The following is a 56,400-nucleotide window of genomic DNA, read 5'->3' as shown; positions in this document are numbered from 1 at the left end:
GCACCCACGGGCCTGCGCCATCATGTTGGTTTTGTGTCTCAAAGTGTAACGTAGAGATGCGTGATTCATCGCGCTCAGGCTGAGCGCTGTCGCGGCGCGGATGCAAACGCAACACTGCACAGGCGAAATCGATGGTGCTATCCGTGGCTCTTGCAGTCTCCGGGCTGCAGACGTGACGCAGGGGAGATTTCCGAGCAATGCCGCAACATTGTGATCGCCGAAGGCCACGAACTGATCTGCAAATAGTCCGTTTCCGCCCAGCGACGGCACGACGCTCGGGCGACTGCGTGCCTTGCCCCGCAAAGATTGCTGCCGTTTCAGCTTCCTTGCCGTCGCTCCAGGCAATCAGCAGGATCGCGCGAGTGCCCTTGGCCGACCAGCGTCCCACGACCGGTATCTGACGGCAAGGCTGAACCCGACAGTCGTCCTGCATGGCATAGCTTCCACTTCGGCGTTCGCTGCCAGATCGGGAGCACTGAGCCCGGATCACCCCGCGGGCGCTGCCCACCCTCGGAGACTGATATCCGCCAACGCCTCAAAAACAGCCGGCGAACGTTCCAAGCGAGCGACAGTGCGCGCGCCTTCGACGGCGGCCACCAGCGCCGCTGCGGCGGAGGCCGCGCGCGCGGCGCTGTAACCGCAGCCCCTGAAGTGCCCCGCAACCAGTTCCGTTGAATCTTGGAATCCGCGCGCAGTGATCGGAGAGCATTGGCCGCACCATGTAGCGGGACAGCTTCGGTTGCCACGTATCTCATCCGCGAAGATTCGATGCGCCGACTCCAGATAACTGTCGTTTCGCAACTGCTCTCGCACTTCGCAGCCTGTTTCTCTGTGGCGCGGTTGAAGCGAATCACGGCAGTTTCGTGAAAGAAAAAGTCTGCGTGCCGTCCGACGATCGGTGCTCCATTTGAGGAGCGATCATGGATTCTCTCGCTGACAGCAAGGCATTGCCACGGACCACGCGCCCAGGCACGTGCCCCACGATGCTTGCCTTCGGTATCACGCGCTTCGGCCTTCCCTCGGTGCTGGGCCCGCGCGTGATCGAACGGCCCGTACCCGGTCCCGGTCAATTGCTGGTCCGGGTGGCGGCCGCGGGTGTGGGCCCTTGGGACGCCTGGCTGCGCGCTGGCCAGTCGACGCGTTTGAGCGCCCGGGACCTGCCGGCGACGCTCGGCTCCGAGGTCAGCGGCGTGGTGGAAGCACTCGGCCCTGGCGTCGATTCGCTGTCGGTGGGCGACGCGGTGTACGGCTGCCCGAACGCCTCTTTCACGGACGGCTACGCCGAGTACGCGGTGGTGCAGCGTGACATGGTCGCGCGCATGCCCGCCCGCCTGACATTCGTGCAGGCCGCATCGATGCCCGTGGTCGCATGCACGGCCTGGGCGATGCTGTTCGAGCATGCCGACGTGCGAGCCGGGGAGCGGCTTCTGGTGCTGGGCGCCGCCGGCAGCGTGGGCGCATTCGCCGTGCAGCTCGCGCGTGTTGAAGGCGCCCGCGTGGTCGCCACCGGTTCGCCGTCGGAGGCGGTCCGGCTGCAGTCGCTCGGCGCGCACGAAGTGATCGATGCCCGTTCGACGCAGGACGACGGACTGGGCGGGCCGTACGACGCGGTGATCGACTTGGTTGGCGGCGCGCTGCAGGCGCGTGCAATGCACGCACTCGCGCCCGGCGGTGTGCTGGTGTCCGCGGTTACACCTCCCGACGCGGTGTTGGCCGGCACACTGGGCGTGCGCGGCGTGTTCTTCATCGTGAGCGTGGGCTCGGGCTGCCTGGAACGTCTGGCCGCCATGGTGGATGCCGGGCATCTGGTGACCCATGTCGGCACCGAACTGCCGCTGGGCGAGGCGAGGCGGGCCCATGAGATGCTGGAAGATGCCGCCGGGGCGCGTCCCGGGAAGATCGTCCTGACGGTGAGTGGCGCCTGAGTGCGGCTGCCCGGGCGTTCAAGCCGTGCCCGGGCCCTCTTCGTGCTCCGCAGCGGCCCCTGCCGCCGCACGCAACTGCCGGGGCGTGCGACCTGTGCGCATTCGGATCACCCGTGCGAAGTGCGACGGGCTCGTGAAGCCGGCCCTGTGGCCGATTTCAGCGGTCAGCACGCGTCGAAACAGCGGCGAGGTCAGCATGCGCACCGCGACGCCCGAGCGGGCCTCGATCAGCTGGCCGCCAAAGGTCTGGTTCGCTGCGGCGAGCGTGCGGTGCAGCGTGCGAATCGACACCTGCGCCGACGCTGCCACGTCCGCCGCCGTGAGGTGCAGCTCGGTGCAGCGCTGCGCGATGCAGTCCTGGATGCGCTCGCGCAACGCGCGCGTGGCGACGGTGCGGGCCTTGAAGGCGGTGCGCATGTTTGCGGCGGTCAAGGCCAGCAGTGCGCCGACCTGGTCCGCGATGACGCTCAGCGGCAGCGGCGGGGCGGCCGCGAGTTCGGGCGACAGTTCGCTCAGGTATGACGACAGCGTGAGTCCCCACAGCGAGGCGCCGGGAATGCGGCGGGCGGCGAGCACGTGCGGATCGGGCACCCACTGGCGCAGCCAGGACGCCGACACCGACACGTTGACCGCGGTGAATGCGGTGCGCACGTCGGTGCGGGTCGGAAACTCCGAATCCATGACGAGCACGTCGCGCGGCGCCATGCGCAGCGCGCCACGATGCTCTGCCGTCCACGCTGAGGTGAGCGACACGAGAAGGTTGAACCTGTGCTCGCCGCTGAGCGCGAGCTCGGCGCGTCCCCGCATGGAGCCGTGGGCGCCGCCCGTGGCCTTGGTCACACCGATGTCGCCCAGGTTCGCGAAGCTCAGGTCCGCATGAAAACTGCGCGGATCTGCCTTGCACACGCGCAGCGGGTTGACAGCCTCGCTGAGCGCGGCGGCGAAGTAGTCCAGCCGTTGGGAGGCCGGCACTGCGGCGGTGGACCAGCGCTGAATCACTTCACTGTCGACGGTCGGCACTCAAGACCTCCAGGGGGAACGCGGCCGGCGGCATGGCCGGGGGCGCTTCACAAGTATGGCCACAGGCGGCTCCCCCCGCAAGGCGGGTTACGCCGCGCTGGCGCACACAGGCTGGACAGGTCGGGCTTTTGGCACGCACAGACCATTGGCGGGCAGGGCGGCCCCTAGACTTTGCGCACGCCGCAACAGACGGGAGCGCGCCCATGAACGACGAACCCTCCATCCAGCACTTCTCCACGCGGAGCCTGCCCGCCGGCATGCGCTTCGATGGCTGGATGAGCGTCATGAAGGACTCGCTGTGGCAAGTGACCGACTGGCGCCAGGTGCCGGTCGACTTCAACGTCGAGCTGCGCGCCGCGCGCCTCGGCGGCCTGATGACCATGGTGGAAGACATGACCGCGCACCATTCGCTGCGCACCCGGGCGGACGTGGAGCGCAGCGCCGAGCGCAGCTACCACCTGTTCGTGAGCCTGCGCCAGCCCTGGGCCTTCACGCACATGGGGCGCCACGAGCGTCTGGAGCGAGGCGACGTGGTCATGATGGGCGAAGGCACGCACGAGACGCATGTCCCCACGGGGTTCCACGGCGTGATCGTCAAGTGCCCCGAGGCGTGGGTTCAGACCTGGCTGCCGGACCCCCTGGCGATCGCGGGACGCACCATCCGGCATGACTCGCGCTGGGGCCGCGTGCTGTCGCCGATGCTCAGCCAGTTCACGCCCGAGTTCGTGGCCGCGTCGCCACTGCCGCATGCAGTGCTCGTCGACCAGCTCGGCGCCATGCTGGCCCTGGTGGCCGGCGACGCCGATGCGCGCTCGGCACCCGCGCTGCTGGCGAAGGCGCTCGAAGGCATCCGCGCGCGCTGCGCGGACGTGGGCCTGACCGCCGCGGACGTGGCCGCTGCGCTGGATGTCCCGGTGCAACTGATGCACAACGCAATGGCCGCAGGCAAGACCACCTTCGCGGCCGCGTTGCTGCAGGCCCGCGTCGAGCGGGCCGTGCCCCTGCTCAGGGCGTCCGCGCCCGGCGTGCACACACTGGCAGAGATTGCACACCAGGCGGGTTTTGCGAGCACATCGCATTTTTCTCGCGTGGTGCGCGAACGCACGGGACAGCCTCCCCAGGCCTGGCGAGCCGACCGCGCTTGAGTGGGCCACTCGCCCGGCATGCACAGGCCAGTCGCGTCAAGAACCTGCAAGGCGGCGCGCGCGCATCGGCCTAGTCTTGGCCGGATGCTGCTGTCCCTCTCTCCATGGCCACTGCCGCTGCCCAGCGCTGCGCTTGGCGGAGCCCGTTGATGGACAGCACCGTGCTCAGCCTGCTTGCGGCCTTCGTGCTGTCGCTCATCGGCCTGTTTGGCTTCATCTGGTCGCTGCGCAAGGGACTGCTGGTGGAGAACCCGCGCGGCGCCTCGGTCATCTTCGTGCGCGGCGAGGTGGGCGATGTCGACGACCCCGCGCTCGTGAGCCGCGCGCGCCGCGTGCTGCAGGGGAAGGCGGACCGCGTCGGCGGCGCGCGTGCGGCGGTGCCTGCGCTGCAGGGGGGCGCGCGGGGAACGCCGACACCGTTGAGGGTCGACAGGGTTGACAGAGCGGAACTGGTGCAGCAGGTGCAGCGGGTGCAGGAGGCGCACGAGGCGCAGGATGCGGGACCGGCGACGGCGGGGACCGCTGCGGACGTGGTCGATGCCGCCGCGCTGGCCGACCGGCTGGCCGCCGACCGTTCCTCGGCCTTTCCGGTGTTCATGTTCATCGCCTTCGCCTGCATGTGGCTGCTGGTCGGCTCGGCCGCGGGGCTGGTGTCCTCGATCAAGCTGCACGAGCCCGACTGGCTGGTCGCACAAGCGTGGACCACCTTCGGCCGGCTGCGCACGGTGCACCTGAACGCCGTCCTCTACGGCTGGATCACCAACGCCGCGCTCGGCACCATCCTGTGGGTGCTGCCGCGGCTGCTGCGCACCCCGCTGGCGGGTGGCATCTGGGCCATGATCGGAGGGGCGCTCATCAACACCGGCATCGCAGGCGGCATCGGCGCCATCGCCGCAGGCTGGAGCGACGGCATGGAGTACCTGGAGATCCCCTGGCCCATCGCCAGCTTCGTGTTCGCGGGCTTCGTGCTGGTGGTCCTGCCCGCGCTGTTCACCCTGGCCAACCGCCGGGTGGAACACCTCTATGTGAGCGTGTGGTACATGGTGGCTGCCCTGCTGTGGATCTCGCTGCTGTTCCTGGTGGCCAAGCTGCCGGGCGTGCACACCGGCGTGCAGCAGGCCACCACCAACTGGTGGTATGGCCACAATGTGCTCGGGCTGTGGTTCACGCCGGCGAGCGTGGGCGCCATCTACTACTTCCTGCCCAAGACCATCGGGCGGCCCGTGCGCTCCTACAACCTCTCGTTGCTGGGCTTCTGGACGCTGGCGTTCTTCTACGGGCAGGTGGGCGGACATCACCTCATCGGCGGGCCGGTGCCGAGCTGGCTCGTGACGCTGTCGATCGTGCAGAGCGTCATGATGATCATCCCCGTCGTGGCCTTCGGGATCAACATGGCCTCGACCCTGCAAGGCCGCTGGCACCTGGCGCGCTACTCGCCCACGCTGCGCTTCATGGTGTTCGGCGGCTTCATGTACCTGGCATCGTCCCTGCAAGGCTCGCTCGAGGCGCTGCGCGGCGTGAACGCGGTAACGCACTTCACCCACTACACCGTGGCGCACGCGCATCTCGGGGCGTACGGGTTCGTGTCGATGGTGATGTTCGGCGCGGTGTACTTCATGATGCCCCGCGTGCTGCACTGGGAGTGGCCCTACCCGCGGTTGATCGGCGTGCACTTCTGGCTGTCGGCGCTGGGCGTGTGCATCTACTTCGGCGGGCTCACGGTCGGCGGGTGGCTGCAGGGCGAGGCGATGCTCGATGCGGCGCGCCCGTTCATGGCATCGGTGCGGCTCACGTTGCCCTACCTGCAGACACGCTCCGCCGGGGGCTCGCTGATGCTGCTGGGACACTTGGCGTTCGTCGGACACTTTCTGGCGATGGTGCTGCGCTTCGGGCCGGCGCGCACCGGCGCGGCGCTGTTCTGGCAGCAGGCCCAGCAGGGCAGGCCGGCCCGCGAGGCGCCGGCGGGCGTTGTCCATGGACAGTGACATCCGCCTGGCCGCCGGCGCCATGGTGGCGCTGGGCTGTGCGACCGCCGCGCTGGTGGTCATGCCCTACATGGAAGTGAAGGACATTCCTCCTGCGCCCGGCCTCAAGCCGTACAGCGCGGCACAGCTGCGCGGGCGAGAGGTCTACATCGCCAACGGCTGCGTCTATTGCCATACCCAGCAGCCGCGCGATCGGCGCGTGGGGCCCGATGCTGCGCGCGGCTGGGGGCGGCCCTCGGTGCCTGGCGACTACGTGTACGACAAGCCGCACCTGCTGGGCAGCATGCGCACCGGGCCCGACCTGTTCAACATCGGCGTGAGGCAGCCGGGCAAGGACTGGCACCTGGGCCACCTTTACCAGCCGCGCGCCTTCGTGGCGGGCTCGATCATGCCGTCCTTCCCCTACCTGTTCACGGTGAAGGAGACGCCCGACCCCGACGAGCAGCCCGTGGCGTTGCCGCCTGGCTGGGGGCCAGGGCCGGGCCGCGTGGTCGTGCCGACGCCCGAGGCCATCGACCTGGTGAAGTACCTGCAGGCGCTCAGGCACGACGATCCCATCCTGCCGGCCCAGGCGGCGCCACCTGCCGCCGCACCGCCCGCGAAACCCTGATCCGCCAAGCCACCATGCCCATGCCTTCAGCGCCGCGCGACCATGCCCAGCAACGCGAGAGCGCCGACCCGGTCGAGCGCACGCGGCCTGCGCCGCTGGCCGTGGCAGCGGTCACCCTGCTGGTTGTGCTGGCGGGCGCCGCCGAGATCCTCTTTTCGGAGCCCACCGGCCCGGCGTTCTACGGCGACGGGCGCACCGTGGCCGACCTTCGTGGCACGCGGGAGGTCCAGGGCCCCGGTGCGAAGCCCGACGGTGCGCAGCTCTTCGCCACGCAGTGCGCGGCCTGTCACCAGCCAAGCGGGCAAGGGCTGCCCGGCGTGTTCCCGCCCCTCGACGGCTCCGAGTGGGTCGCGGCACCAGGGCGCGTCATCGCCAACATCCTGCTGCACGGCGTGACGGGCTCACTCACGGTCAAAGGCCAGGGCTTTTCGGGGGCGATGCCCTCGTTCGCCCGGCTGAACGACGCGGAACTGGCGGCTGTCGCTAGCCATGTACGCGGCGCGTGGTCGAACAAGGCAGCGCCGGTGGAGGCCGACCTGTTCGAGAGCGAACGCAAGGCAGGCGCCGCGCGCTCCGCGCCGTTCGCGGGCGAGGCCGAGCTTGACGCCCTTCGGCGCCCCTGAGACGCGCGGCAACGCACCGATGGCAGTGGCCGCTCCTGACGCATCGCTCGCACGCACGCTGGTCGCCATCCTGGTGATCGCGGGGTTGGCGGCAGCTGCAGCGCACGGGCTCACGCTCGGCTTTGCAGTCTGGACCGCCGAGGGCGCGCGCCGGCTCACATGGACGCAGCAGCCAGCAGCGGTGCCCGAGGTCGTCGTCGAAGGCCCCGGCGTGCCGGCACAGCCGTTGTCCGTGGTGCTGGGGCAGGGCGGCGGCCCTGTCCTGGTCGATTTCATCTACACCCGGTGCGAGACGGTTTGCTCCGCAGCAGGCGGCGTGTTTCAGCAGGCCCAGGCCGCCACGGCGCCGAGCCCGCACGTTCAGCTGTTGTCGATCAGCTTCGACCCGGTGCACGACGACATGGCCGCCTTGGGGGCCTACGCGGCGCGACTCGGTGCCGATCCGGCCGTGTGGCGCTTCGTGCGCGTGAGCGATCCGGCGCGTTTGCCGAAGCTGCTCGAGCGCTTCGGCGTCACCGTGGTCGATGACGGCCGCGGCGGCTTCGCGCACAACGCAGCCCTCCTGGTGGTCGACCGGCGGGCGCGGCTGGTGCGCGCGTTCGATTTCGACGACCTCTCAGGCGCGCTGCGTTTCGCGGCGTCGTTGCCGGCCGCGCCCCTGATCCTGCCGCCGCCCGCCCCGTCGGCCGGAGGGGCGCCATGACGCGCGGTGTGACACTGTGCCTGGCGCTGTCGCTCACCATGCTCGGCGCGCTGGCCTGCCCGCCGCTGCGCGCCGGGCTCGAGGCGGGCATGCGTACGCACATGCTGGTGCAGTTTCCGCTCGTCCTTGCCGCAGGTGCGCTCATGGCGCCGGCCATGCCGGCGTCGGCTGCCCGGGCGCTTGCGAAGTGCAACGCGCTCGGCCTGTCGGGCCTCACGCTGCTGGCCTGCGTGCTCGCGATGGCGATGATTCCGCGCCTGCTCGACCTGGCGCTTGTCGATGGGCGCATCGAAGCGCTGAAGTTCGCCGCGCTCGCGGCAGCCGGCGCAGCGGCACGCGCGTCCTGGCGCGCCGCCGGCCCCGTGGTGCAGGCCTTCTTCGTTGGCAGCGTGCTGCCGATGACGGTCGCGGCAGGTTCGCTCTTCATCGAGGCGCCCGTGCGACTTTGCAACGCCTACCTGCTCGGTGAACAGCAGCGCCTAGGGGCCGAGATCGTCGCGTTGGCCACCGCGTGCGGCGTGGTGTGGCTCGCGCATGCGCTGTACCGGTCCGGCGCGAACGATTCCGAGGCGGACGCCGACGTTCCCGCGTGGCACGCCGGGCCCGGCAGGCGTTCACGGTGAGCGACCCGCGCGCTCCTGCGGGTGTGCAGCGCTGGTCTACCGACGATGTGGAGGCGCCGCGCCGCCTGGCTTACTACGCGGCCGCCACCTCCGCCGCGATGGTGCCGCTGTCCGTCACCTGCGCCTCCCGGGTGCTCGATGCCTGCGTCGAACGCGCGGCGCTGGGTCCGCTGGACATCCTGCGCCTCAAGGGCTCCGCGCACGGCGTGGTGCATGGCGCGTGGCACGTGGCGCGCGCCGACGTGCAGCGCTACTACCTGATGCTCAACATTGCCAGCGGATGGGCCGTGGCGCACGGCGGGCATGTGCTGCTGGCGCCGGGCGAAGCCATCTTCATCGATTCGGCACGGCCGTACCGACTGCAGCTGAACGCCTACGAGATCGTCACGGTCGACATGCCGCCGGCGTGGGTCCACCAGTGGCTGCGCCGCCCGGAGTGGCTCGCGGGACGACGACTTCCGAACACTTCGTTCGCCGGGCATGCGCTGTCGACGATGCTCGCGCAGCTCACGCCCGCGTTCGCCGTGGATGCGCCGTTGCCGGGCGATTTCCTGGCCGAGCAGATCGGCGCTTTGTTGTCAGCCCTCGAGGCCGAGATGACGGGTCGCACGCCACTGGCGCGCAACGCCCCCTGCGCGCCGAGCGACACGGCCGCCGGTGCGCAGCGTGCACGCATCGCGGCCCGGATGCTGCAAAGTCGCATGTTCCGTGAGATCTCCCTGGAAGACATCGCCTCCCGCGCGGGATTCGACAGCGTGGCCGACATGAAGCTGTCACTGCTGCAGCACGGCAAACCTCCGGACAGATTTCCGTTCTGACCCCGTGCGGTTTGGCAGGCAGGGAAGAGTCTTCTCGCGTGGCATGGCACTCCCAGGCCATTTTCGGCGCCTGCGCGCTCAACAATGCACGGCACCATGAACCTGCTGCAACACGGCGAGAAGAAGTTCCAGTCGGCCGGCGTGCTCGCCTCGTCCCAGGGGCTCGGCTGGAAGGGCGTCGCCGCGGAGCTTCGCGCGCACCCGGCGTGCGAGCTGCCCGCGTTTCGCTCCGAACACCTGGAACTGACCGTCGCCCTCCAGGGCAACGCCGAGGCCGTGGTGATCCGCCGCGGCGGCGGTGCCCGCCAGCAGACGCGCGTTGCCACCGGGACGGCATGGATCTGCCCCGCCGATGTGGACGAGGACGACATCGCCATCACCGGCGCTTTGCCTCAGATCCTGCACATCTACCTGCCAGGAGCCCCGACGCTGGAACGGGCCACGGAGGGCGCTGTGCACGGCAGCCCGGTCATTCGCTACCTTGCGGGCCTGCGCGACGAGTTGATCAACCAGTTGTGCATGGCGGTGCTGCGAGAGGCGATGTACCCGAGCGCGGGTGGTGGGGTGTTCGTGGAATCCATGGGCCTCGCTCTGATGTCGCGGCTCGTCCATGCATACGCCGACTGTGGGTCGCCCACCCGGCCGTTCGACGCCGCGCGCACCCGGCCACTGATGGCCGCGCAGCGGCTGGAGCGCGTCATCGAATTCATGAGGGCCAACCTCGAGAACGACATCTCGCTGGAGGCCATCGCGAATGTCGCCTGCTTGAGCCCGTTTCATTTCTCGCGCGTGTTCTGCAAGATGACCGGCATGGCGCCTCATCAGTACCTGGCAAGCCTGCGGATGGCGCACGCCCGGGAGCTGCTCGCGAGCTCGCAGCTGCCGCTCGTCGACATCGCTGCCGCGATCCAGTTTTCCAGCCAGGCCAATTTCAGCCGCGCGTTTCGCCGTGCCGTGGGCATGACGCCGCTGGACTACCGCATCCGGGCGCGGGGAAGCTCGCGCTCATGCTCGGGCGGACCCTTGCGCGACCACGACTGGCGGAAGGCGGAGGGCGTCACGCCGTAGCACGCGTGGAACACACGCGCGAAGTGCGAAGGCGTCGCAAAGCCCGCTCGACGGGCGATTTCCGAGACGGTCACATTCATGAAGATGCGTGACTCCAGCATCCGGTAGGCAATGCGCAGCCGCGCTTCGATGAGCAGGGGACCGAAGGCTTCCTTGGTAACGGCCAGCACGCGATGCAGCGTCCTGACGGACAGGTTCAGCGACGCCGCCACGTCCTTGGCCGTGAGCGCCGGATCGGTGCACCGCTGTGCGAGCACGTCCACGATGCGCTGGCGTTGCGGGGTCATGCTTCGACGTGAGTCCGCGCTTGGGTCTGTCTCCTCCGCAGCCAGTGCAAGCATCGCGCCCAGATGGTCGCTGAGCAGTCGCGCGGGAAGCGGCGCGTCGAGCAGAAGTTCCGGCGTCAGCACCTTGGCAAACGAAGCGAGGGAATGGCCCCAAGGCGTCGCCGCGGTGATCTTGCGGCCAACCAGCGCGGCCGGCCGCGGCACCCATTGCGCCAGCCAGCTGGCTTCCATCATGAGATGCACCATCTCGTAGGGCACCTCGGTGGCGGAGGTCTGGGCTTGCTGTGAGTCGAGCAACACCGCCTCGCCGGGTGCGAGCGCGACGGCGCCCTGGTGGTGCAGCGTCCAAGGCGTGCCGCAGGTCAGCAGCAGGTGGTACTTGTGCGCGCCGCTGCGCGCGATCTCCCGGTTGCCGCGATAGACCTCGTGCGGGCTTCCGTGGATGCGCAACACCGAAAGTCCGTCGAGGCTGGCCATCTTCATGCGCGAGAAGAACTCGCCCGTGGCCGGCATGCGGATGCCCACCGGGATCATCGACCGGGCGACGGTCTCTTCGTAGTAGTCGACGCGCTGTGTCGTGTCCACATCGTCCGTCGACCAGCAAATCAATTCCGGCGCACCCACATAGCCTCCACGGTGTGTATGGGCTCTGGATTCTGCGCGGTCGAACGCCGCGCGGCTGGTCCCTGCGTGCCAAAAAAGGCATAGGTTGAAAGTAGCAATCCAGGAACAAAACTCAGCATGGCAGGACACCATCCCAGGCAGTGTCCTGCGGACAATGGCCACCGGGGACGTGCCGGGCCCGGTGCGCGACGCGCAGAACGTGCCTGTGATCCCAAGGCAGATTTCCATCCATTGCAGCGGTGATTTCCATGAACCTGGGTGCGTGCGACGGCGACGGCTATGTGATCCTTGTCAACCTGCTTGCGAGCTGGAACCTCACGTACAGGCGCCCGCTGCGTGTGGGGCCGGGGGAGCTTTTCATCTTGGACACCCGCATCGACGCAGACTTCGAGCGCCAGGGCGACGCGAAGCCGATGGCATTCCATTTTTCGCGGCGTGAGATGCGGCAATGGGTCCCCGACCCCGGCGTCATTGTGGGGAACGTCATCGGCGCGCAGTCTCCCTGGGCCAGCGCGCTGTGCAGCTACGTCGCAGGCATGGCGCAGCTGGCGCGCGACGGGACCTTGATGCCGCGTCACCTCGTGCCCGAGCATCTGGGCGCGTTGCTTGCGCTGGCGGCGCACGAACGCTCGATGCCGCGCCCCGAGGCGCCGGCGCGGGAAACGGACAAGTTCACGCAGATCCTGCAGGTGCTCGCGTCGCGCTGCACCGACCATGACCTCGACGTGTGCGCTGTGGCGGCAAGCTGTGCGGTGTCGCCGCGCACGCTGCACCGCGTGCTGGCACGCCACGGCGCGTCCTACGGCGAGCTGATCGTGCGCTGCCGCGTCGATCGTGCGAGCGCGATGCTCCGGGCGCGCCATCTCGGTCATCTGACCACGGCTGAGATCGGCTACCGGGCAGGATTTCGCGATCCGTCGAATTTCAGCAGGGCGATTCGCCAGCATCTGGGCGTGCGGCCCGCCGAACTGCGTGGCTGAACGGATCTGCGCCACGTCGACGGGCAACGGTCGCATCGCGCACGTTGGCACACAGCGACCCACACCGATTGCGGCATGGCAGGAACCACAGTCTGCGGCGGCACGTCGCAGAAAAGAATGGGACATCGCAATCGCGCGACATCCACCATAGGACCTGCCATGAGCGACCCAGACGACTACATCGAACAAGTGGGCGTGCGCGCTGCGCGGCTCAGCATCGTGGCTGCCTCCACCATTGCGGTGGTGCTTGCGGCCGCCACCCCCTTGCCCACTGCGGCGCAGCCGCAGACGGTGGTGCCAGGCCAGGCGCCGAAGGATCTGGTCGATGCGCTGCACGTGGCATTCGGCGAGCACCACGCGCGCGCGGTCCACGCCAAGGGCGTTCTCCTGGTTGGATCGTTCAGTCCCGACCCTGCCGCGCGGGCGTGGAGCCGGGCGTCCCTCTTCGCCGGCGGGGCGCTGCCGGTGACGGCCCGCTTCTCGGACTTCACCGGAATCCCGGATATTTCCGACGCGATTCCGGAGGCCAACCCACGGGGCTTCGCGTTCAAGGTCAAGGCGGCCGACGGCGAAGCCTTCGACGTGGTGACCCACAGCTTCAACGGTTTCCCGGTGGCGACCTCGGACGAGTTCGCCGCCTTCCTTCGCAGCATCGGTGCAAGCGGGCCCGACGCACCACACCCCACCGCCATCGAGCAGTTCCTCGAGGCGCACCCCATCGCCAAGGCGTTCGTCACCTCGCAGAAACCGCCGCCGGCTTCTTTCGCGACGGCAGCGTACTACGGCGTGAACGCGTTCAAGTTCACGAATGCAGGCGGGGTGGCGCAGCACGTGCGCTATCGGTTCGTGCCGTTGGCGGGCGAGCACTACCTGGGCGCCGACGAAGCGAAGGCAAAGGGTGCCGACTACCTGCGGGACGAGCTGCCTGGCCGCTTGCGGGCGGAAGCGCTCAAGTTAGACTGGTACGCGCAGGTCGCAGCCGCAGGCGACAAGATCGACGACCCCTCCGTCGCCTGGCCGGAGACCCGCAAATTGGTGCGCCTGGGAACGCTCACCTTGACCGCCATCGCGCAAGACCCCGCACTCGACAAGCAGACCTTGTTCCTGCCCGGTCAGGCACACGCGGGGATCGAAAGCGCCGACCCGATGCTGACGCTGCGCAATGCCGCGTATCCGATCTCCTTCGGGGCGCGACAGTAGCGCAGCGGGCGCCAAGCGCTGGGTCTGGCTGCATGTGGTGGCCTCGCGGCCAAGCGGCTTCTTGCGTCCAGGCTAGCGCCAGGACCCACGTTCTGGACACCGGCTCCAGTGCGCACCGCCTCGCCCGGCTGATCCCACCGAGGCATCGCCGTTCAGCGACGCGTCGCACGGCGCGCGCAGCAGTAGCGCACGCCACGTTCCCCGAGCGCCACCAGGAGGCACACGCCCGCCGCCACTGCGATGATGCGGAAGTAGTCGAGCGAGGCCATGAAGTTCGCTTGCTGCGACAGGAGGGCGTTGACCGTGGCCACTGCCATCTGCGCGGCGGCTTGCGGGTCTTGCGTGACGGCGAAGCGTTGCGACAAGAGGCGCAGCGTGTCCTGCAGGGCCACATTCTGGGAGGTGAGTGCCTCGCCGACCTGCACGTAGTGCTGCGCGGTGCGCCATTGCATGAACAGCGTGGTCGCGCAGGTGCCGGCGGCCACGCCAAACTGTGCCAGCACGTTCTTCACCTGGTTCGCATGCGAAAACACCGTCTCGTCGCGCTGCAGGTCCCTGAAAGTCTGCACCGCCGTGGTCGACAGCACCGCGATGATGAAGGCGCCGTTGCACAGCAGCGCTGGCAGCAAGTCGGAGCTGGTGTCGGCCGTCTCGCTCAATCCGCCGAGCAGCACGCCCGCGGCCCCGAGCAGCGAAAAGCCCAGCACGTAGTAGCGCGTGGGCCCCTGGTGGCGAACCACCAGCCGCGCCAGTGCAATCCACACCACGACGCCGCCGAGCGCGCCCATTGCCACGTAGCGCGCGATCGCTTCCAGCGGCAGATTGAGCCCGCGCATCAGCAGCAGCGGCACCGCGGTATTGTTGCCCCCGAGCAACGCGTAGCAGGTGCCGAAGGCGGCCAGACCCAGGAGGTAGCGGCGCTGCGACATCTCGTGCAGGCGGATGGCCGGCAACTCGCTGCGCAGCACCAGCCATACCGCAAGCACCAGCACCGGCAGGCCGACGGCCAGGTACAGATAGAGCGACACCCGATGCGAGAAAAAATCGAACGCGCTGCGCTGGAGCGCAAACAGGAGCAGCGCGCTGCCCCCTGCCAACGTCGCCAGCCCGCGCGCGTCGAACGGTGAGCGCCTCGGCAGCGGCTCGCCGGGCAGGCACAGTTCGCCGAGCAGCGCAATGAGCGCCGCAGGCACCAACTGCGCCACGAAAGCGAGCCGCCAGTCTTGCAGGGAGAGCGCAGTCGCGGCCAGCAGTGGCCCGCACACGCCACCCCAGGCGATACCCGAGGCGAAGAACTTCACCCCCGTGAAGCGCCGGGGCGACGGGGGAATGAAGTTCACCAGCACACGCCCCGCCGTGAAAAACGAGGCGCATCCCATGGCGGCGAGGAGGCGCCCGGCCGTGAACACGCCCAGCGTGTCACTGATGGCGCACACCATGGCGCCGCTGGCGAACAGCAGGCTGTTCGCGCGCATGAAGCTGCGCCACCCCATGCGCTCCACCAGCCAGCGGTGGTTGAAGATCATGCCGATGGCCGTCACCGCGTAGAAAGTGGCGACCAGGCTGTACTCCTCGGGGCTCGCGCCGAGATCGCCCATGATCGGCCCGGCGTTGAACGCATACACGCCCGTCTGCAGGAAGTCGCTGAAGGGCAGCACGCCGATGAGCAGCAGCAAGGCGAACCGCTGGGCGCGCGATGAAGGGCCTGCCGATGCAGACACTGCGTTCGAGACGGCGACGGCTGACATGATGGGGATGCCCTCAGGGCGACGCCCGCGCGCTCACTCGATCGACGCCCATGCGCCGCAGTGCCGGGCTCGCGCTGGTGCCGGCTGGCACCGATGGCAGCGCGCCGGCCATCGGCATTGCCGCGCCCGCCGCAGGTTGGGCGATCGCAGCCAGGTTTTCTCCGATGATGCGTCGCACGGCCTCGTCGGCGGCGTGGTCGTCGCCGTCGAACACGGTCGTGACGGCCGCCGTCGGTTGTGGCGGCATGCCGGGCCGTGGCCTGCCACTGGGGCGCTGGTCAGCGGACACCGCCACTGAGACCTCCACCGACATGCCGATGCGCAAGGGGTGCGCGGCCACCTCGCGCGGGTCAAGCAGGATCCGCACCGGCACGCGCTGCACTACCTTGATCCAGTTGCCGGTGGCGTTCTGCGCGGGCAGCAGCGCAAAGGCCGCGCCAGTGCCCGCGCCCAGCCCGGCGACCGTGCCGTGATAGCGGACCTCCCCGCCATACAGGTCGGACACCAGCGTGGCTTCCTGCCCGAGGCGCAACTGGCGCAGTTGAGCTTCCTTGAAGTTGGCGTCGACCCAGATGCCGTCGAGCGGCACCACGGTCATCAGCCCGGCACCGGCCTGCACGCGTTGGCCGACTTGCACGCTGCGCCGCGCCACGAAGCCATCCACCGGCGCGTGCACGTCGGCCCGGCGCAGCGCGAGGTAGGCCTCGCGCACCCGGGCCGATGCCCGCAGCACGTTGGGATGCCGCTCCACGCTCGTGCGGTCTGTCAGCGACAGGTTGGCGGCCAGTTGCGCTTGCGCCGCGCGTGCGCCGGCGCGGGTCGAGGCGAGTGCGCTGCGCGCCGAGGCCAATTGCGTGGCTGCGTGCTCGAACTCCTCGCGCCCCACCGCGCCATCCTGCACGAGTACTTCACGACGGTGCATGTCGCGTTGCGCGCGAGCGAGCTCGGTTTCCAGCCGCCCCACCTCGGCCTGACGCACGGCGATTTGCGCGCCCAGCACCTCATTGTTGGCATAGAGCGTGCGCACCTCGCGCACCGTCTGGGCCAGTTGCGACTCGGCCTGGTCGAGCGCCATGCGGGCGTCCGACGGGTCGAGGCGCACCAGGGGCTGGCCGGCGTGCACGAAGTCGGTGTCGTCGGCGCGTACCGCCACGACGGTGCCCCCGGTCTGCGGCGTGACCTGGATGACGTTGCCCTGCACGTAGGCGTTGTCGGTGCTGACTGTGGACGCGGGGCCCAGCATGCGGTAGGCCACATAGCCGAGCGCCAGCACTAGCGCGCAGGCCGTGACGGCCAAGCCGGGCATGCTGCGCGGCGCATTCGGTGCGGTTTGCGCGTGCGGCACCGCGGGACTTGCTTGCGGCGCCAAGGCAGCGCCGTCATGGGATGTCGGGTCGGAGGGCATGCTGTTCATGGCGGTTTCCAGGGTGAGCGTCACTGCGGCGTAGCGGTCGCGGCCGCCGTCGTTGCGCTGCCGCCGATGGTGGCCGCCACGGAGGCCGGCGCCTCGCTGGTGTGCAAGCCCGCTGCATAGCCTCCACCGAGTGCGCGCATCAGCTCGGCCTGGCTATCGAGCGCACGCGCGCCCAGTTCGGCAGCCGCGCGGCGCTGCGCGAGCACGCCTGTCTCGGCACTGAGCACGACCAGGTACGAGCCCAGGCCAGCTTCGTAGCGTTCGACCGCCAGCCTGTACGCGCGCTCGGCGAACGCTTGTGCGCGGATCTGGTCCTGTTGCTGGCGCGCGATCGATTGCAGCGCGCTGATCTGGTCGGCTGCGTCCTGTACCGCCGCCAGCACTACGCCGTTGTAGGCTGCGATGGACGCGTCGAGGTCCGCTGCCTTGGCGCGCTGGCTGGCGCGCAGCCGGCCGGCATCGAAGATTGGCAGGCGGATGGCAGGGCCGATCCCCATGGCGCGGCTGCCGTTGTCGAACAGGCGATCCAGCCCCAGTGCGTTGTAGCCCGCAAAGGCCACGAGGTTGACACTGGGGTAGAAATCGGCGCGCGCTTCGTCCAGCTCGCGCGTGGCCACCTCGGCGCGCCGGCGAGCCGCATCGATGTCGGCGCGTCGGCCCAGCAGATCGGCCGGCACGCTCACGGGCAGGGGTTGGGGCTGCAGATGGCCGATGCGCGGCTGCAGCGCAGCGAGCGCCTCGGGGGGTTGCACCGTCAATGCGGCCAACGCGTGGCGGCGTGCGGCGATCTGCTCGTCGAGCGCCTCCAGCGACTGCCGGGTGTCCGGCACGGCGCCTGCGGCCTGTTGCAGCTCCACCGAGGTGTCGAGTCCGGCGTCGGTGCGGCGGCGCACCAGCGCCAGCACCTGGGCGCGCTGCGCCAGCGAGCGCTCGGCCACCTCCCGCAGCGACAGCAGGCGGGCCAATTGCACGTAGGTTCGCACCACCTGTGTCGAGACCAGCAGGCGCGCCATGGCGGCATCCGCCTGCGCCGCTTGCGCCGTGCCCAGTGCGGCGTCCAGCGCGGCGCGGTTGCGTCCGAAGAAGTCGAGCTCCCAGTTGACCGCGAGCTGCGCGGTCGCCAGGTTCTGCCGCGTGCCTCCGATGCTCGGCGGGAACAGCGCATGCTCGGGAAAGCGCTGGCGGGTGTCGTCGAAACGTGCCGTCACCTGCGGCCAGTCTTGCGCATCGATGCGCTGCGCGATCGCCTTGGCGCGCTGTAGCCGGGCAGCGGCGATGCCGAGCGACGGGTTGTCCTGCAAGCCTTTGTCCACCAGTGCGTCGAGCTCGGGTCGCCCGAACTGATGCCACCAGGCCGGGTCGACGGGTGCGGCAATGGCGTCGGTGCGCAACGCCAGCGTGTGGGCGTCGAGCCGTGCCGGCGGCGGCGCAAGGTGGGCGGGCAGGGCGCAGCCTGAAAGGCCCGCCCCCACCACAGCCGCCGTGGCCAGCGCCACGCGAAGGTGTCTCATCACGTAATGGCGCTCAACGAACCGGCTCGGCAGGGCCGAGCGATGCGGGCCGTGCGCGCGGCACGCGCGGTACCCGTGGTAGGTGCGAAAGGAAATGTGTTCATCGAGCACCTCGTCAGCTGTGGGGACATGCCGATGGTCGGGCAGCCGCCGCGCGGGTTCTGTCACGGATCACGTGGCTTTGGACGAAATCGATCATGGGACGCACGCCGCCATTTGCTGCCCGAAGGCGGCCAAACACGCCCGCTTCATGCCATCGCGCGCTCGTGCTTCGCGCCACGATAACGGCCTGTCCCATCACCCCTCCCCGGAGAAATTCCATGTCCTGTTTCAGAACCTCACCCTTCTCGCGGCCCAAGGCTGTGGCCATCGCCGTGTGCCTGGCCGGCGCGGGCGCGTTGCTGTGTCACGCGCCACGCGCGACTGCCCACGAGGCCGTCGAGGAGACGGCCTCTTTGAAATTCACGCAGGCGCTGCCGAACGCGCCGGGCAAGAGCTTGAGCACGCTCATCGTGGACTTTGCGCCCGGCGCCAAAGCGCGCCCGCACCGCCATGGAGATGCCTTCGTGTATGCGTATGTGCTGAAGGGGGCAGTGCGCAGCGCGCTGGACGACGGGCCCCCCACCACCTACCGCGCGGGCGACGACTGGTTCGAGCCGCCCGGCGCGCGCCATCCCCTCACGCAGAACGCCAGCCGCACCCAGACCGCGCGGCTGCTCGTGGTGTTCGTCGCGAACACCGGTGATGCATTGAAGACCCCCGACCATCCCTGAAAGGACATCCGCCATGAACCAACGACTGGATCACCAAGCCATCGCCCCCGAGGGCATGCGCGCCCTGGGCGGCTTGTACATGTATGTGCACAAGTCGGGCCTGTCTCCTGCACTGATCGACCTGGTGTACCTGCGCGTGTCGCAGATCAACGGATGTGCGTACTGCATCGCGTCGCACTCGCGCGACCTGATGAAGGCCGGCGTGCCGCCGTCGACCTTGCTGATGCTCGCGGCCTGGCGCGAAGCTGGCACCCTGTTCTCCGCGCGCGAGCGCGCCGCGCTGCAATGGGCCGAATCGCTCACGCTGGTGTCGCAGACGCATGCCGCCGACGCCGACTACCAGGCGCTGTCGGCCGAGTTCGACGAGCGCGAGCGCGTGGACCTCACGCTGGCAGTGGGCGTCATCAACGCCTACAACCGGCTGGCAATCGGTTTTCGCAAGACGCCCGAGATCGCAGTGCCTTCCTGACATCCCAAGCGCAGCGTCTCTGGCGTGGCACGCACAGACACGCAATGCTGCTTGCCATGGCGCATGCGCACCAAGCAAGACGTGCTGAAGCCATGACACTGGATGCCACAGCCTCGGACCTCGAGGCGCTGGTTCAACCCCATCCAGAACGATCATGACCCTCTTGGATCACGCAACGCCCCATGCGACGACGCTCACTCGCTCGATGCGGCCGCATGTCGAACTGCCCGCGCCGGCGCACGGTTGCATGCGGCTGGAGCTCGGCGATGCGGCCGGCCTTGATGTATGGCTTTGGGAAGAGGACGAATTCCTGAGAGAAGGCCGCACCCACGTCGGCGGTGTCCATGTCGTCCTGAGCGGTCCCCGCGCACAGGCCTCGCAGGGCCATGGTGCGCCTGGCGCCACGCCCTCTGTCGACGCACAGGCGCTGCGCGCCAGCCTGGCCGCGGGCACGGCGCGCCTGCTGCTGCGGCCCGCGAGTGAAACGCCGACCACGGGGCGGCCTCTCCCCGCTGCGGAGCCCGCTGCGACCTCCGCACCTTCGTTTCGGGGGGGATTGCCGCCCGGTGCCCTGCGCCGCGTGCGCGACTTCGTGGCGCAGCGCATGGCAGAAAGGATCGAACTCTGCCAGTTGGCGCAGATCGCTGGCCTCTCGGTGTGCCACTTCTCGCGCGCCTTCAAGCAGAGCGTGGGCCTGCCGCCGCATCGCTATCTGATGCGCGAGCGCATCTCGGCGGCGGCGCTTCTCATCCGCACCACCGATCGGCCGCTGGTCGAGATTGCCCTCGAGGTGGGCTTCTCCGACCAAAGCCACTTCACGCGGTGCTTCTCCGACGTGATGGGCGACACGCCGCGCGACTACCGGCGCATGCACCGTTAGCGCCGGCCAGGACTGATGTCAGCGCCGGGCCGGACCTGTCTCTCGCCGCTGCCTCGATCTACAGCATCGACTCGGGCACCAGGGGCCCGAGCAGCTTCAGCACGAGTCGCTTCCACAGTGCCGTCTCCGGTTCCTCATCCAGCACCTGCTCGCCACCGTCGCGCTGTCCGTCATGCTCCGGGTTCCCGTGATCGCCGCCGCCGGACCGACGGTCCGCAAGGACTTCGCGAGGTGCCGACCACTGCAGGCCGGCGCTGCGCAGGCGCACTTCGTAGGCCGTTTCGCGCGTGATCAAGCTCACGAGCGCCAGCAGCTGGCCCGCCAGTTCGGGGCTGAAGGCAATCAGTCCCAACTCTGTGTTGTAGCGCTCCGAGCGCGGATCGAAGTTCAGCGATCCAAGGTACAGCGCGCGCCTGTCCACGACCACGGACTTGCCGTGCAGCCGACCACCCTCCGAGGCGAACCTTCCGCCGTGCCTGGCCAGGGCCATGCGCTGTGGACTGAGTTCGTAGAGCCGCACGCCGGCCGCCAGCAGCGCCGGGCGGTAGCGCTGGTAGCCAGCGTGCACAATCGACGCGTCGGTGCCGGCCAGCGAATTGGTGACCAGGGTGTAGGCCACGCCGCGCGCGCGGAGCATGCGCACCGTGGCCATGCCGCCGTCGCCCGGCACCAAGTAGGGCGTGGTCTGCACTACCTCGTGACGGGCCGAGCGAATCAGGCGCCCCACGTTGAATCGCACGCCCTCGGGTACCTCGGTCGGCGCCGTCACTTCGCCGCGCGTCCAGTCGCTGCCGTGGGGCGGTCCCAGCGCTTTGCCCGGCGCGTCGCAATAGGCCTCGGCCTTCGCCCATGTGAGCGGCAGCCTGCCGTCATCAAGGTCAGCGGAAAGGGGGCGGTTGCCGAGCAGGTCGGGCGCCTGCGGCATCGGCCCAGCCGGCGTGGCGCGCGCGGTCATCGTCTCGAAGCGCTCGCGCAGCCTTGGCGGCGCATCGCTGCGTGGCACGACGTCGGAAAGCGGGTAGACGTACGGACTGTCCCAGTACGCATCGAAAAAGCCGGCCAGTCGAGGGACGATGGCGCCCGCCACCAGCGCGTCGATGTCGATGAAATTGGACGTGGCGCCGGCCAGGAAGTATTCATCCGCGATGTTGCGCCCGCCCGCGATCGCCATCGAGGCGTCCGCGATGAACAACTTGTTGTGCATGCGGCGGTGCAGCCGCCCCATGTCGAACAGCGAGGCCAGCACGCGCGTGGTCATGTGCCCGCGCGCGGCGGGGAACGGATTGAAAAGGCGGATCTCGACGCGGGGTTCGGCCGCAAGCGCTTCCAGCAGCGCGTCGGAACCCGCCGTGTGCAGGTCGTCGAGCAACAGCCGCACACGCACGCCGCGGCGCGCGGCGTCGCGCAGCGCGCGCAGGAACATGCGACCGGTTTCGTCGTTCTGCACCAGGTAGTACTGCACGTCGAGGCTGCGCGTGGCGCGCCGGGCCAGCTCCAGGCGCGCATGCATGGAGAACGGCGGCGTGGGGAGCAGGCGAAAGCCGCTGAGGTGCGGCGCCGGCGCATTGTCGGCCGCTGTCTTCGCGAGAGGACTTTCGGGCAGGGGATTTGGCGCGACGGACCACTGGCTCGGCGTGGGCGCCGGCAGGCGTGTGGAGGCCGGCACTCCCCACAGGAAGACCAGGATCGAGAGGGACCACCAGGGTGGGTGTGGCATGGCGGGGGTGGACGCGGCAGCCGCGCGCGAATGTGCGTTGCGGAATGGCTCGCGAACTTTGCGCCGTGCGGAATGCTGTGGCTAGGCAGCGCTTGCGCAAAGTAGCCGGAAACTGGCGGCACGTGGCCAAGGATCTGGTTTTGCGCAGGACGACTGCACAGCACGGAAAGCGCGCAGCGCGTCATGAGAAGGCCAGTCGCAGCGAGGGCATTCAAGCGTTTCGCTGGCTGAATGCCTACGCTGGCGTGCCATTCTTGGAGGACCTCCCGATGACGCCCGCACGCACATCCGTTGTTTTCATTCATGGTCTTTGGCTGCACGCCAGCAGCTGGCACCGCTGGGCCGACATGTTCCGGCTCGCTGGTTACGACACGCACACGCCCGGTTGGCCTGGCGAGCCCGAGACGGTGAGCATGTCGCGCGCGCACCCTGAGCTCGTGGCAGGTCGCAGCCTGGCTGAAGTGACCGCGCATTTCGCAGAACTGATGGCGCGTCTGCCGTCGCCACCGGTGGTGATCGGCCATTCGTTCGGTGGACTCATCGCGCAGAAGCTGCTCGGCGAAGGGCGCTGTCGGGCGGCGATCGCGATCGATCCGGCGCAGATCAAGGGGGTGTTCCGCCTGCCGCTCGCGCAATTGCGCGCCGGCCTGCCGGGGCTTGGCAACCCGATGAACGTCCATAGAGCGGTGGCACTGACCCAGGCGCAGTTCCGCTACGGCTTCGGCAATGTCCTGGAGCGGGCAGAGTCGGACGCACTGTTCGAACGGTGGTGCATCCCTTCGCCGGTCCGCGGATTGTTCGAGGTCGCGTTCGCGAACGTTACTGGGAACCCGGCCTCTCATGTGGCCACGGACAACGACACGCGCGGGCCGCTGCTGTTGATTTCCGGTACGCACGACCACACGGCGCCGGACGTGACCACGCTGGCGGCATTTCGCATGTACCGGCATTCGAAGGCGCTGACCGAGTTGCGGCAATTCGAAGGCAGGGGCCACTCACTCACGATAGACCACGGATGGCGCGATGTGGCAAGGGTCTGCCTGCGTTGGCTCGAGCGACAGGCCTTGGACAATGCAACGACCGAACAAAGGTTTTCAGAGGAAAAAATGGCAGCAGACATGGAGAGTCAGTTCGCTGTCCGGGCGCTTGTTTCGACCCTGCCTCGTGCCGCCGTCTGTCCGCGCCCGTCGAACCCCTAGAGGCTGACCCGAACGCACGGCACAGCAAGGTGGTCGGGTTATTTTTCGAATCTCACGTGCTCGATGTGATGCTCGCAGCAAGGGGGGGCAGTGCGGAGGGGCACGTTGCAGCACGCGCCCCCCCTGGCCTGCACCGACGGCGCTGGCGGTCGCTCGGCCAGATCGTCAGGGCACGATGCGCGTGCGCCGCCGCGTCCTTGCTGACCCGCCGACTCAACCGCCGCGCACGCGCGCAAAGCGCTCCCCCTCGCCTTGATTGTCCATCGCAGCGGTGTGTCGTCTGCCACTTAGCTACGGATACACCGCGCGTCGCGCTGTAACGAACCGCTTCGCGCCGCCGACGTTTGCCGTCAGGCTTCGCGCTGCGAAGCAAGCGGCCTTCAGTGGAAGCGCCAGCGCGATCGTGGCCCGCACGTGGCCGCGACGGGTCGTTTCGCAAGCTGCTGGCGCACGCGGACGTCTGCGAAGCGGCGACTTGCCACGCATGGCGGCGGGGTCCAGCGGGCTCTGCCTATCCCGACACGCAGCGTGACGCGATGGCACGTAGATCCGTCGAGAGGTCGAACTGTGCACATCGGCCGAATGGTCGGTCAACCCGTTTCGATGCACGAATTGGTCGAGCGGCGGCGGTTTCGTCAAAGAAAGCAAGAGGGCACGGACTGACGATGGAGCCCCATTCAAGGAGCATCCGATGAACCCTCGCCGCCAGCGCCAAGCAGTCATCGCCGTGACTGTCCCACGGCGCGCTTCTCGTACCAAGACACCTCGCACGGCGGTTGCAGCGGCGCGCGAGGCCCTTCCCTTCCTGGCTGCACTCGATGCCGAGGGTTTCACGTGCGATGCGTCTGCTTTCCCGGTGCATGCGCGCTTCGGACTGCTGTCAGAGGCGCGGCGCAGGAGCTTGGTCACGGTCGACCGGCTGCTGGCCCACGCCACCTCCCTGTGCGAGTTGTATGCAGCAGCCAAGTGGAGCGGCACTGACGTCTCATCGATACGGGACCTGTTTGCGCGGCACCTCGGCGAGCAGTACGCCCTTGTCGCGGCGGTTCTGGCGCGGGCCGAGGCGTTGGGACCGTTCGGGGCGGGGGCGTCCATGCGGCCTGCAGGCAGTGGCGTTCCGATGGCGGCGCGATCGGCCGGGCTCCTCGACGATGCCGCGCGACTGCGGCGGTTGCTCGAGGTGCATGAGCTCGGACGTTTCGAATTCGAGGCGATGCGGCGTCAGGCCACCATCGACGGCGACCGCGCGACCTACGATCTGGTGGTCGATGAGGTCGTGCGCACCAACGAACGCCAGAGCTGGCTGGTGGCTGAGCAACTCCTGCAACTTGGTAACCCCGGCGCGCGGCGCTGCAAGCGAGATCGGTCCTGAGCGCGTCCTCGGAACGCGTGGGCTGATCGAGACACCATCCACCATGGAGCTGGCTCAACCGCCGCGCCGCAGCGCCCAGGCAACCAGCCACACAGCCACACAGCCTCTTCGTTTGAATGCCCGACGTGTCGCAAGAGGGCTTCGGTCCCGCGCCCGTCGATACACCTTGGAGAGAAGTCGTGCGCAGGCGCCCAACCTCAGGCAAGCGCAGGATCGTACCGACGAGAAGCACGGACAGCCATGCGTGGGTTGGCATCGCGAAGCATCCTTCAAAGGATTCCGTGCGCCAGTATGGCTTGTCGATCGCTCGCGTAGTGCCGGCCGGTGACTAGAAAACATTGAACTGATACGTGTCACATCGACAGCGAATTGTCAAATTGACTCGATTTATTGCCTCTGTCAATTCGACTTGGTGTATGCAAGCTGTTGATTTCAAACAGTTTAGTTTCTGGCATGGCCGTTGCGAAGCAACCAGCATTCATCCAACGACACACACCGAGGTTTCCATGATCACTGCTGCCCAACGCGCCATCGTCGCTTCCACCGTACCCCTGCTTGAGCAGGGCGGCGAGGCCCTGACTACCCATTTCTACAAGATGCTGCTGGCCGAGCATCCCGAGGTTCGTCCCTTCTTCAACGAGACCCACCAAGCCAAGGGCGACCAGCCGCGCGCGCTGGCCAACGGTGTATTGATGTACGCGAAGAATATCGACCGGCTGGAGGCAATGGGCCCGCTGGCGACCCAGATCGTCAACAAGCACGTGGCGCTGCAGGTGATGCCCGAGCATTACCCGATCGTCGGCGGATGCCTGCTGCGCGCCATTCGCGACGTGCTGGGCGCCGAGGTGGCGACCGACGAGGTGATCGACGCCTGGGCCGCGGCCTACGGCCAGCTCGCCGACATCCTGATCGGCGCCGAGAAGCAGCTGTACGACGCGCAGGCCTCGGCACCCGGAGGCTGGCGCGGCGCGCGCGATTTCACGGTGGTGCGCAAGGTGGCTGAGAGCGCCGAGATCACCTCGTTCCACTTCGCGCCGGCCGATGGAGGCGCGCTGATGGATTTCGCGCCCGGCCAGTACATCGGCATGCTGCTGCGGGTGGACGGCAAGGACATTCGGCGCAACTACTCGCTGTCGGCCGCGCCCAACGGCAAGACCTACCGCATCAGCGTGAAGCGCGAGCCCGGCGGCGTGGCCTCGACCTGGCTGCACGAGCGCGTGCAGGTGGGCGACACGCTGCAGTTGCTGCCGCCCTCGGGTGAGTTCGTGCTGGCGGACAGCGACCGACCGGTTGTGCTCATCAGCGGCGGGGTGGGCATCACGCCGACGCTGGCGATGCTGGAGCAGGCGTTGGCCACCGATCGCGACGTGGTGTTTATCCATTGCGCGCGCAACGGCGAGGTGCACGCATTCCGCGAGCAGATCGAGGCGGCGGCAGCACGTCATCCGCGACTGCAGCGCTTCTATTGCTACGACGAGGTGAGCGACAAATCTGCGCCCGCGCCGCATGCGGTCGGCCGGCTCGACCTGGACCGGCTGAACGCATGGCTGCCCGCGCACACGCGCGACGTCGACGCCTACTTCCTCGGGCCCAAGCCCTTCATGCAGCAGGTGCGCCGCGGGCTGCGCAGCTGGGGCGTGCCAGACGCGCAGTCGCGCTTCGAGTTCTTCGGGCCAGCGTCGGCGCTGGAGTAGGCCGCCGCGGCTCAGCCGCGCGCGATGCCCAGGCGCTTCGCCATCCGCGCAAGGTTGGCTGGGTCGATGCGCAAGTCGCGCGCAGCAGCAGCCCACCGCTGGCCGTTCTGCGCGAGCGCCTGCAGCACCATGCGGCGCTCCAGGTCGCTCACGGCGTCGCGCAAACCGAGGCCTTGCGCCGGCATGGCGGCGGCCTGCGGCGCGGCAGCGTCTTGCGCGGCGCCGGCCGTGCTCAGGCCGAGGTGGCCCGTGCCCAGCCCGAGGTCCTCAGCGCCCAGCGTCAGGATGCGCGGCCTCTGCGCATGCCGGCCCAGCGCCTTGACTACGCTGCGCCCCAGCAGGTGCTCGAGCTCGCGCACGTTGCCGGGCCAGTCGTAGGCCAGCAGCGCGGCCTGCGCGCCGGCGTCGAGCCGCACCGCGCCCAGGCCCATGCGCGAGCGGGCCTCTTCCAGGAAGAAGCCGCCGATGGTCAGCACGTCTCGCCCGCGCTCGCGCAGCGGCGGCACCACCAGCGGATACACGCTGAGCCGGTGGTAGAAGTCAGCGCGCAGGCGGCCCGCGCGCACCTCGTCGGCCAGGTTGCGGTTGCTGGCCGCGATGACACGCACGTTCACGCGGTGCTCGCGATCGGAGCCCAGACGCTGCAGCTGGCCGCCCTGCAACACGCGCAGCAGCTTGGCCTGCACCTGCAGCGGCAGCTCGGCCACTTCGTCGAGGAACAGCGTGCCACCGTCGGCCAGTTCGAATTTGCCGCGCCGATCGCCCACCGCGCCGGTAAAGGCGCCGCGCACGTGGCCGAAAAGCTCGCTCTCCACCAGGTTGTCGGGCAGCGCTGCGCAGTTGATGCTGACCAGCGGGCGAGCGGCGCGCGCGGATGCGGCGTGCAGCGCCTGCGCCACCAACTCCTTGCCGGTGCCGGTCTCGCCCTGAATCAGCACGCACAGGTCGGTGGGGCCGGCCAACGCGACGTCCTTGAGCAGCCGCTTGTGCGCGGCGCTGTGGCCGACCATGTGGCGCGGCGCCTGGCTCGCAGCCCGCGCGTAGCTGTCGGCGCGCTGGCGTTCGTCTTCGGCGCGCGCGGCCAGGCCGTGCATGCGGGTGGCCAGCGCGACCGTGGCGGCGGCTAGGCTGGCAAATGCCTGCAACACGTCCAGCTCCACACGAGAGAAGCGCCCGATCTCCAGCGCGTCGAGCGTAAGCAGTCCCCAGGACCTGTCATCGACCCGCAGCGCGCAGCCTATGCAGTCGTGCACCGGCAAATGGCCCTGCACGCCGTCGACCAAGCCATCAAAGGGGTCGGGCAGGCCGCAGTCGGCCGCGAAGCGCACCGGGCCGGGTGCGTCGAGCAGCTGCGCAAAACGGGGATGCTCAGCCACCCGGAAGCGTCGGCCCAGTGTGTCGCCGGCCAGACCATTGACCGCCAGCGGCACCAGCGAGTCGCCGTCCAGGCGCAGCATGGCGGTGGCATCGCAGGGCAGAAGCACGCGCAGCGTCTCCAGCAGGCGCCGGTGGCGCTCGGCCTCAGGTAGGTCCTGAGCTAGGTCGGCCATCAGCGGCAGCAGGGCGGTGAGCAGGCTCGGCGGGTTCATAAGGCAGGTATTTTCGTCTTCGCGGGGTGATGCGCCTGGCTTGCACGCTCGCGACACCTCGGGATCCAGCGCGACACACGCGCCGATGTAATCTCGCGACAGCGGATGGCAGCGTTGCGGCTTCATCCGAAGCTCGCCAAGAAGGGGCGCATCATCATTGCTAGCGGCAGACCTTGGCGAAGCGCCAGATGTCATCGACCGATGCTTGTCGTGGGCTCGGGCGTCCTTCGGATCCCCAGCGCCACTTCCGGTGTTCTTTGCCATTAAAGTCTGTGGCAGGCTCGCTCGCGCGAGTGCGGCCATCGGGCTGAGCCAGCGCTGAGAACTCTGAGACACGGCCCATAAAGCAGCGCGTGTGCGCGATGCCACGGCATTAAAGGTCCGAGACTCACCAGTCGACCAGAGAGCAACATGGCATGCTGCTCACAGCCAGAACCGGTCGGTCGAACGTGTCTCACAATGCCGCCCGAAGCGGACCTTTATCTATGCGCGCTGGAGGCCCTGAGCAAAATGACTGACGTCAAAAGTGGCACACCGCGAGGGGTATTGCCAAGCTATACGACTGACGAACTTGTGGTCCTGAGCAAAGCGAGCCCACGCGTGCGTGTCACCTATGAACTCAAGCTGACGCAATACATGGCAGCATTGAAAGGGCTGAATTTTGTGTTGGCCATCCCGCCCGGCGCCGTTGTGGCGCCAGAGGTCATGAATCGACTGGAGGAGCATGGTGGCCGACTTCATCGGGAAGCAATGCCCCACTACTCCGTGTACATCGGCCACGCCAAACTTGACGGTTCTGAAGACGGCTGGGTTCTAGGGGACCAAGACACACTTAAAGCGGTCGTCCAAGCACTACGAATAGGCCGCCTGTCGCAGCGCTTTGCACTCGGTGCCGTCTGGGCGCATGAAGAGCTCCAGGAGTTCGCGTCCGATTGGTCGGCAGAGCGCTTCGAAATTCAGAACATCGATGGCGAGGATGTTCGACATGCCGTTGACTCCCTCGTTCGCCAAGCTTCGCGTGAAGGCGGAGCGGTGTTCATTGAGTGCAGCGCGGAAAGGCGTCGACCGGCTACAGTCGGCCAGGAGCCGACCTTCGACAGCGACTCTCAGTGGTGCCAGAAATGAGGAGATTGGAACGGCATGGTGGCGCGTAAAGACGAGGTGACGGTAGAGCTGAGCGATGTGAGCAGTTCGCTCGAACTTCAGAACCGACTGATGAACTCGCTCGACTTTCCAGGGTGGTACGGCCGGAACAGGGATGCTTTCTGGGACGCAATCACGGGGTTGATGGAAATGCCGCACCGGCTGCGATTTGTCTACTGGGCCGACTTCGCAGACCGCAATCCTCGCGATGCTAAGCAACTCCGTGAGTGCCTTGCCAAGCTGCGAGCCGAACTGCCAACCCATGCCGCAACTGTTGCCTATGACTAGGGGGCGGGACGCGGCCAACAGCGGACGTTTGGGCGCGTTGCCAGCAGTCCGCCTCCCATGGGGCTGGAGCGGCCTTTGGCATGCTCTCGGCTTCAAAAAGAATCTCCACAGTGGTTCCAGACTGACTTGGATGGCTACTTGAGCCCTTCTGTATCGAGCGCTTTGCGGACGGCCGGCCGTCCGCGCATGCGGACATACCAAGCTTCGAGGTTGCGCAAGCCATCGAAATGGATGTCGGCCTTGTAGACGGATTCCAACCACGGTGCCTGGGCCCAGCCAGTCAGCGCGTACAGGTAGGCATCGGCCACAGTAAACGTTTCTCCCATGAGGTAGTCGCGGCCAGCCAACTGTTCGTCAATCCAGGCATAGCGCCTTGCCAACTTCGGCTTGACGGCTTCGACGTATTTGCCGGCAAGCACCGAGTACAGCAGGGGGATGAAGCCTTTGTGGACTTCAGACGTCAGAAAGCTCAGCCACTCTTGAAGGCGATAGCGCTCGAGGGTCCCGTTCATCGGTGCAAGGCCGGATTCCGGCTTCAAGTCAGCCAGATATTGCACGATGGCCGGACCTTCGCGAAGTGCTGTGCCGTCATCGAGTTCCAGCAGTGGGACATAGCCGAATGGGCTGATTTCATGGAAGTCGCGGCCGTCCTCGGTCCTGTGAGTCTTGTAGTCCACCTTGACCAGGGTGACGTCCAGGGCGAGTTCATTGAGGACGATATGGGGCGAAAGCGAGCAGGCCCCGGGTATGTAGTACAGCTTCATGCAGGTTCATTCCAATATGAGAGGCGCCGGAAGCGCCGTGGAGCCATGCTATGGCGCAGGCATAAAATTGGAAGAAGGCAATAAAACTGCACGTAGGTTAAAAAAGTATACCGACCGCGTTTTTCTGAAAGAAGTGCTATGAAAGCAAACGTGACGGGTTGCTCGGTGGAGGAAGCTATGCGCCTCTTGGGTGGCAGATGGCGGCTCCTCCTTGTGTCCTATATCGTCGATGGGCCCAAGCGCTTCAGTGAGTTACGGCGAGACGTTCCCGGTATTTCGCAGCGCTCGCTCACCCTCGACCTTCGCGCGCTCGAGGAGGCGGGTCTGGTGAAGCGCACGGTGCATCCCACCGCGCCTGTGAGGGTCGAATATGCGCTGACGGCCGATGGCGAGCGCTTGAAGCCAGTTGTTAAGGTGATGATGGACTTCGGGCTTTGGCTGAAACAAAAGGCGCAGGCTTGAGTTCATCGGATTTTCATTCGCCCACACATCCAGGCGGGGTCAGGAACTATGACGAAGGGCTGGTTGGCGACTGGGCAGCGTCGGCTGCGGGCATTCCGTCCTTCAAGCCAAGACAGCTCAGGATGCCTCCGGCGAACAAGAGAGCGACGGCCAGTGCAATCGACACATGCATACCGCTCAAAAAGAGGCTTGGTTCCGTGTCTCGCACAAAGAAGCCAAACACAGCCACGCCCAGCATGCCTCCAATCTGCCGGGCCGAGTTGAGAACGCCAGAAGCGATGCCTGCATAGGCTGCATCCACTGATGACAATGTGGCGTTGGTCATCGTCGGAACGACCAACGCGATACCACTGGCTGCAAGCAACATCGGCAATACCAGCGTCAGATAGGGGCGGTCTGCTTCGACGCGAAGCAGCAGCAGATAGCCCAACGACGCGAGCGCCAGTCCGGCGACCATCAAAGCGCGAGTACCCACGCGGGTGACCAATCGTCCGGCGACGATGTTCATGACCATCAGGATGGCCGTCATCGGCAAGAAGGCCAAGCCGGTCTGTTGCGGAGTGAACTGCTGGACCGCCTGGAAGAACAGGCTGAAGACGAACACCAGCCCGTAGTACGCAAAGTTCACCACCAGACCCACGGCAGTCACTGTCGAGAAGGTCGCACTGCGGAACAACGACAGCGGAAGCATTGGCGCCTTGCTGCGCTGCTCCAGCCAGTAGAACGCGGTTGCGCTGATGAGCGACAGGGCCATTCCGCCGCAGACCCATGGATGCAACCATCCCAGCCGACTTGCTTCTGTCAGCGCGGCGGTCAGCGAAGCGAGCGCAAGGATGGCTGCGAGTTGACCCGGCAGGTCGAGTCCACGACCCGCCTTCGCGACTGCGGTGGGCGCATAGCGCAGGGTCAGTGCCAACCCGAGCACGCCAATCGGCAGGTTGATGAGAAAGATGCCACGCCATCCCACATGCGTGATGAGCAGGCCGCCTAGGACCGGACCAGCTGCCAGCGCGATACCTCCGGCTGCTCCCCACCAACCAACTGCGCGGCTGCGTTGTGCAGGATTCGGAAAAGCCTGCTGCAGCAGTAGCAGGGAACTGGGAACCAGGAGCGCCGCGCCCATGCCTTGGACGACGCGCGCGACCACCAGCAACTTCAGGCTCGGCGCGAGACCGCAGGCGAGGGAGGCCATCGTGAAGACACCGAAACCCGCCACGAAAACCCGTTTGGCGCCCATCCGGTCGCCCAACGCTCCCGAGGTCAGGAGCAGCGCCGCGAACACCAGCGTGTAGGCGTTGACGACCCACTGCAGCCCGGCGACATCGGTGCCGAAGTTCGTGCGCAACGTTTCAAGCGCGACGTTGACCACGCTGACATCCAGCAACACCACGACGAAGCCCAGGCCCGCAGCGACCAAGGTCCCTCGCTGGCGGTGGTTTAAGGAAACGGTAACCATCGACGGCGCCCCTGGAGACAGAGAAGGGCTCGAATCTAGGCGTCGCGCCGCCGTGCGTAAATTCTCAGAAAATGCAACTCATCCTGGAGAAAATGCACAGATGTTCGATTGGGAAGACCTCAGGCATTTCATCGCGGTGGCTCGCTCGGGCACCTTGTCAGGCGCGGCCCGCGAGCTGAAGGTCGATCACGCGACCATCAGCCGTCGACTGAGCTCTTTGGAGCGCGATTTGCAGGTGCGCCTCGTGGAACGACTGCCGCGGGCCTGCCGCCTGACCGACGTGGGGTCCCACGTGTTCGCGTTGGCGCGGGCCTTGGAAGACGATGCGTTCGCCATCGAGCGAACCGTCCGCGCCAGCCAGTCCCCACTCGCCGGTAAAGTTGCCCTCAGCGTGCCGCCGGTCTTGGTGGCCAGCTTCCTGGCGCAGCATCTGACGGAGTTTCGCCAACGGTTTCCTGCCATCCAGCTGTCCGTATCCGGCCAGGCGCAGCAGGTGTCGCTGAGTCGGCGCGAGGCGGACATTGCCGTTCGACTGGTCCGGCCCAAGGAACCAGGCAGCGTCGTGCGGAAGCTGGGAACCATGGCTTTCGCTCTGTACGCCAGTCGGAGCTACGAGGCTCTCTCGCACCCGGAGCTTTGGGAGTTCATTGCCTATGACGCGCGCTTTGAAGACATGCCACAGCAAAAGTGGCTTCGCAGCGTGGCGGGCAAGCGCCCAATCGCCTGCGAGCTCAGTGACATCAACAGCCACCACGCAGCGGTCCAAGCGGGGGCAGGCGTGGGCGGGCTTCCTTGCTTCTTGGGCGACGCCGACGAGACATTACTGCGCGTCGCCGACGATGAGCCATCATTTGCCAGAGACATCTGGCTGGTGGTCCATCGCGACCTGAAGAGCGCTGGGCCGGTACGCGCAGCGATGGATTTTCTTGTCGAGATGATGAAACGAACCCCTGCCTTCAATGGCTCGCCGACGCTCGGCTGACCGGGGACGTCCGCTTTTGAGAATCATGTACAGCCGGTATGGGCCCAAACAGGCCGACGCGGCTACCGGCTACAGTCGGCCAAGAGGCGACATGCACGATACCCTGCGCTAGCCGTCTCACCTGTTTCTGGAAAGACTTGACGTCTGCTATGACAGCAGCCCCTCCTCGATATTGGAACCCCGGAAGCTATTGAGGCTTTAAGGGCTTTCTCAGCTCACTCGGACGCGGAGGTTCGAGAAGAGATGGCGTACCGCCTTGCCAAGCTCAAGGGACACTAGTCGTAGTGCCAGCTGCTCAGGTGGCGCAGTTCCTTCGCGGCGCCCCAACCGCCGTCGTGCGGGCGCGCTCCGTCGCCCGCAGGCGCATGCCGGCCCTGCGCGATGCGGCGCACCCACGGCGTCTTGTCCAGCGAATGCACCCAGGTGGGCGCGCGGCCGCTGCGGCGCGGCTGCACGCGGACGGGAATGTCCGCTGCATCGGGAAGGTCGCTGAAAACCCCGGCTAGGAACTCCGCATGCGCATACGCTCGCACGCGTTCGCGCACCTCATGCACATACACCGTCACCCAGCGGCCGGGCTCGAGCCGGATGGCCCACACATCGCCCGCCGCGGCGGGCCCGTCGCCCACCGACGCGGCGGCCCTGGGCTGCTTCGGCGCCAGCGCCCGCGCACGCGCCGCGAGGCCGCCGTCGAGGCTGTCCTTGGCCGCCGGGAGCGGCACGGGTCGCGGTGCCTCGAGCGACACGGTGGGAATGTCCAGCCCCCCGAACAGCACGTCGAAGTACTCGGTGCGCACACCGTGCTGTCCGACGTTGCTGTCCCACCAGGCCAGCGGCGCCTGCACTTCTACGCGCAGATTGGGCCTCGCGTCACGCTCGCGATAGGAGGTGAAGCGCTCGGCCATGCCGGGGTGCGTGGGCGGTGCCAGCACGCCCACCAGCGCCAGGTCTTCGAGCACCGCCACCGGCGTGTGCGCACCGCGCAGGATCTTGGTCGCCGCGATCGCCTCGGCGGCAGCCGAGTAGCGTGTGGCGGCAGGCAGGCTGCGCAGCACGGTCCGAAGGGCGCCGAGCGCCCAGCGGTCGTACTCGGTGGGCTCGGGGCGCGCGTCGCCCAGCCACTGCAGCACCTGGGCGTGACCCGCGGGGTCGCCGTCCAGCGGCGTGCCGACAGTGAGGCGGAAGGCCCAGGCCTGCAGCAACTGCACAGGACCTTGGCGCCAGCCGCAGACCTCGCACAGATCGGACGATGACGCGCTCCACGGCGTGAACGGGTGCGCGGGCATGGCGCGGGCGATCAGCACGCCGGGCAAGGCACTGCGCCACGCGGCAGGCGCAGACCACAGGCCCGCGACGAAGGCCGCCGCGGCTTGCTGCACCGACCATGCGGCCGCGCGCTTGCGCAACTGCGTGAGGCAGTCGTCGTGCGCGGGCCTTGCGGCCGTGTCGGGGTCGAGCCCGGCCGACGCCAGCGGCTCACGCAGCGCAGCGTAGGGTGGCGTCATCGGCACCTGCTGCCAGGTGGCGCTCCGGTCTGCGTCCCACTCGAAACGGCCTGCGCTGCGCAGCACTTCCCAGCGGGCGAGGTGCTCGCGGGTCTGGGGATCATGGGTCGCAGGGATGCGCCAGGGGTTTTGAGTCATCGTTCATGTCCAGCAAAAAGGAAGGGACCTCGCTGGCAGGCAAGGCCCCCGAGCATTCGGCCCATCGGCACGGTGCCTCGCGGTTCAACGCAGCAGTGCGTTCGCGGCCTTGGCCGCGGCCGACGCCCCGGTGAAGCTTGCGAGCCATTCGCGCAGCGCAGGTGATGGCGCGCCCGCCCCGATGCGCAGGGATTCGTCCAGCAGAACCGTGAGCAAGGCCCCGATGCCGCGCGTCGCCCGGTCGAGCCGGGGCAACAGCGCGCCCAGCAGTTGCACGACCAGGCCGGGGTCGATCCGGGCCACATCCGTGAAGGACGCCGCCCAGCGCGTGAGCACGCAGGCCGGTGCGCAGTCCGCGAAGCCGCGCGCCGCCTGCGCCACGGCCAGGCGGGCGGGTATGGCCGCCACCAGCAGCTCGGCCGCCTGGGCGCGCAGCGGCGCCTGCCCGGCCGACATGCCAAGAGCCACCAGTTGCACCGTCTCGGCCGTCCAAGTACCGGGATGGGCGGCCAGCACCTCCAGCAGCGGCCCAGCGTGGTGCTCGACCTCGCCGGAAATCGTGTGGTTCAGCAGCTCGAGCCCCACGGCCGTGAGCCGCAGGGTCGAGGGTGGGTGCACCAGGGCCAGTTCGTGCGTGACCAGATCGGTGGTGCCGCGGTAGGAGCGCCACAGCTCCATCGGCGAGGACGGGATGAGCGCCGGGTCGGCGGACGAGGGCTGCTCGCTCGGATCGGCATGGATGCGCGGGTCCCACCACACCCACTGCGGTGATCCGTCGGCCTTGAGCGTCTCGGAGCCGCGGCTGCGCCACTCGATGCGCAGCGCCTCGGTGACGAGCGGGGCCGCGACAGCGGCCGCGGCCAGAACCTGGCCCTGTGCGTCGGGCGGCACGCGCAGCAGCGCCTGCTGGAGGTCCGCGGACAGCGGTGCGACGCTGGCATCCGCCTGGCCCAGCTGCCGTGTTTCGGCAAGCCGCTCCAGCAGCACTTCGGCCTCCACGCGGCCGAGCGTGTCGGTCGGCGTGGCCAGCAGCGGCCGCCGCGCGGCCCGACCCTGCAGGATCGCAGCCACCTCGCGCAAACGCACGACGAAGCTGGGCAGCACGCTGCTCTGCTCCGCCGTCGGCCGGTCCTCGCGCTCTCCTTGCTTGACCACGGTCTCGCCGTCGCGCACGAAGGTCGTCGTCGACCGGAAGTAAGTCTGCGGCAGGAACTCGTTCGCGGGCTCGAAGACCACGGCCAGCATAACGGCCGGAAAGTGCGAGCTGTCCCGCTCCGCCAGCTTTAAAGCGCGCTTGCGCAGCGGCGCCAGCCGTTCAACAAGCGGCGGCGCGCCGGCCGTAGCGGGTCCGGCGAGCCAGGCCAGCCCCAGCTCGAACTCGATCGCATCGCGCGGAGTCTCGAGCAAGGCGGCCCAGCGCTCGACCGCATCGTCATCAGTGAAGGGCCGCACGGGCGCGGCGGCGGGCACGGGGTATGACGCGGAGGACGGCGCCTCCAGCGAAGCCGCAGCGCCTGCCTCGGGCGCGAGTTCCGCCGCGACGGCGGGCGACAGCGAACCGCTGGCCTGCACCACGAGTTCGGTGCGTCCGAGCTTGGCGAGCGCGGCGAGCGTGGCCCGTTGCACATCCGCGTGTGGATGGGCCGCGCCTTGCGCGATCACCTGCGCGGCAGCATCCGCACGCCGGGCGTGGCCGTCCTTGCTCTCGCCCTGCGCGGCAGCGCCGAGCGCGCCGAGCACGCGCAACACCGCGAGCGCGCTCGCCTTGCCGCCGGCCAGGGCGGCAGGGGCCGCCTCGATGAAGGGATCCGCCTCCAGCAGTCCGGCCTTGTGCACGGCGGCGAGCTGTACGACGGCCAGTGAGACGGTTGCCGTGATGGGCGACACCAGGCCCAGACGCAGCAGCGCCTGGTCGGCCGCGGCCTCCTGCGCGCTCGGCGCCAGCGCGGCGTACACGCGCGAGAACCAGCCGGCCCGGTAGGCGGAGAAATCGCGGTTCAGTGCCTGTAGGCAAGCACGCAGCACGCGCGCTCGATCCAGCGTGCCGTCGGCGACGAGGTCGACCACCGTGTGGTGCCAGTTCCCCTCTTCGCGCGAGAACTTGTCGACGTTGGCCAGCGAGATCTCGCCGCCGCCTTCCACCTCGAAGATGCGCCAGAAGGTCTCGTCGCGCAGCGCCCGGTCGTGGCGCAGCATGAAGGCACGCACCTCCCACTCATGGCGCCCGCCGAGACCGGCGACCATCGCCAGCACGTAGTCGTCGCTGTGCGCAACCGCCTGCCCTTCGAACAGCTCGGCCAGCCGGATCGGCACGAATGCGGGCCGCTGCGTCCACGTCGTGGCCAACTGGCGCAGGCAAGCCGGCGAGCCGTCCCGCAGATGGGGCCCCGCATCGCGGATCGCGCACAGGGACGCGTGCAGATCCTGCAGGCTCGCGCCCTGCGTGACCAGGCGGCCGAGGTCGCGATACCAGTCCCATACGTTGTCGTAGCTCATCCCTGAAGTTCCTGTTCCTGTTCGTGTTCGGTGGCGTGTGCTTCGGCGGCAGCCTCGTGGGCCAGATCCGTGGGGCCGGGGCCCCCGGCGGCGAGCGCCCTCAGCGCCACCGCCATCACCGAGGCCCCTTTCGCCTTGCTCGCCAGCGTGGCCGGCAGCGCGAGAGGCGTGCCGTAGACCGCCGACAGGCGCGCGGCCAGCTCCACCAGCCGGGCCGCGCCATTCACGCCGTCCAGACCGGGCAGCAGCGCCGCCAGGGTTTGCAACACCCGATAGCCGGACAGCGCACCGATGGAGGCCGCATCGGCCAGCGCCTGCGCCACGCGCCCGGCCATCGCGAAGCCCTCGGCCATGTGCGCACCGAGCTCGGCCGCAAAGCATTCGGGATCGAGCAGCCCGGACGCCGCCAGCGCCGCGACCGCCTCTGCGGCCTGCGCACGCGGCGCAGCCTCCTTCGCCGACAGGCCCAGCGCGAGCGCGGAATACACGGGCCCGCCCGGCAGTTGCCGACTGGCGCCCAGCGCCTGCATCAGCGCGCCGATGCCGCGCAGGTTCACCACCGCCGTTGCCGTATACAACGCGGGATGGAAATGCGCGGCCAGCGTGTCGGGGTGCTCGCGCAGCAGCCAGGCCGTCCACTGCACGATCTGCTCGAAGCCGTCCTGCTCGCGCGCTTCCTGTGCCCGGAAGGTGAATTCCGCGGCCACGCGCGACACGTCGAGGGCGCGCTGCGCGAAGCCGGCCGTGGCGTCCGGCAGGGCTTCATCGGGCGTCAGCCACAGGGGCCGGGGCTGGGCCCCTAGGACCTCCAGCTCGCGGCCGAAAGTGCCCTCGCCCAGTTCGCACACCGCGCGCAGCCATGTGCGTGGTCGGTACACCAGCGGGGCCGCCAACGGTTCGGCCCGGAACTGCGCCATCAGCAGCCCGGCCGGCGAATGTGTGGGAAAGAACCGGTAGCCGGAGCGGGAGTGGTGAACGGCCACCTGCTTCCATTCGCCGCTTTCCACGTCATAGGTGCTGCTCTTGCTGGTGTTCGACTCGATCTCGGCGCCTTCGGGGTCCGCGTCGCCCGGACGCACAGTCACATAGCGGCGATAGCCCCGGAAGGCCAGGCTCGCCGCCTCGCCCGCGCGGCCGAGCAGCCATGCGGCCAGATGACGGCGGGGGGAGGCAGCATTCGCATCCCAGACGCCGTCAAAGACTTCCTGCGCGCGCTGCAGCAGCGCCGCGTCCACCGCCATGCGCGGATGCGCGGCCCCATAGGCCAGCAATTGGGGTAGGTCCGCGCCGTCGCCGCTTCCTTCCAGTTGCGCGGCCACCCCGGCGACGAAGCTGGCCTCATCCTGAATGGGCTCGGGGGCAGAAATGGAAGTAGGCAACGGCCTGCGGCGCGGAGGCGGCACCGCAACCGGATCGCCTGCCACGGCTTCGGCTGCGGCGGGGGCGTCTGCCTGAGCGTCGGTCCCCCCAAGCCGGTCCGCGGCCGACCGCAGCTCCGGCGGCAATGCGTCACGCACGCCGGCCACCAAGGCAGCGATGGCCTGGCACTGCGCTTCGTCTGCGTCCAGCGCGGCCAGAATCGCGAGCTGCGCCTTGAGCAGCTTCTTCTCGGTGCGCAACAGCACCGCACCGGAAGCTGCAATAAGCGCATCGGCGTCGACCCTGCCGGCCTTCGCGCCCCGGAGCAGCATGTCCTGCGCCAGCCCCACCGAAGTGCTGGGCGCAGTGGCCAGCACGGCGCAGTAGCGCAGCGCATGCCGGGCGATGTCTTCGGCCGAAGGCTCGAGCAGGCGATGGACGCGGTGGTACCAGACGCAGTTCTTCGCAGAGAAGTCCCGCAGCAGGGCGTCCAGGCTCTCGCGCAGCAGTTCCTCACGCAGACCGGGTCGGCGTTCGCATACAAGGCGCAGCGCGTCATCCCAACCCGCCGCATTCCAGTCGGTGAGCTGGTAGTTGCCGCCCATGCCCTCCACGCGGAAGAACTGCAGGAACTCATGCTCCATCAGGTAGGCATCGGCCAGCAGGGCGTCGGCGATCTGCGCGCCCGTCGGCTTGTGGGGCGCACCGTCGGTCTGGCGAACGACCAGCCACTGCACCAGCCGGTTGAAGTACGCCAGCGAATCCGGACGCAGCCGGCGCGACACGACCAGTTCTCGCGCGATGGCCCAGTTCTGTGCATGCAGACCTGACCCGTGATCCGCCATCGTGTCGATGAAGGCGTGCAGCCAGGGCGCTTCGCGGTCGCGCGTGCCTTCCAACACGGCCTGTTGCACGACGCCGGCATGAGGTTTTAGGGCGCGGACTTTCACGGGCTCGAAAGGCATGAGCGCGTCGACGATCTGCTTTGGGTTGCCCAGTCCGGCGAGCGCAAGACAGGCACGGCGGGTAAAACCCTCCTGCCTGAACCAGCGGGAGGGCGGCAGAGTTTTGGCCAGCGCCTGGCGTTCGTCTTCGCGGGCACCGGCCAGCGCCTGCCGCAGTTCCGCCAAAGACTCGTCACCGCTCGCCTTCACGGCCTGGCGCAGGTGGGCACGGCGCGCGTCGAGTGTCAGGGTCAGCGCCGTCATTCCTGTTTCCCTCTGCTGAAGATGCGCGCCGCCAGCACATGCTTGCAGGGGCCCCGCGTATCGCGGTACTTGGCGAACCACGGGCAGGTACAGCGGTCGACCGCGTCGCCTTCGTGCAGGCGAACCTCGTAGCGCAGGTCGGCCGAGTGCACCCGGTAGGTACCATGGCCGACTCCGGGCAGGACCGCGCCGGCTTCCACCAGCCGATGCGCGTCGGCCAGGCGCGGATGCATGTCGGCCAGGGCGCCGCGCGCCAGCGGCAGGGGGCGGTGGAAGTAGGCCGCATCGGCCAGATCGAATCCCACCTGTCCCGACGAAGCCAGGACGCCGAGCGCATCGCCCACGCGGGCGACCGTGAGCGCGCTGGCCAGCGCCAGGCGAGGAATGTCGATGCGGGGCTCGAAGGACAGCAGCGTGGCGATCAGGTCGGCGTCCTCGGCCACGGTGTCGCCGGCCAGGCCGTGCAGCACGCCGCCTTCGCCGGAGAAGCCGCGCGACTTCTCAGGGCTCAGCGCCACGGTGAAACGCCCACCGGGCAGGTCGAGCACCCATGCGCTGGCGACGGGCAGCGAAGCGGCAACGACCTCGGGCCCGTAGGCGCGCAGGCCGGTGGCAAAGCGCAGCAGCGGTTCCAGCACGCGCAGGCGTTCCGGCCCGGCCACGCATACCGCGCCGGCGGCGGGGTGGGAGGCCAGACGCAGCGAGCGCAACGCGGGCACGGCCCACATCACGGCCTTGGTGGCCGATTGCCGGGGCAGCGCCTGCAGGAAGGCACGGGTCGCCGCCAAATCCAGCGCGTGATGCAGGCGCATGCCGGCGCAGGCGTACTGCGTTTCGGCGAAGCCCTTCAGCCACCGGCCCGGCAAGGGCACCTTCTCCTCGATCAGGCGGGCGCTGCCGGTGCTGACCTGGAGCGCTTCGTCGCCGACGCCAAGCAGCAGTTGGTCCTGGCTTTGCACGCCGGCCAGCGCCTGGCGCAGCGGCGGGTTGACATCAACGTTGGTGACGCCGGGCGCGCAGTGGTGGATGTCCAGGGCCTCCCTGGCCACGTCGAGCCGGGCATAGACGCCGCAGCAGGCGCTGAAGGACTCGAAGCGCAGCCCCTGCGGGGTCGATGTCACGACCGGATCGGCCGCACGCAGGATCGCGGCCAGCATGTTGGGTGGCACGTAGAAGCGCGTGCGCGCCACGCGCGCCACCGCCAGCAGTGCCGTCGCCACCACCGAAGGATGTTCGACGAAAGCGCTGAAGAAGTACGGATGCGCCTCCTCGCCAGCCGGCGAGGTGCCGCCGCTGGTGGCCAGGGCCAGCCGGGAAGCCATGCCCTCTGGCAAGAGGGCGGACGGTGAGAGGTAGCGATAGTCGAGGACGGTGCTCATGCGTGCCCACTATAGTGATAGTGACACGAAAGTAACAAAACATGAATGCACTTCACGCCTTGTCGCTTGGTTCGAACAGGAGGTGTAGTCATGCGCCAGACGGAGTTGCGGTTGACCGAAGAGGATCGCGTGGTGATCGACGGCATCCGGATGAAGGGAGTGCATCAATCGCGAGAAGTCAATCGCTCATGTGTTGTCCAGCTTGGATCAAGGTGTCCCGGAGGCGCAGATCATGGCCGTGCTCGGGATTGGGCGTACTGCGGTGTGGCGCACTCGGGCGGCGTATTTGCAGGGCGGCGTGGAACTGGCCGTTTTCGACATGGCCCGATCAGGCCGACCACGCCAGTACGACACCGATGCCGAAGCCCGGGTGACAGCACTGGCTTGCACGGCCGCGCCCGCAGGAAGACAGCACTGGACACTGGTGGAACTCGAACGAGCCGCGCGCCAAGAGCAAGGCTTGGGCAACGTGAGCCGAGAGACGATGCGACGCATGATAAAAAGAACGACATCAAACCCTGCCGTAGGCTGATGTGTTACTGCCCCCGTGAGTGGGTAAGGTCGAATCGTGCGCCAATCCGGTGGACTCCATCGGTACGCTCACGTCGTTCTGTCCCTCGAGGCTTCGTCCGGCCCCGAGCCGTCGTTCACCTGGGATGTGTCGCCGGAACAGATTCCAGACATATTCAAGGACGCCGTCTACCGGGGTGTCCGACAGTCGTTCGAGGCTGACGCGCAGTTTGATGGGTACAGCCCCGATGGCCTGCTGGTCCGCGTGGTGGCGTGCTCATTCCATGAAACCGATTCGAACGAAGGGAGCTTCGAGATGGCTTCCATGCAAGCCCTTGGCAAGGCGCTGACGTCGCTGGGCTGAGCGTATTGGGTGTCCTATCCAGAGCCGACGGCTCATTCGCGGTCAACAAACACACCTACGCAGAGTGCCACGCCCACGACGTACAGCAACCAGGTCTGCGGAATCGCGTAGGGATAGAGCATCAGGGCGACGCCGAGCCATTTGCTTCGCGGACGACCGGCGCGCTTGGCGTAGCGGTAGACCGCGATTCCGATGAGGCCAAATAGAACGGCGCCAATGATGTAGGTCGGGCTCGGGAGCGAAATCCCGAGCGACTGCAGTGTCTGCAAGCTGTCCATGGGAGGTTGGCCAAGAATAGAGGGTGCTCCTCTGAACGCGAGCAGCCTGTAGGAGTTCAAAGTCGGGAGCTGGTACGTGCTCGGACCGTCGCAGCATATGGCCGCCGACGGCTATCTGAAGGACGTGTTCTTGCGCCTTCCGACACAGCCGCATAGCCGCATCGACGAACTGCTGCCGCACCGCTGGCAGGCCTCCGCGCACGGTTGAGCTACTACAGTCGCTCGTGTGGCAGACAGTCTGTTCATCCCCATCTCGCAACCGCCCGCCGATGTCTTGGGGGTTGAGTCGCTCGTCGCCGAGGTGTTCCGCGAACTTGGGAGAGCGCCTCCGCGGTTGTCTCTGCGCAGGAATGATGACGTCCCAGCTACCAGCCTGATGACCTCCTTCCTCATGTTCGAAGGAGAAGGCCCGAACGACTTCTGCTGGGCCTCGATCAGTGAGGCGCCGATAGAGATCACAGAAGATTCCAGTCGACCCTATATGGTCGACGTCACCACCCGCGGCGACTGGAAGTTCGGAGGCGCCGTTGCATATGCATTCAGCAAGCACGAGGGAAGCTATGTATTCAATGATTCAGGGGTGCTCGATGCCTCACCTCGATTCGACGCTGATTCGCTGCGAGACGCACTGCTAGCTGATCCGCCATGCCACGGTCAAGATGGTGTCGCCGAACGCTTACGCCCTTACCCCCTGGAGCATCCGACATCCATGTCAATTCTCGCCAAGCATTTTTTGTGGCGCAAAAGCTGCGTCGGCACGCCGCTGATCGTGATTGCCAAGTCTGAGTTGGACGCCGACGAGAGCGCGCGGTTTTGGGCGTTGGCCCTGCATCTTGCAGAACACCGAAAGCTGCAGAAGCAAAAGAAGTATCAACCCTTTTGGTTGGCGCATCAGTACGACGTGCAGGTCAGCAATGGTGGGCACCTGCAGTATTTTCATAACTGTGGGATGGAAGGTGTTGCCGCTACGCTTTCCGTTCTTACGCGGATCGGTGCAAGAACCCAGGCAGCCGCGCTCGCCGGATGTTGGGACCTTGCCAAGAGCACCCCTGTTCACAATGTGTCCTCGCTCGAAGAGTATTCGTCACTTGCTGAAGAGCGGTCATTCGATGAACAAGATGACATGTACTTTGGAGCCTCGCCTACGATTCAAACCCTACTGGAGGCGTACTTCGAGTCGTTGATTGCAGAGTCTGTCGCTGTCGACGACTAGTGTGTTCGCGCGCTCGTCAAGATGTGTTCGCCGGGAGTTTACGGATCTCCGAGTGAGGCACGCATCTGCTCCAAGGTGCAATTTGCGCGATGGAGCGAACCATATGACCACACAGCCGCACGAATGGCAGCATGGCTCGCGACTGCCGCTGGACAAGCGCTCAAAGCTGATGGCGCGACGGCCGAAAGCGTGGCATCCAGTTGAAGCTTTGAACTCCAAAAGCTCTCGGCGGGATGGCGTACTCACAACCAAAGTCCGCTAAGCGGCACTGTATTGCGCTGCCAGAAAGACAGCTCAGGGCCCCGCATCGTCGAATGTGCTTCGGCTACAGTCGGGCAGGACCGGACTTTTGCGGGCTCTCCACAACTTATCCCAAAAAGCGACGTGCAGCATGCAATCACCACACGGCGAACAGCTGGCACGGTTTGTTGCCCTAGATGAAAGGAACAAGGCCTCGTTTTGCATCTGGATTGCAGTTCAGGTCCGAGACGCCCTCACGCCTGCAGAGGTCCAGCGAGTTGGGATCGGCCATGTTGTCGCGACGCTTCAGGCTTGGGAAGCAGGCAGTCCAGTTACGGGCGATCACCTGAACGAACAGCTCATGGATGCTAACGATGAAGGTCTGTACGCCTATCTTGGTCGCGGCCCTAGTGAAACGGACACTGCGATCGACGCCGTTGGCGGCTCAGTTTGCTACATCGCTTGGATAGCCTATAGAAGAGCCGGGGAGCACCTCCCCGACGGCATCGATCAGGTCAATGACGATTTCATCATATGGATAGTTCAGCAGGCTGTCGACTGTCGGGCTGTTACGCACGAGGCCTGCTTGTCAGCTATTCGGAAATTAGCATCCAGATGAAGGTCAACGCTTGAGGCATCCATGTGACGGGCAGAATCCGGTCAGAAGCGGGCATTGCTGTCTGTTATTTCGACTGAATGGGGAGCATCCTTGAATCGCACCGCACCGCACCGCACCGCACCGCACGGCTTCAGCGTCACTACGAGCGCATATGGTCTCGACCCACGGAAGAGTGTCCTTTCGACGCAGGGCCTGTCCAAGAGCTTCCGCCTGGCTTCAAGGTGGTATGCGCGCCCCCCGGCGCGAGGCGAGTGCTCTGGACATACGCAACCGCGGGACTTTCGAGCAATAAGCGTGTCCCTGCAATCGAACTCCACCTGTTCAGCCCTAGGAAATCGCTGGGTTTGGTCGAGTTGCTGTACGCCGTGGCCCACTATCACTGCAACGGGCCCGGTCTTGATTGGGCTCACACAGTCAACCTCGGTCGGCCTTGGCTCGACTCTTCGCAATGCGAGTACGGCTTGGTTTCACGGCCTTATTTGGACGGGCCTGACCTTGAGAACTTCTCGGACGAAGAAGGTTGCGTTAAGTGCTATTGGCTTGTGCCGATCACCGCTGATGAAGTTCGCCTCAAAGTGAGACAAGGCATCGACAGCCTGGAAGACGAATTCGAGCGGCAGCGATTCAACTATGCCGATCCAGGGCGCAAGTCTGTTGTAGGTGCTTCTAACGACGAGCGGGCTTGACGTCCGCTATGGGCCCTCTGAAGGCGGCGCGCCTACGGCAGAATGCGGCCAATAGCGGACCTTCATAGCTGGCTCTCAAGGCGTCCCTAAAGGCGGGGGTAGTATGGTCGCACTTCCGCCAGCCGACGCCACGCGGGCCCGTCCACATCTTGTTCCGGACTCCATGCGTGACATGACCTCCCTCTCGATGCTGCTTGGCCCTGCTGGCCTCCTTCGCCGCCATGCCTTGGCACTGACGCTGGCCGGCCTCGCTGGAGTGGCCGCAAGCGCCGCCACCGTGGCACTGCTAGCCCGCATCAACGCCGCGCTGCACCGGCCCGCTGGTCCGCTGACCGAGATGGTCCTGGCATTCACTGGCTTGGGACTGGCTATGTTGGCCGGCCGTGCTACCGCCAGTGCTTTGAGCAATCGCACTGGCCAAGCCATCATCCAGGAGCTGCGGCTCATGCTGGCGCAGCGCATCCTTGCCGCGCCGCTGGACGCGCTGGAGCGCTACCGCACGCATCGGCTCGTACCTGTGCTGACCCAGGATGTGGGCATGGTCAGCGGACTGTGTTTGTCGCTGCCCATGACGGTGGTCGCTGCTAGCGTGGTAGTGGGCTGCGTGCTGTGGCTGGCTTGGCTGTCGTGGCAGCTCGCGGTGCTGGTGTTAAGCGCGCTTGCTTTGTCGCTGGCGCTGCAGCGCTGGGCCCAGGAGCGCGCCATCGTCCGCTTCGAGGCAGCGCGCAGTGATGAGGACGCACTCCATAAGGCCTGGCGTACGCTGGGCGACGGCGCCAAGGAATTGCGGCTCAGCCGTAGCCGACGCCGACAGCTGCTGGACGGGCGAATTGCGCGTCACGCGGCCGACATCGCGCGTGCCCAGGTGCAGGCCGGCGACCTGTATGCACTGTCGTTCGAGGCCAGCGCCGCGCTGTACTTTCTACTGGTTGCGTTGGTGTTCGCGGCCGCGCGCTTGTGGCAACTGCCGTCCGAGGTGGCGGGCGGCTTCGTGTTGGCGCTGCTATACATGAAGGGTTCGCTTGACCAGGTGCTGTGATTCCTGCCGTTTTACGCCCGTGCACGCGTGGCGCTGGGGCGAGTCGACGAACTCGGCTCCAGCTTCGCAAACCCCGAGAGCAGTAGTGCGGAGGTTACGCCGCCGCCGCTGGTGCACAGCATCGCGCTGCAGGGCGTTCGCTACGCTTACGAAGCCACCGATGGCGCAGCGCCCTTCACGCTCGGTCCGCTGGACTTGCAGCTGCGCCGTGGCGAGATTCTGTTCATCGCCGGCGACAACGGCGCTGGCAAGACCACGCTGCTCAAGCTGCTGACCGGGCTGTACCGGCCGCAGCAAGGCGAGCTGCTGCTGGACGGCCGGCAGGTGGACGATGCCGGCCGAGACGCCTACCGCCAGCTCTTCTCACCCGTGTTATCGGACTTTCACCTGTTCGAGGAACTGCCCGACACCGATGCGCCGCCGGCCGAGCGCGACGCCGCCGCACAGGCCGCGCTGGAGCGGTTGGGCCTGGCGCACAAGCTCTCCGGTTGGGCCTGGCGCACAAGCTCTCCGTTCGGGCCGGTCGGCTGAGCAGCACGGACCTGTCCACCGGTCAGCGCAAACGCTTGGCCATGGTGCATGCCTGGGCTGAGGCCCGGCCCGTCATGGTGTTCGACGAATGGGCTGCGGACCAAGACCCTGCGTTTCGAACGCGCTTCTACCGCGAGTTCCTGCCCGCGCTGCGTGAGCAGGGCCACACGTTGGTTGTCATCTCACACGACGAACGATACTTCGACGTAGCCGACCGAGTGCTCGTGATGGACGGCGGCCGGATGCAGGAGACCGCGGTCAACTGAAGCCGCGGCTGCGCGGCTGGCTGCCCTTCTTGGAGTGCGCGCACAAACGGCCAGAAGGAGACGCTCGTGAAGCGCCTCGATTTCTCGCCGACCACCGCGCCAACTTCCTTTTTCTCTCGCAAACGCCGCCATGACAAAAGACGTAGACGCATTTGCTGGCCTGCCTTTATGGAAGCGTCCGCTGCCTGGCGTAGGTTCAGGTCACCTTTTAGTTGATCTGAAGGATGAGATAGAGGTCCGCTTCGTGTGCGATGTACTCACAGACTTCATGCAGCGAACCGCAGGTCGTCCACTTCCCAAGCTCTCGAGCAGATTTCCACCTGCGTCGCCTCAGCCTTGTCTAATCTTTTTATTGACCTCAGGTGACGACTCAATCTTGTTCCGGCAGTTCTTTGACTCTTTCGGCCATTCTCCGGTGCCCGGCCTCCAGACTCAGAGGCTAGGAATCGGGGGAGGTCAGAGCGTCAATTTCATTGATCTCGCAGGATCAGAAGACTCGACAGCCGAACTCGAACTAGGTGCCACGGACGAAGTCACTTTGGTTCGCGGAGCGGAACGCGTCGAGAAGCCGCGGCCCGATCTCGCGCTTGAGTTTCGGTTCAAGCCACCCAAGCGCCAGCCGCGAGGAAGGCAGCCCCTGTTCGACCTCCATGTCAGCAGCTACTCACCGATAGCGAGTTGGCTGATCACACACCTGTCGCCAAGATGGTGGTCGATGAACGATGCGTACGAAACATTGCGAGCGGCGCGCAAGCAGTCGAAAGCCTCCTAGCGGCCAACTGCGGACGTTGACCGACCACGGTCAACCCCGCGTTCGAGATAGCCAGTTGCGACAGCATTCCCTGTCGGAAGCACGGTAACATTCCGCCGTCATCCGACACTCACCCTAGTCGGACCAATACGAGAACAGCGACAGCTCAGGGTGTCACCCGAATGGAGCAACCCAATGTGGAGCATCTTGGCCGATCTGTGCATCGGCTTCTTCGAACTTGTTATGGATGTCTTGGTGTTCAGGGGGCAGCGCAGCAAGCACGGTCGCAGTCCCCGCAGTGTTGGCAAAGACACGTTCGAGGTCGCGCGCTTCAATTTCGTCACGTTAATTTTCATCGGGCTGGTCTCTGCCGGGTTGATGCTGCTCCTGTCCCTCGGGTTTGGGTTGTCGGTCGGCTTGAGCGTCGGGATCGGCATCACCGTGGGAGCGATCTGGGGAGTCTGGCAATATTCCCAACTGGTTCGTGAGCGATGAGCGCATCGCGGCGCTGACCTTTTCCCCGAACTAGGACCGCCTTGACTGGCGGCATGGGCATCGTCAGCGAACTTTCCCAGCTCGAAAAGAGCCGCGTCACTCCCGCCGAGCAACTTGGCAAGTAGATTGAGGGCGAAGTTGGATGGCTGCGCGACCGGCTACAGTCGGCTAGAAGCTGAAGTTGGCCGTGCCCCTCCTATTCGCCGTTCAACAAAATGCACAAGTCACCCCTCTTTCGCAAGGAGAACACAACAGCCCACCGGCCCCATGTAGCGGTCGGTGGAGACTATCGCGACCAGCGCAACACAAAGAAGGAAGCCCCCTCCGATGCGAAGCGAAGTTCAATGCACGGCAAAGAGCATCGCGGTCGTGACTACACGCCTCTTTTCAAGTTCCTACTGTCGCATGTAGGCAAACCTTGGAACGAGGTTCACTCCGAGGCGGTTAGCCGGCTGGATCGTGTCGAGCCGATTTTCTGGTTGGTCGCATTGACCGAAAGCGACCGTTGTGAGTTCGTTCGCGTGGGAGAGTCGTCGTACTACAGCGGCCTCTATGTCGACGACAGCGGCCTCCTGCAGCAGGTCAATCCAAAGCTTTGGCCATCCAGCCTAGCTCCGAGTTGCAAATGCTGTACACACACGTTCAACGGCGTCCGCTTCACTCAGTCGTTCGGTTTGTCGGAATCCAGTCTCGAGCCAGGTTCAAATTCTGGGATCTAGGCGTACTGCTTACCTCGACGTCTTCTGGTCAAGCCGTCCGCCTTGGGCGTTATTCCACTCGACCGGTGAGAGTCTGGTTTAAGCGGGTTCGAAGGATGCCTATGGCCCATCGCTCCATTCAAAACAAGGGCTACAGTCGGCCAGAAGCGGTCCTCTGCCACCGCGGCAAAGCCGGCTCCCTTCGACGCTGTGTTTCAGGTACCGTTATGCGATGAACGAAAAAAACAGTTTGTTATCCGCTTCAGAGCACACACTCGCGCTGTGGATGCTCGAGAACGGCACTCCTGAGGCGCTTGCATTTCTCGGGCAACTCGAGGGTGCCGAGGTCACGCCGTGGCGCTGTCCATGCGGCTGCGCAAGCATCAACTTCCAAATCCGGGGCCACGCGCCTGCGCCGCCGGGAGTGCATATTCTCGGAAACTTCTTCTGCGGCCCTTTGGACGCGCCGGCAGGTGCATATATCTACGAGAGCGGAGGAACGCTCCGCGGCATCGAGGTTTATTCGCTTGGGAGTGATGCGCCATCTACGTTGCCTATCCCTCCGCTGCGCGCGTTCGGATAGAGTGCTTCCGGCCAGAAGCTGCCCCTCGCGCAAACGATGCACTAAATATGCTGCGCCTACCATCTCACTCGCACGCCTAAGGAGCCGTTGACCGAGCCCTTCACTTTGGCGTTGCCACCCGAGGCCCACAGCTTGCCGAGCTCGCCATAGAGGCTGGTCGAAGGGCTCAACGCCAGTGTGAAGCCGCCTGCCAGTTCACTGCTCGTGCCGCCCGTAGGCGCTGCGATGTCGGTGGTGGTGGCGCCGTTCACGAAGCGCGCTATGTCCGCGCCGCTCGAGGTCTTATAGACGTTGAAGTGGCCATACGGCTGCAGCGTGCCCATGCCGGTGTCGATCTTGCCTTTGAGGCGCACGCCTGCGCGTGCGATCCAGCCGCTGTCGGCCTGCGGCTGCACCACCGCGCCCGTGATGACGGAGTTGTCCAGGTCCAGGTGCTGGTGAATCAGTTGCAGCTGCGGCTCGACGCTCCAGCCACTGCCGCCCAGCGCAAAGGCTTGGCCCACCTCGATGGAGCCCAGCAGGCTGTTGCCCTTGCCGCCGGTGCCCACGCTGAGCAGCGGCTCGACCGTGTAGCGGTGGCGGCCAGACTGCACTACGGCATCGGCGTAGAAGCCGCTGTCCGCGGTGTAGGTGCCGTAGATGCCCACGTACTGGCTGCGCAGGTCGTTGCGGCCTACGGCCAGGTTCTGGATGCCGCTGGCAAAGCCTCTGACGCGCGCGTCCCCGTCGAGCTGGCCGACGTACAGGCCGGCTCGCCAGTTCGATGTGGCCAGCAGATCGGTGCCGGCCTGGAAGCCGGTGAGGCGACCCTTGCTGTTCGGAGACACGGCTCCGCCTTGCTGGATGTCGATGTCGGAGGAGAGCACGCGGGCCCAAGCGCGGCGTTCGGAGCCGGTCGGCGTGGTTGCGCTGTCCCTCACGTCGTCGTCGCCCACGCGCTTGCGCAGGTCGCCCAGCATCGAGAGGTTGCCCTGGCGCAGCTGGCTCGGCAGTGCGGCGAAGAGGGACGCTTCGGGCCGGTAGGTGATCGCCGACAGGGCAGGCGTGGTCGCGGAGGGGATGCTCGAGCGCAGGAACCAGTTCTCGCCCGCGCCGGCAGCGTCGGCCGCGTATAGGCGGTACTCGTAAGCGCCCGCGTCGACATGGCCGCCAGTCAGCGAGAAGGCGTCCTTCGTGGTCTGCGCGGTGGTGGTGGCGCCGCCTTGCGCTGTGACCACCTCGATGCCGTTGCCCACCGTGAGCGCGCCCAGGCCGCCGAGATTGGTGACCAGCACGCTCGTCTTGCCGCTGGCGGTGCCGCCGTTGATGACGAGGCGGTCGGACGGGCCGGTGCCGCTGAGTGCGGTGCCGACCTTCAAAACGCCGTTATTGCCGACGTAGTTGCCGTTGACGGTGAGCGTGGTTCCCGCCGTGGTGCCGAGCAGCGACACGGTGCCACTGTTGGCGAGCGAGGCCACGCTCTGGTTGAGGCCTGCGAGGTCGAGCGTGGCGCCGACGGCCACGGAGTGCGCCGATGCCGCGCTGAAGCTGCTCGCCGCACCCGCCTTCAGCGTGCCCTGGGCGACGTTGGTGGCGCCGGTGTAGGTGTTGGCGCCCGAGAGCGTCAGCGTGCCGCTCCCCTGCTTGGTGATGAAGCCACCGCCAGTGATCGCGCCCGCCAGCGTGGCGCTGAATGTGCCGGTGTCGATGATTGGGTCGTTCTGGCCCGTGAGCTTCACGGCGTTTGCGAGCACGACACCATCGGCGCTGAAGCCCAGCGTGGTGTCGTCGTCCATCGACAGCGCGCCGGTGCCCAGCGCCTGGCTGTGGCCAACGTTCAGGCGGCCCTGGTGCAGTGCGGTACCGCCGGTGTAGCTGTTGGCCCCCGACAGCGTGAGCGTGCCGCTGCCGACCTTCACCAGCGAGCCGCCGGTGCCCGCGCCGGGCTGGACGAACTGGCTGCCCTTGTCGCTGATGCCGCCGGCGATCACGTCGTCGGTGTTGGCGCGCCCGAGCGTGAGCTGCGTGGCCCCCAGCACCAGCGAGCCCGCGCCCGAAAGCGCGCCGAACTCGACGCCTCCGACGACCGTGGAGCCCGACACGTCGACCACGCCGCCCGCCGCGTTGGCGATGCTGGCCTTTGAGGCCGACGCGGTGTCCCCGAAACGCACCAGGCCGCCGCTCTGGTTGACGATCTGCGCGGTGCCGGCTGATGCCGCACCCACGAAGCTCAGCAAACTGTTATCGCCGTTGATGATGGTGGCGCTGCCCGCGCTGGCGTTCTGCTGGAAATACACCGTGCCGCCCCGGTTGGCGATCGTGGACGTGGCCGCAGTGCTGGTGTCGCCGAACTGCAGCGAGTTGACGCCGCCCGCCTGCCAGCCTGCGCCATTCACGAAGACCTTCGACGATGCCGCGGTGGAGTCCTGCGTGAACGACAGCAGGTTTCCCGTGTCGGGGCTGCCTGCGCGGCCCACGCTGTAGCTGTTGGCGCCGGCGCCGGACCCGCTGGCGAATACGATCTTCGTGCCGCTGCCCTGCTGCTGCACGGCGCCGGTGCCCAGGGAGCCCCCGCCGACGATGCTGATGCTGGCGCCGCCCTGCAACGTGGTGCCGCCTTCGTAGGTGTTCGGCGTGATGAATGCCAGGGTGCCACCGGCGCCTGTGACGGTCAGCGCGCCCTTGCCGCCAATGCCGCCCAGGAAGGCGAGCAGGTTGGTGCTCAGGTCCAGCGTGCCGCCGGCCGCGCCGAGCGTGACGCCGCGCCCGGACACCAGCGCCGCCGTGCCCGCCGCGATGCGCAGCGCGCCGCCGTCGAGCGTGAGGCCGCCGCTTGCGGCGCCAAGGTTGGCGTCCGACGAAATCTCCAGGGCGCCGGCGCGCACCGTCGTGCCGCCGGTGTAGGTGTTGGCGCCTTGCAGCGTGAGCGTGCCGGCCCCTGTCTTCGCCAGGCCGTCGCTGCCGGCGATGACATTGGCGAGGGTGGCGTTCCAGCTGGCGCTGGCAGCGCTGCCGTCGCCCACGCGCACTTCCACGGGCCCCGGCGAGGCGGCATCGGCCGCCAACGTCAGCGCGTCGCCGGACAGCACGTAGCCGTTGCTCGCGAACTGGAGGCCGCTGGCTGACACCGCACCGCCGGATTTGTCGACCACCACGCTGCCGGCTGCGCCGCCGAAGATGGCGAAGCCGGGCTGCGGCTGCATGACCGACGTGACCGAGCCCTGCGCGTCGGTCCAGCTCGGCTGCGCCAGGCTCCAGACCCCGCTGCCGCCGCCGAGTTGCGTCGGGCTGGCCAGGCCGTTGGCGTTCCAGAAATTCAGCACCTGGTTGGGATCGAAGCTGATCAGGTTGACCTGCTTGCTCCCCGCGAGGTACTGGAGCGCGAAGCTGCCGACCGGCACCGTGCCCAGCGCGATGCCGCCGTTGCTTTGCGTGAGTGCGTTGCCGTAGCTGAACAGGTTGTAGAGGCCCCGGCCCATGGCCCCGGTGTCGGTGATGTTCAGGGTGGCGCCGTTGAATGCCAAGTCGCCGCCGACCACGACGCTGTCGCTCAGCCCCGGCACCGAGGAGCTGCCGCCTGGAGCGCCAAATTCGAAGTCGAGCACGCTGCCCTTGGCCAGGGTCAGGTTGCCGTCGATCCAGAGGGTGCCCAGGGAGTTGCCCGGCGACAGGTGCGCGCCTGAATCGATTGCCACGTTGCCGCCGATGCCGCCGTGGCCGCCCAGGGTGGCACCGGCGCTCACGCTCACCGCGCCCTCGACGCGCGCGTCCGACTTCGTGGCGTCGCTGCCCACCACCAGCTTGCCCGCGCTCACGGTAGTGAGGCCGGTGTAGGTGTTGGCGCCGTCGAGCCACAGCGTGCCGCTGCCCTGCTTCACCAGCGAGCCGCCGCCTACGCCTTCGATGACGCCGGAGAAGGTCGACGGGCTGCCTGCGTTCGTGCCTGTCGCCAGGGTCTTGCCGCCGAGTTGGACCGTTCCCGCGCCGGACAGCTCTCCGATCGTCGTGCCAGCGCCGAGCAACCCCGACAGCCCGAAGGTGCCGCCCGCGGCCACCGTCATGCTTCCCGCGCCCGCGAGGGAGCCGGCGCCGGTCAGCTGCAGCGCGCCTTGGTTGACCACCGTGCCCGCCGTGTAGCCGTTGACCCCGCTCAGGGTGAGGGTGCCATTGCCCAGCTTGACGAGCGAACCGGTGCCGCCGATGCTGCCGGCGAAGCTGGTGCTGGTGTTGTTGGCGCCGACCTGCAGCGACTTGGCGCCCAGCGCTACCGTGCCCGCACCGGCGAGAGCGCCGATGCCGGTGCCCGAGGCGGTGATGGCCTGCACGTCGAAGGTGGCGCCTGCGTCCACCATAACCGCGCCCGTGCTCGACAGGGCGCCGGTGCCTGCCAGCGCCAGCGTGCCGCCGCCGCCGACAAGCGTGCCGCCGGTGTAGGTGTTGGCACCGCGCAGCGTCAGGGTGCCGGTGCCGACCTGGGCGATACCGCCCGCACCTTCGACCACCCCGGAAAAATCGCCGGCCGCTACACCCACCGTGGTGGTGGCGAGCGTTCCGGTGCGCAGCGTTCCGCTGCCAAGCAGGTTGGCGATGGGATAGGCGGAGGACGCACGGTCGTTCAGGTCGAGTACCGCGCCCGCGGCGACCGCGGTCTCCGGTGCCGCATTCGCCATGAAGGCAAAGAGGTTGCCCGTGATGCGCAGCGTGCCGTAGTTCACCCGGATGCGACCCGGTGTCGAATAGCCGCCCTGGCTGGTGGCCAGCGCCACGATGCCGGTCTGGCCCGGGGCGCCCACATTGAAGTCCGCATTGAACCAGAGCGGCCCGGCCAACTCCAGGGTCGTGCCCGTCGCGGCCGATACCGTCGCAGGCCCCGTAAGCGTCAGCGGGTTGTTCACCGTGGTGGAGGCGGTGCCACGCAGTTCTCCATTTGAGAGCCTCACCTCGGAGGAGGAAAGGCCCAGCGCCGCGCTGTTGGCGATGGCGAGCACCCCCTGGTCGATCCGGGTGCCGCCGCTGTAGGTGTTCGCGCCGAGCAGGCTCAGCGTTCCTGCACCGGTCTTGACCAGTGCGCCGCTGCCCGATAGCAGCCCCGACAGCGTGGCGGTGTATCCGTTGGTGTCGACCGTGGACGTGGTGCCGCTGAGCGTGGCCGGCATGGCGGCGGTGAGGTTGGAGTTGATCACCCGCAGCGTCCCGCCGGCGAAGTTGAAGAGGCCGGTCGCGCCGGCCCCCACGTCCGGCATGGCACCCGCGCCCCCCAATTCCAGCGTGCCTCCGTCGTTCAGGTTGAGTGTGCCCGCGCCACCGGGCCCGACGCCGATCTCCACCGCGTACCCGTTGCCCGCTCCGCCGGCACCAGTAGTCACCCTGGCGCCATTGCCGATAGTGAACGTCCCGATGTCGTTGTAGCCCACCAGCAGGCCACCGGTGGACAGCAAGGTGTTCGCGCCGTCGACGGTCGAGACGCCTTTGCCACTGACCCCTAGGAAGGTCCGACCCGCGAACAGCTGGCCGCCCGCACTCAGCGACAGGCTGCCGTCGCCCCCGTATCCCATGACCAAAAAGTTCGCTCGCGCCGCTTGCGCGTTAGCGCTCACCACGACGGCGGACGGGGGGCCGATGCCGATGTAGACGTCGTCGAACGCGGTGGGCAGGGCCCCGATGTCCCAGTAGGCCGGCGTGAACCAACTGCCCGTTGCGGGCCCGACCCAGGCGGTCTGCTGGGCCTGGGCCGGTGCGGCCGCCAGCCCGATCAGCAACGCGACCGCGGCGCCCACCGCGAGCCTGGAACCCGGTGCGCCGCCGCGCGACGAACTGGCGGTCTCAGGAACGGCTTGGCAAGCGCCGGTGCGGCGATTGAGAACGATTCGATGGGTGCGGTTCATGGAAGTTGAGCGCAACGGCCCTCACGCGTTATGACTGGAGACCAGGAACAGCAGCGCGCAAGCAATCAACTTCGCCACCCCCCTATATGTTTTTCTCGCATTGTTACGTGTACTAACAGGTTTTGTAAACACCTGGCCGAGCGCACGCGCGGGCTTATGACGGCATCGGCTTTGGCGTAGAACGCTTCGCGCCCGTTAAGTAAGGATTCGCCGAAGGCATCCATTGCTTCGTCGTTTTCGGGCGTCGGACTCGGTCGGCCAGCTGCGCAACACGGCTCACGTGGTCTCGGGGGAGGCGCGCAGCCAAGCCGTACGGCAATGAGCCATCAGCAAGTCGTCGGCAAGCGCGGCGATACCTATTTGTGCACGCTGCTCATTCACGGCGCGCGCTCCGCGATCCTGGCCGCTCAGGGTATGCGACTCGTTACTTTTCTTGTCGACCAGATCGCTGACGATGGGACGGTGTATGGCTCGAACGACTACATTAACGTGCCAATTGGCACTGTGTATACGGAAATTATCCTGAAGAGGGTTGATGGTGAACCGCCCGACCTATTCGACGTAGACTTGGGGGCGGTCGGGACCGTCAACCTACGTTTGATGCAAGTCCATAACAAGTTCTTCCGAAGCCCGCTTGAAGCTATCCCCGCTGGACACGGCGCGGGCTTGACATTAGAAGGCAGCGGAATTCCAGCCTTAAAAATCGCCTTGGGAAACAAAAGGCCACGCGAAGACGTGCATCTTCGTACTGCCTTGCCCAGCTAAAGACTTGGGATTCGGCAGTCACCGACGGCGACGACCGAACCCAACAGTTCGGACGACCGCTCTTGAGCAGGAGCTACTTCCGCTTCGGGCCGAGGCTGTGTGGAAACTCCAGCGGTGCATCCAGGATGCCGAAGCATCGCGTTTACAGAGCTCTGACGACGTCTCGAGCGATCCGACGGTCTTGTTCCGCGTGTGGGGGTTTCGCAGGCATTCGATGTGCTGCGCAAGCGCTGATGTGTTGAAGAAGGCTCACGCCCCTACCAAGCGCACCGCCTTCATCATCTTCGCCACCCCCAGAATCCGCATCACCCGCTTGAGGTTGTACGCCAGCACATGCAGGC

Annotated in this window: 48 protein-coding genes and 1 pseudogene; 33 read left to right on the top strand and 16 right to left on the bottom strand. The window is 67.1% G+C overall.

The window, feature by feature from the left end:
- Nucleotides 1–486 precede the first annotated feature (486 nt).
- On the bottom strand, nucleotides 487–813 hold the full coding sequence (locus AC0IYU_RS18405; protein ID WP_472119815.1) for an LmrA/YxaF family transcription factor: 327 nt from the start codon (nucleotides 811–813) through the stop codon (nucleotides 487–489).
- Between the two features lie 107 nt (nucleotides 814–920).
- Between AC0IYU_RS18405 and AC0IYU_RS18400 the strand changes: the two genes are divergently transcribed.
- Nucleotides 921–1,925, top strand: a complete 1,005-nt coding sequence (locus AC0IYU_RS18400; RefSeq protein WP_472119812.1) for an NADP-dependent oxidoreductase — start codon at nucleotides 921–923, stop codon at nucleotides 1,923–1,925.
- An 18-nt stretch (nucleotides 1,926–1,943) separates the two neighbouring features.
- Here AC0IYU_RS18400 and AC0IYU_RS18395 read toward each other — a convergent pair whose 3' ends face one another.
- On the bottom strand, nucleotides 1,944–2,945 hold the full coding sequence (locus tag AC0IYU_RS18395; RefSeq protein WP_472119809.1) for an AraC-like ligand-binding domain-containing protein: 1,002 nt from the start codon (nucleotides 2,943–2,945) through the stop codon (nucleotides 1,944–1,946).
- A 203-nt stretch (nucleotides 2,946–3,148) separates the two neighbouring features.
- Between AC0IYU_RS18395 and AC0IYU_RS18390 the strand changes: the two genes are divergently transcribed.
- The 8 genes from AC0IYU_RS18390 to AC0IYU_RS18355 all read left to right on the top strand — a co-directional run bounded on the left by AC0IYU_RS18390 (nucleotide 3,149) and on the right by AC0IYU_RS18355 (nucleotide 10,520).
- Nucleotides 3,149–4,090, top strand: coding sequence for a helix-turn-helix transcriptional regulator (locus AC0IYU_RS18390; protein ID WP_472119806.1), 942 nt, complete (start codon nucleotides 3,149–3,151; stop codon nucleotides 4,088–4,090).
- A gap of 149 nt (nucleotides 4,091–4,239) precedes the next feature.
- Entirely contained in the window at nucleotides 4,240–6,075 is a 1,836-nt protein-coding gene (locus tag AC0IYU_RS18385; RefSeq protein ID WP_472119803.1) for a cbb3-type cytochrome c oxidase subunit I, read from the top strand.
- Nucleotides 6,065–6,685, top strand: coding sequence for a cbb3-type cytochrome c oxidase subunit II (locus AC0IYU_RS18380; RefSeq protein ID WP_472119800.1), 621 nt, complete (start codon nucleotides 6,065–6,067; stop codon nucleotides 6,683–6,685). The genes AC0IYU_RS18385 and AC0IYU_RS18380 overlap by 11 nt, the downstream gene beginning before the upstream one ends.
- Nucleotides 6,686–6,699: 14 nt before the next feature.
- On the top strand, nucleotides 6,700–7,308 hold the full coding sequence (locus tag AC0IYU_RS18375; protein ID WP_472119797.1) for a c-type cytochrome: 609 nt from the start codon (nucleotides 6,700–6,702) through the stop codon (nucleotides 7,306–7,308).
- A gap of 19 nt (nucleotides 7,309–7,327) precedes the next feature.
- Nucleotides 7,328–8,011: an SCO family protein gene (locus AC0IYU_RS18370; RefSeq protein WP_472119794.1), complete on the top strand. Its 684-nt coding sequence runs from the start codon at nucleotides 7,328–7,330 to the stop codon at nucleotides 8,009–8,011.
- Nucleotides 8,008–8,634 (top strand): hypothetical protein, encoded by a 627-nt coding sequence (locus tag AC0IYU_RS18365; RefSeq protein WP_472119791.1) that lies wholly within the window; start codon nucleotides 8,008–8,010, stop codon nucleotides 8,632–8,634. Before AC0IYU_RS18370 ends, AC0IYU_RS18365 begins: the two co-directional genes overlap by 4 nt.
- The gene (locus AC0IYU_RS18360) at nucleotides 8,631–9,452 is read left to right on the top strand and encodes an AraC-like ligand-binding domain-containing protein (RefSeq protein ID WP_435495541.1); all 822 of its coding nucleotides are present in this window, start codon (nucleotides 8,631–8,633) and stop codon (nucleotides 9,450–9,452) included. Before AC0IYU_RS18365 ends, AC0IYU_RS18360 begins: the two co-directional genes overlap by 4 nt.
- Before the next feature lie 96 nt (nucleotides 9,453–9,548).
- Nucleotides 9,549–10,520, top strand: a complete 972-nt coding sequence (locus AC0IYU_RS18355; protein ID WP_472119788.1) for a helix-turn-helix domain-containing protein — start codon at nucleotides 9,549–9,551, stop codon at nucleotides 10,518–10,520.
- Here the strand turns inward: AC0IYU_RS18355 and AC0IYU_RS18350 are convergent.
- Entirely contained in the window at nucleotides 10,427–11,431 is a 1,005-nt protein-coding gene (locus tag AC0IYU_RS18350) for a helix-turn-helix domain-containing protein (RefSeq protein WP_472119785.1), read from the bottom strand. The genes AC0IYU_RS18355 and AC0IYU_RS18350 overlap by 94 nt on opposite strands.
- Nucleotides 11,432–11,679: 248 nt before the next feature.
- On the opposite strand from AC0IYU_RS18350, the gene AC0IYU_RS18345 reads away from it, so the two are divergent.
- Nucleotides 11,680–12,411 carry an AraC family transcriptional regulator gene (locus tag AC0IYU_RS18345; RefSeq protein WP_472119782.1) on the top strand — a complete coding sequence of 244 codons (732 nt, stop codon included), beginning with the start codon at nucleotides 11,680–11,682 and terminating at the stop codon, nucleotides 12,409–12,411.
- Between the two features lie 159 nt (nucleotides 12,412–12,570).
- Entirely contained in the window at nucleotides 12,571–13,611 is a 1,041-nt protein-coding gene (locus tag AC0IYU_RS18340) for a catalase family peroxidase (RefSeq protein ID WP_472119779.1), read from the top strand.
- A 152-nt stretch (nucleotides 13,612–13,763) separates the two neighbouring features.
- Here AC0IYU_RS18340 and AC0IYU_RS18335 read toward each other — a convergent pair whose 3' ends face one another.
- From AC0IYU_RS18335 to AC0IYU_RS18325, 3 genes are read right to left on the bottom strand one after another with little or no spacing between them, the layout of a single operon-like run.
- Nucleotides 13,764–15,359 (bottom strand): MFS transporter, encoded by a 1,596-nt coding sequence (locus AC0IYU_RS18335; RefSeq protein WP_472119776.1) that lies wholly within the window; start codon nucleotides 15,357–15,359, stop codon nucleotides 13,764–13,766.
- Nucleotides 15,360–15,372: 13 nt separating this feature from the next.
- Nucleotides 15,373–16,764 carry an EmrA/EmrK family multidrug efflux transporter periplasmic adaptor subunit gene (locus AC0IYU_RS18330; RefSeq protein WP_472120123.1) on the bottom strand — a complete coding sequence of 464 codons (1,392 nt, stop codon included), beginning with the start codon at nucleotides 16,762–16,764 and terminating at the stop codon, nucleotides 15,373–15,375.
- 29 nt (nucleotides 16,765–16,793) lie between these two features.
- Nucleotides 16,794–18,284, bottom strand: a complete 1,491-nt coding sequence (locus AC0IYU_RS18325) for an efflux transporter outer membrane subunit (RefSeq protein WP_472119774.1) — start codon at nucleotides 18,282–18,284, stop codon at nucleotides 16,794–16,796.
- Nucleotides 18,285–18,604: 320 nt separating this feature from the next.
- Here AC0IYU_RS18325 and AC0IYU_RS18320 point away from each other — a divergent pair, with 320 nt between their 5' ends.
- The 3 genes from AC0IYU_RS18320 (at nucleotide 18,605) to AC0IYU_RS18310 (ending at nucleotide 20,406) form a co-directional block, all read left to right on the top strand.
- Nucleotides 18,605–19,057 carry a cupin domain-containing protein gene (locus AC0IYU_RS18320; RefSeq protein WP_472119771.1) on the top strand — a complete coding sequence of 151 codons (453 nt, stop codon included), beginning with the start codon at nucleotides 18,605–18,607 and terminating at the stop codon, nucleotides 19,055–19,057.
- 13 nt (nucleotides 19,058–19,070) lie between these two features.
- Entirely contained in the window at nucleotides 19,071–19,526 is a 456-nt protein-coding gene (locus AC0IYU_RS18315) for a carboxymuconolactone decarboxylase family protein (RefSeq protein ID WP_472119769.1), read from the top strand.
- Between the two features lie 154 nt (nucleotides 19,527–19,680).
- The gene (locus AC0IYU_RS18310; protein ID WP_472119766.1) at nucleotides 19,681–20,406 is read left to right on the top strand and encodes a helix-turn-helix domain-containing protein; all 726 of its coding nucleotides are present in this window, start codon (nucleotides 19,681–19,683) and stop codon (nucleotides 20,404–20,406) included.
- A 58-nt stretch (nucleotides 20,407–20,464) separates the two neighbouring features.
- Here the strand turns inward: AC0IYU_RS18310 and AC0IYU_RS18305 are convergent, their stop codons facing one another.
- Nucleotides 20,465–22,123 (bottom strand): phospholipase D family protein, encoded by a 1,659-nt coding sequence (locus AC0IYU_RS18305; RefSeq protein WP_472119763.1) that lies wholly within the window; start codon nucleotides 22,121–22,123, stop codon nucleotides 20,465–20,467.
- 122 nt (nucleotides 22,124–22,245) lie between these two features.
- On the opposite strand from AC0IYU_RS18305, the gene AC0IYU_RS18300 reads away from it, so the two are divergent.
- The 3 genes from AC0IYU_RS18300 to hmpA all read left to right on the top strand — a co-directional run bounded on the left by AC0IYU_RS18300 (nucleotide 22,246) and on the right by hmpA (nucleotide 26,388).
- On the top strand, nucleotides 22,246–23,322 hold the full coding sequence (locus AC0IYU_RS18300) for an alpha/beta hydrolase (protein ID WP_472119760.1): 1,077 nt from the start codon (nucleotides 22,246–22,248) through the stop codon (nucleotides 23,320–23,322).
- 691 nt (nucleotides 23,323–24,013) lie between these two features.
- Complete coding sequence (locus tag AC0IYU_RS18295; protein WP_472119757.1) at nucleotides 24,014–24,694, top strand: hypothetical protein; 681 nt, start codon at nucleotides 24,014–24,016, stop codon at nucleotides 24,692–24,694.
- A 506-nt stretch (nucleotides 24,695–25,200) separates the two neighbouring features.
- On the top strand, nucleotides 25,201–26,388 hold the full coding sequence (gene hmpA, locus AC0IYU_RS18290) for an NO-inducible flavohemoprotein (RefSeq protein ID WP_472119754.1): 1,188 nt from the start codon (nucleotides 25,201–25,203) through the stop codon (nucleotides 26,386–26,388).
- An 11-nt stretch (nucleotides 26,389–26,399) separates the two neighbouring features.
- Here hmpA and norR read toward each other — a convergent pair whose 3' ends face one another.
- Nucleotides 26,400–27,977, bottom strand: a complete 1,578-nt coding sequence (gene norR / locus AC0IYU_RS18285) for a nitric oxide reductase transcriptional regulator NorR (protein ID WP_472119751.1) — start codon at nucleotides 27,975–27,977, stop codon at nucleotides 26,400–26,402.
- 510 nt (nucleotides 27,978–28,487) lie between these two features.
- On the opposite strand from norR, the gene AC0IYU_RS18280 reads away from it, so the two are divergent.
- Together AC0IYU_RS18280 and AC0IYU_RS18275 are read left to right on the top strand one after the other, a co-directional pair.
- On the top strand, nucleotides 28,488–29,102 hold the full coding sequence (locus tag AC0IYU_RS18280) for a hypothetical protein (protein ID WP_472119748.1): 615 nt from the start codon (nucleotides 28,488–28,490) through the stop codon (nucleotides 29,100–29,102).
- A 15-nt stretch (nucleotides 29,103–29,117) separates the two neighbouring features.
- A complete protein-coding gene (locus AC0IYU_RS18275; RefSeq protein ID WP_472119746.1) occupies nucleotides 29,118–29,408 on the top strand; it encodes a barstar family protein in 291 nt (96 codons plus the stop codon).
- A 134-nt stretch (nucleotides 29,409–29,542) separates the two neighbouring features.
- Here the strand turns inward: AC0IYU_RS18275 and gstA are convergent, their stop codons facing one another.
- Nucleotides 29,543–30,172: a glutathione transferase GstA gene (gene gstA / locus AC0IYU_RS18270; protein WP_472119743.1), complete on the bottom strand. Its 630-nt coding sequence runs from the start codon at nucleotides 30,170–30,172 to the stop codon at nucleotides 29,543–29,545.
- 138 nt (nucleotides 30,173–30,310) lie between these two features.
- Here gstA and AC0IYU_RS18265 point away from each other — a divergent pair, with 138 nt between their 5' ends.
- Nucleotides 30,311–30,634, top strand: a complete 324-nt coding sequence (locus tag AC0IYU_RS18265; protein WP_472119740.1) for a winged helix-turn-helix transcriptional regulator — start codon at nucleotides 30,311–30,313, stop codon at nucleotides 30,632–30,634.
- Nucleotides 30,635–30,680: 46 nt separating this feature from the next.
- Here AC0IYU_RS18265 and AC0IYU_RS18260 read toward each other — a convergent pair whose 3' ends face one another.
- A complete protein-coding gene (locus tag AC0IYU_RS18260) occupies nucleotides 30,681–32,090 on the bottom strand; it encodes an MFS transporter (RefSeq protein ID WP_472119737.1) in 1,410 nt (469 codons plus the stop codon).
- A gap of 100 nt (nucleotides 32,091–32,190) precedes the next feature.
- Here AC0IYU_RS18260 and AC0IYU_RS18255 point away from each other — a divergent pair, with 100 nt between their 5' ends.
- Nucleotides 32,191–33,072, top strand: a complete 882-nt coding sequence (locus tag AC0IYU_RS18255; protein WP_472119734.1) for a LysR family transcriptional regulator — start codon at nucleotides 32,191–32,193, stop codon at nucleotides 33,070–33,072.
- Nucleotides 33,073–33,347: 275 nt separating this feature from the next.
- On the opposite strand, the gene AC0IYU_RS18250 is transcribed toward AC0IYU_RS18255, so the two are convergent.
- The 4 genes from AC0IYU_RS18250 to AC0IYU_RS18235 all read right to left on the bottom strand — a co-directional run bounded on the left by AC0IYU_RS18250 (nucleotide 33,348) and on the right by AC0IYU_RS18235 (nucleotide 41,157).
- Complete coding sequence (locus AC0IYU_RS18250) at nucleotides 33,348–34,715, bottom strand: hypothetical protein (protein ID WP_472119731.1); 1,368 nt, start codon at nucleotides 34,713–34,715, stop codon at nucleotides 33,348–33,350.
- A gap of 84 nt (nucleotides 34,716–34,799) precedes the next feature.
- Nucleotides 34,800–37,211 carry a DUF6493 family protein gene (locus AC0IYU_RS18245; RefSeq protein WP_472119728.1) on the bottom strand — a complete coding sequence of 804 codons (2,412 nt, stop codon included), beginning with the start codon at nucleotides 37,209–37,211 and terminating at the stop codon, nucleotides 34,800–34,802.
- Complete coding sequence (locus AC0IYU_RS18240; RefSeq protein ID WP_472119726.1) at nucleotides 37,208–39,778, bottom strand: DUF6493 family protein; 2,571 nt, start codon at nucleotides 39,776–39,778, stop codon at nucleotides 37,208–37,210. The genes AC0IYU_RS18245 and AC0IYU_RS18240 overlap by 4 nt, the downstream gene beginning before the upstream one ends.
- A complete protein-coding gene (locus AC0IYU_RS18235) occupies nucleotides 39,775–41,157 on the bottom strand; it encodes an SWIM zinc finger family protein (RefSeq protein WP_472119724.1) in 1,383 nt (460 codons plus the stop codon). Before AC0IYU_RS18235 ends, AC0IYU_RS18240 begins: the two co-directional genes overlap by 4 nt.
- Before the next feature lie 232 nt (nucleotides 41,158–41,389).
- Between AC0IYU_RS18235 and AC0IYU_RS18230 the strand changes: the two genes are divergently transcribed.
- Both AC0IYU_RS18230 and AC0IYU_RS18225 read left to right on the top strand, forming a co-directional pair.
- Nucleotides 41,390–41,689, top strand: coding sequence for a helix-turn-helix domain-containing protein (locus AC0IYU_RS18230; protein ID WP_472119721.1), 300 nt, complete (start codon nucleotides 41,390–41,392; stop codon nucleotides 41,687–41,689).
- Nucleotides 41,690–41,725: 36 nt separating this feature from the next.
- A complete protein-coding gene (locus AC0IYU_RS18225) occupies nucleotides 41,726–42,031 on the top strand; it encodes a hypothetical protein (protein ID WP_472119718.1) in 306 nt (101 codons plus the stop codon).
- A 32-nt stretch (nucleotides 42,032–42,063) separates the two neighbouring features.
- Here the strand turns inward: AC0IYU_RS18225 and AC0IYU_RS18220 are convergent, their stop codons facing one another.
- The gene (locus AC0IYU_RS18220; RefSeq protein ID WP_472119715.1) at nucleotides 42,064–42,309 is read right to left on the bottom strand and encodes a hypothetical protein; all 246 of its coding nucleotides are present in this window, start codon (nucleotides 42,307–42,309) and stop codon (nucleotides 42,064–42,066) included.
- Between the two features lie 112 nt (nucleotides 42,310–42,421).
- Between AC0IYU_RS18220 and AC0IYU_RS18215 the strand changes: the two are divergent.
- The 9 genes and pseudogenes from AC0IYU_RS18215 to AC0IYU_RS18175 all read left to right on the top strand — a co-directional run.
- A pseudogene (locus AC0IYU_RS18215) lies at nucleotides 42,422–42,517 on the top strand (transposase domain-containing protein); the annotation flags it as partial.
- A gap of 168 nt (nucleotides 42,518–42,685) precedes the next feature.
- Nucleotides 42,686–43,522: a DMP19 family protein gene (locus AC0IYU_RS18210; RefSeq protein WP_472119713.1), complete on the top strand. Its 837-nt coding sequence runs from the start codon at nucleotides 42,686–42,688 to the stop codon at nucleotides 43,520–43,522.
- A 391-nt stretch (nucleotides 43,523–43,913) separates the two neighbouring features.
- Entirely contained in the window at nucleotides 43,914–44,381 is a 468-nt protein-coding gene (locus AC0IYU_RS18205) for an Imm6 family immunity protein (RefSeq protein WP_472119710.1), read from the top strand.
- A 77-nt stretch (nucleotides 44,382–44,458) separates the two neighbouring features.
- The gene (locus AC0IYU_RS18200) at nucleotides 44,459–45,067 is read left to right on the top strand and encodes a suppressor of fused domain protein (protein ID WP_472119707.1); all 609 of its coding nucleotides are present in this window, start codon (nucleotides 44,459–44,461) and stop codon (nucleotides 45,065–45,067) included.
- Between the two features lie 163 nt (nucleotides 45,068–45,230).
- Complete coding sequence (locus tag AC0IYU_RS18195) at nucleotides 45,231–46,106, top strand: ABC transporter transmembrane domain-containing protein (RefSeq protein WP_472119705.1); 876 nt, start codon at nucleotides 45,231–45,233, stop codon at nucleotides 46,104–46,106.
- Between the two features lie 27 nt (nucleotides 46,107–46,133).
- Entirely contained in the window at nucleotides 46,134–46,637 is a 504-nt protein-coding gene (locus AC0IYU_RS18190; protein ID WP_472119703.1) for an ATP-binding cassette domain-containing protein, read from the top strand.
- Between the two features lie 74 nt (nucleotides 46,638–46,711).
- Nucleotides 46,712–46,903, top strand: coding sequence for a hypothetical protein (locus tag AC0IYU_RS18185; protein ID WP_472119700.1), 192 nt, complete (start codon nucleotides 46,712–46,714; stop codon nucleotides 46,901–46,903).
- 946 nt (nucleotides 46,904–47,849) lie between these two features.
- A complete protein-coding gene (locus tag AC0IYU_RS18180) occupies nucleotides 47,850–48,149 on the top strand; it encodes a hypothetical protein (RefSeq protein WP_472119697.1) in 300 nt (99 codons plus the stop codon).
- Between the two features lie 930 nt (nucleotides 48,150–49,079).
- Nucleotides 49,080–49,430, top strand: coding sequence for a hypothetical protein (locus AC0IYU_RS18175; RefSeq protein WP_472119695.1), 351 nt, complete (start codon nucleotides 49,080–49,082; stop codon nucleotides 49,428–49,430).
- Between the two features lie 56 nt (nucleotides 49,431–49,486).
- Here the strand turns inward: AC0IYU_RS18175 and AC0IYU_RS18170 are convergent, their stop codons facing one another.
- Entirely contained in the window at nucleotides 49,487–55,294 is a 5,808-nt protein-coding gene (locus tag AC0IYU_RS18170) for an autotransporter outer membrane beta-barrel domain-containing protein (RefSeq protein WP_472119692.1), read from the bottom strand.
- Nucleotides 55,295–55,612: 318 nt separating this feature from the next.
- Between AC0IYU_RS18170 and AC0IYU_RS18165 the strand changes: the two genes are divergently transcribed.
- Entirely contained in the window at nucleotides 55,613–56,059 is a 447-nt protein-coding gene (locus AC0IYU_RS18165) for a hypothetical protein (RefSeq protein WP_472120135.1), read from the top strand.
- Nucleotides 56,060–56,400 lie beyond the last annotated feature (341 nt).

Source organism: Variovorax sp. AC103 (genome assembly GCF_979254005.1).
Note: the sequence above shows the minus strand (reverse complement) of the source record. Positions and strands in the feature narration are given on the sequence as shown.

Excerpts from the sequence above, each read along its gene's own strand:
- AC0IYU_RS18245 (WP_472119728.1), bottom strand. The coding sequence starts at position 37,211 with ATGAGCTACGACAACGTATGGGACTGGTATCGCGACCTCGGCCGCCTG.
- AC0IYU_RS18305 (WP_472119763.1), bottom strand. The coding sequence starts at position 22,123 with ATGCCACACCCACCCTGGTGGTCCCTCTCGATCCTGGTCTTCCTGTGG.
- norR (WP_472119751.1), bottom strand. The coding sequence starts at position 27,977 with ATGAACCCGCCGAGCCTGCTCACCGCCCTGCTGCCGCTGATGGCCGAC.
- AC0IYU_RS18315 (WP_472119769.1), top strand. The coding sequence starts at position 19,071 with ATGAACCAACGACTGGATCACCAAGCCATCGCCCCCGAGGGCATGCGC.
- AC0IYU_RS18370 (WP_472119794.1), top strand. The coding sequence starts at position 7,328 with ATGGCAGTGGCCGCTCCTGACGCATCGCTCGCACGCACGCTGGTCGCC.
- AC0IYU_RS18355 (WP_472119788.1), top strand. The coding sequence starts at position 9,549 with ATGAACCTGCTGCAACACGGCGAGAAGAAGTTCCAGTCGGCCGGCGTG.
- AC0IYU_RS18200 (WP_472119707.1), top strand. The coding sequence starts at position 44,459 with ATGGGGAGCATCCTTGAATCGCACCGCACCGCACCGCACCGCACCGCA.
- AC0IYU_RS18205 (WP_472119710.1), top strand. The coding sequence starts at position 43,914 with ATGCAATCACCACACGGCGAACAGCTGGCACGGTTTGTTGCCCTAGAT.
- AC0IYU_RS18250 (WP_472119731.1), bottom strand. The coding sequence starts at position 34,715 with ATGACTCAAAACCCCTGGCGCATCCCTGCGACCCATGATCCCCAGACC.
- AC0IYU_RS18390 (WP_472119806.1), top strand. The coding sequence starts at position 3,149 with ATGAACGACGAACCCTCCATCCAGCACTTCTCCACGCGGAGCCTGCCC.
- AC0IYU_RS18185 (WP_472119700.1), top strand. The coding sequence starts at position 46,712 with ATGGTGTTCGACGAATGGGCTGCGGACCAAGACCCTGCGTTTCGAACG.
- AC0IYU_RS18195 (WP_472119705.1), top strand. The coding sequence starts at position 45,231 with ATGCGTGACATGACCTCCCTCTCGATGCTGCTTGGCCCTGCTGGCCTC.
- AC0IYU_RS18180 (WP_472119697.1), top strand. The coding sequence starts at position 47,850 with ATGTGGAGCATCTTGGCCGATCTGTGCATCGGCTTCTTCGAACTTGTT.
- AC0IYU_RS18345 (WP_472119782.1), top strand. The coding sequence starts at position 11,680 with ATGAACCTGGGTGCGTGCGACGGCGACGGCTATGTGATCCTTGTCAAC.
- gstA (WP_472119743.1), bottom strand. The coding sequence starts at position 30,172 with ATGAAGCTGTACTACATACCCGGGGCCTGCTCGCTTTCGCCCCATATC.
- AC0IYU_RS18265 (WP_472119740.1), top strand. The coding sequence starts at position 30,311 with ATGAAAGCAAACGTGACGGGTTGCTCGGTGGAGGAAGCTATGCGCCTC.
- AC0IYU_RS18165 (WP_472120135.1), top strand. The coding sequence starts at position 55,613 with ATGAGCCATCAGCAAGTCGTCGGCAAGCGCGGCGATACCTATTTGTGC.
- AC0IYU_RS18380 (WP_472119800.1), top strand. The coding sequence starts at position 6,065 with ATGGACAGTGACATCCGCCTGGCCGCCGGCGCCATGGTGGCGCTGGGC.
- AC0IYU_RS18275 (WP_472119746.1), top strand. The coding sequence starts at position 29,118 with ATGGTGGCGCGTAAAGACGAGGTGACGGTAGAGCTGAGCGATGTGAGC.
- AC0IYU_RS18255 (WP_472119734.1), top strand. The coding sequence starts at position 32,191 with ATGTTCGATTGGGAAGACCTCAGGCATTTCATCGCGGTGGCTCGCTCG.
- AC0IYU_RS18335 (WP_472119776.1), bottom strand. The coding sequence starts at position 15,359 with ATGTCAGCCGTCGCCGTCTCGAACGCAGTGTCTGCATCGGCAGGCCCT.
- AC0IYU_RS18320 (WP_472119771.1), top strand. The coding sequence starts at position 18,605 with ATGTCCTGTTTCAGAACCTCACCCTTCTCGCGGCCCAAGGCTGTGGCC.
- AC0IYU_RS18170 (WP_472119692.1), bottom strand. The coding sequence starts at position 55,294 with ATGAACCGCACCCATCGAATCGTTCTCAATCGCCGCACCGGCGCTTGC.
- AC0IYU_RS18375 (WP_472119797.1), top strand. The coding sequence starts at position 6,700 with ATGCCCATGCCTTCAGCGCCGCGCGACCATGCCCAGCAACGCGAGAGC.
- AC0IYU_RS18280 (WP_472119748.1), top strand. The coding sequence starts at position 28,488 with ATGACTGACGTCAAAAGTGGCACACCGCGAGGGGTATTGCCAAGCTAT.
- AC0IYU_RS18240 (WP_472119726.1), bottom strand. The coding sequence starts at position 39,778 with ATGACGGCGCTGACCCTGACACTCGACGCGCGCCGTGCCCACCTGCGC.
- hmpA (WP_472119754.1), top strand. The coding sequence starts at position 25,201 with ATGATCACTGCTGCCCAACGCGCCATCGTCGCTTCCACCGTACCCCTG.
- AC0IYU_RS18385 (WP_472119803.1), top strand. The coding sequence starts at position 4,240 with ATGGACAGCACCGTGCTCAGCCTGCTTGCGGCCTTCGTGCTGTCGCTC.
- AC0IYU_RS18310 (WP_472119766.1), top strand. The coding sequence starts at position 19,681 with ATGACCCTCTTGGATCACGCAACGCCCCATGCGACGACGCTCACTCGC.
- AC0IYU_RS18220 (WP_472119715.1), bottom strand. The coding sequence starts at position 42,309 with ATGGACAGCTTGCAGACACTGCAGTCGCTCGGGATTTCGCTCCCGAGC.
- AC0IYU_RS18175 (WP_472119695.1), top strand. The coding sequence starts at position 49,080 with ATGAACGAAAAAAACAGTTTGTTATCCGCTTCAGAGCACACACTCGCG.
- AC0IYU_RS18365 (WP_472119791.1), top strand. The coding sequence starts at position 8,008 with ATGACGCGCGGTGTGACACTGTGCCTGGCGCTGTCGCTCACCATGCTC.
- AC0IYU_RS18260 (WP_472119737.1), bottom strand. The coding sequence starts at position 32,090 with ATGGTTACCGTTTCCTTAAACCACCGCCAGCGAGGGACCTTGGTCGCT.
- AC0IYU_RS18400 (WP_472119812.1), top strand. The coding sequence starts at position 921 with ATGGATTCTCTCGCTGACAGCAAGGCATTGCCACGGACCACGCGCCCA.
- AC0IYU_RS18330 (WP_472120123.1), bottom strand. The coding sequence starts at position 16,764 with ATGCCCTCCGACCCGACATCCCATGACGGCGCTGCCTTGGCGCCGCAA.
- AC0IYU_RS18295 (WP_472119757.1), top strand. The coding sequence starts at position 24,014 with ATGAACCCTCGCCGCCAGCGCCAAGCAGTCATCGCCGTGACTGTCCCA.
- AC0IYU_RS18230 (WP_472119721.1), top strand. The coding sequence starts at position 41,390 with ATGGCCGTGCTCGGGATTGGGCGTACTGCGGTGTGGCGCACTCGGGCG.
- AC0IYU_RS18235 (WP_472119724.1), bottom strand. The coding sequence starts at position 41,157 with ATGAGCACCGTCCTCGACTATCGCTACCTCTCACCGTCCGCCCTCTTG.
- AC0IYU_RS18325 (WP_472119774.1), bottom strand. The coding sequence starts at position 18,284 with ATGAGACACCTTCGCGTGGCGCTGGCCACGGCGGCTGTGGTGGGGGCG.
- AC0IYU_RS18340 (WP_472119779.1), top strand. The coding sequence starts at position 12,571 with ATGAGCGACCCAGACGACTACATCGAACAAGTGGGCGTGCGCGCTGCG.
- AC0IYU_RS18210 (WP_472119713.1), top strand. The coding sequence starts at position 42,686 with ATGACCTCCTTCCTCATGTTCGAAGGAGAAGGCCCGAACGACTTCTGC.